This window comes from Weissella sp. MSCH1 (genome assembly GCF_045799135.1).
GTDB lineage: Bacteria > Bacillota > Bacilli > Lactobacillales > Lactobacillaceae > Weissella.
Genome location: NZ_JBJMBA010000044.1, coordinates 57,672 through 115,342, shown reverse-complemented (window position 1 = coordinate 115,342; position 57,671 = coordinate 57,672). Strand labels below are relative to the sequence as shown.

The 57,671-nt window shown below is 45.9% G+C and carries 50 protein-coding genes, 1 tRNA gene and 1 other annotated feature (2 of these 52 cut by a window edge); of the genes, 49 read left to right on the top strand and 2 right to left on the bottom strand.

What is annotated here, in order from left to right:
- The 21 genes from ACJ28U_RS09380 to ACJ28U_RS09280 form a co-directional block, all read left to right on the top strand.
- Window positions 1-119: the 3' end of a YueI family protein gene (locus ACJ28U_RS09380; protein ID WP_407619075.1), read on the top strand. Its footprint begins 349 nt before the window's first position; only the last 119 of its 468 coding nucleotides appear in the window; its start codon lies beyond the left edge, outside the window; its stop codon occupies window positions 117-119.
- Between the two features lie 25 nt (window positions 120-144).
- Entirely contained in the window at window positions 145-1,956 is a 1,812-nt protein-coding gene (locus ACJ28U_RS09375) for an XRE family transcriptional regulator (RefSeq protein ID WP_407619074.1), read from the top strand.
- Between the two features lie 32 nt (window positions 1,957-1,988).
- A complete protein-coding gene (locus ACJ28U_RS09370; protein WP_407619073.1) occupies window positions 1,989-3,275 on the top strand; it encodes a replication-associated recombination protein A in 1,287 nt (428 codons plus the stop codon).
- Window positions 3,276-3,581: 306 nt separating this feature from the next.
- Window positions 3,582-3,860, top strand: a complete 279-nt coding sequence (locus tag ACJ28U_RS09365; protein WP_407619072.1) for a hypothetical protein — start codon at window positions 3,582-3,584, stop codon at window positions 3,858-3,860.
- Window positions 3,861-3,982: 122 nt separating this feature from the next.
- Complete coding sequence (locus tag ACJ28U_RS09360) at window positions 3,983-4,438, top strand: universal stress protein (RefSeq protein WP_010373452.1); 456 nt, start codon at window positions 3,983-3,985, stop codon at window positions 4,436-4,438.
- A 167-nt stretch (window positions 4,439-4,605) separates the two neighbouring features.
- Window positions 4,606-4,887: a hypothetical protein gene (locus tag ACJ28U_RS09355; protein WP_407619071.1), complete on the top strand. Its 282-nt coding sequence runs from the start codon at window positions 4,606-4,608 to the stop codon at window positions 4,885-4,887.
- 175 nt (window positions 4,888-5,062) lie between these two features.
- Complete coding sequence (locus tag ACJ28U_RS09350) at window positions 5,063-5,683, top strand: hypothetical protein (RefSeq protein ID WP_407619070.1); 621 nt, start codon at window positions 5,063-5,065, stop codon at window positions 5,681-5,683.
- Window positions 5,684-5,773: 90 nt separating this feature from the next.
- The gene (locus ACJ28U_RS09345; protein ID WP_407619069.1) at window positions 5,774-7,042 is read left to right on the top strand and encodes a WxL protein host-binding domain-containing protein; all 1,269 of its coding nucleotides are present in this window, start codon (window positions 5,774-5,776) and stop codon (window positions 7,040-7,042) included.
- 4 nt (window positions 7,043-7,046) lie between these two features.
- Window positions 7,047-7,541 carry a hypothetical protein gene (locus tag ACJ28U_RS09340; RefSeq protein ID WP_407619068.1) on the top strand — a complete coding sequence of 165 codons (495 nt, stop codon included), beginning with the start codon at window positions 7,047-7,049 and terminating at the stop codon, window positions 7,539-7,541.
- Between the two features lie 60 nt (window positions 7,542-7,601).
- The gene (locus ACJ28U_RS09335; protein ID WP_407619067.1) at window positions 7,602-9,026 is read left to right on the top strand and encodes a WxL protein peptidoglycan domain-containing protein; all 1,425 of its coding nucleotides are present in this window, start codon (window positions 7,602-7,604) and stop codon (window positions 9,024-9,026) included.
- A gap of 84 nt (window positions 9,027-9,110) precedes the next feature.
- The gene (locus ACJ28U_RS09330) at window positions 9,111-9,650 is read left to right on the top strand and encodes a hypothetical protein (protein ID WP_407619066.1); all 540 of its coding nucleotides are present in this window, start codon (window positions 9,111-9,113) and stop codon (window positions 9,648-9,650) included.
- On the top strand, window positions 9,650-10,909 hold the full coding sequence (locus ACJ28U_RS09325) for a WxL protein peptidoglycan domain-containing protein (RefSeq protein WP_407619065.1): 1,260 nt from the start codon (window positions 9,650-9,652) through the stop codon (window positions 10,907-10,909). The genes ACJ28U_RS09330 and ACJ28U_RS09325 overlap by 1 nt, the downstream gene beginning before the upstream one ends.
- 124 nt (window positions 10,910-11,033) lie before the next feature.
- Window positions 11,034-11,591 (top strand): hypothetical protein, encoded by a 558-nt coding sequence (locus ACJ28U_RS09320; RefSeq protein WP_407619064.1) that lies wholly within the window; start codon window positions 11,034-11,036, stop codon window positions 11,589-11,591.
- A gap of 120 nt (window positions 11,592-11,711) precedes the next feature.
- On the top strand, window positions 11,712-12,806 hold the full coding sequence (locus ACJ28U_RS09315; protein ID WP_407619063.1) for a DUF916 and DUF3324 domain-containing protein: 1,095 nt from the start codon (window positions 11,712-11,714) through the stop codon (window positions 12,804-12,806).
- A 104-nt stretch (window positions 12,807-12,910) separates the two neighbouring features.
- Window positions 12,911-20,800: a hypothetical protein gene (locus tag ACJ28U_RS09310; RefSeq protein WP_407619062.1), complete on the top strand. Its 7,890-nt coding sequence runs from the start codon at window positions 12,911-12,913 to the stop codon at window positions 20,798-20,800.
- A gap of 8 nt (window positions 20,801-20,808) precedes the next feature.
- Window positions 20,809-21,492 (top strand): hypothetical protein, encoded by a 684-nt coding sequence (locus ACJ28U_RS09305; RefSeq protein ID WP_143699576.1) that lies wholly within the window; start codon window positions 20,809-20,811, stop codon window positions 21,490-21,492.
- Window positions 21,493-21,503: 11 nt separating this feature from the next.
- Window positions 21,504-22,622: a DUF916 and DUF3324 domain-containing protein gene (locus ACJ28U_RS09300; protein ID WP_407619061.1), complete on the top strand. Its 1,119-nt coding sequence runs from the start codon at window positions 21,504-21,506 to the stop codon at window positions 22,620-22,622.
- A gap of 351 nt (window positions 22,623-22,973) precedes the next feature.
- Window positions 22,974-23,546: a hypothetical protein gene (locus tag ACJ28U_RS09295; RefSeq protein WP_407619060.1), complete on the top strand. Its 573-nt coding sequence runs from the start codon at window positions 22,974-22,976 to the stop codon at window positions 23,544-23,546.
- A gap of 80 nt (window positions 23,547-23,626) precedes the next feature.
- Window positions 23,627-24,727, top strand: a complete 1,101-nt coding sequence (locus ACJ28U_RS09290) for a DUF916 and DUF3324 domain-containing protein (protein ID WP_407619059.1) — start codon at window positions 23,627-23,629, stop codon at window positions 24,725-24,727.
- 24 nt (window positions 24,728-24,751) lie between these two features.
- Window positions 24,752-27,256: a hypothetical protein gene (locus tag ACJ28U_RS09285; RefSeq protein ID WP_407619058.1), complete on the top strand. Its 2,505-nt coding sequence runs from the start codon at window positions 24,752-24,754 to the stop codon at window positions 27,254-27,256.
- Between the two features lie 298 nt (window positions 27,257-27,554).
- Window positions 27,555-28,316, top strand: coding sequence for a hypothetical protein (locus ACJ28U_RS09280; RefSeq protein WP_407619057.1), 762 nt, complete (start codon window positions 27,555-27,557; stop codon window positions 28,314-28,316).
- 63 nt (window positions 28,317-28,379) lie between these two features.
- On the opposite strand, the gene ACJ28U_RS09275 is transcribed toward ACJ28U_RS09280, so the two are convergent.
- A tRNA-Lys gene (locus ACJ28U_RS09275) sits at window positions 28,380-28,453 on the bottom strand.
- A 97-nt stretch (window positions 28,454-28,550) separates the two neighbouring features.
- On the opposite strand from ACJ28U_RS09275, the gene ACJ28U_RS09270 reads away from it, so the two are divergent.
- Entirely contained in the window at window positions 28,551-29,318 is a 768-nt protein-coding gene (locus tag ACJ28U_RS09270; protein WP_407619056.1) for a hypothetical protein, read from the top strand.
- Between the two features lie 111 nt (window positions 29,319-29,429).
- On the opposite strand, the gene ACJ28U_RS09265 is transcribed toward ACJ28U_RS09270, so the two are convergent.
- Window positions 29,430-30,083 carry a hemolysin III family protein gene (locus tag ACJ28U_RS09265; RefSeq protein ID WP_099088392.1) on the bottom strand — a complete coding sequence of 218 codons (654 nt, stop codon included), beginning with the start codon at window positions 30,081-30,083 and terminating at the stop codon, window positions 29,430-29,432.
- Window positions 30,084-30,241: 158 nt separating this feature from the next.
- On the opposite strand from ACJ28U_RS09265, the gene ACJ28U_RS09260 reads away from it, so the two are divergent.
- The 27 genes from ACJ28U_RS09260 to mutS form a co-directional block, all read left to right on the top strand.
- On the top strand, window positions 30,242-30,856 hold the full coding sequence (locus tag ACJ28U_RS09260; RefSeq protein WP_099088391.1) for a LysE/ArgO family amino acid transporter: 615 nt from the start codon (window positions 30,242-30,244) through the stop codon (window positions 30,854-30,856).
- A 16-nt stretch (window positions 30,857-30,872) separates the two neighbouring features.
- Window positions 30,873-31,268, top strand: a complete 396-nt coding sequence (locus ACJ28U_RS09255) for a tautomerase family protein (RefSeq protein WP_407619055.1) — start codon at window positions 30,873-30,875, stop codon at window positions 31,266-31,268.
- Window positions 31,269-31,405: 137 nt separating this feature from the next.
- Window positions 31,406-31,750: a hypothetical protein gene (locus tag ACJ28U_RS09250; protein WP_407619054.1), complete on the top strand. Its 345-nt coding sequence runs from the start codon at window positions 31,406-31,408 to the stop codon at window positions 31,748-31,750.
- 112 nt (window positions 31,751-31,862) lie between these two features.
- Window positions 31,863-32,102 carry a hypothetical protein gene (locus ACJ28U_RS09245; RefSeq protein WP_407619053.1) on the top strand — a complete coding sequence of 80 codons (240 nt, stop codon included), beginning with the start codon at window positions 31,863-31,865 and terminating at the stop codon, window positions 32,100-32,102.
- 24 nt (window positions 32,103-32,126) lie between these two features.
- On the top strand, window positions 32,127-32,372 hold the full coding sequence (locus ACJ28U_RS09240) for a hypothetical protein (protein WP_407619052.1): 246 nt from the start codon (window positions 32,127-32,129) through the stop codon (window positions 32,370-32,372).
- Between the two features lie 43 nt (window positions 32,373-32,415).
- Window positions 32,416-32,629, top strand: a binding site (T-box leader).
- A gap of 83 nt (window positions 32,630-32,712) precedes the next feature.
- The gene (locus tag ACJ28U_RS09235) at window positions 32,713-35,376 is read left to right on the top strand and encodes a valine--tRNA ligase (protein WP_085639916.1); all 2,664 of its coding nucleotides are present in this window, start codon (window positions 32,713-32,715) and stop codon (window positions 35,374-35,376) included.
- A 597-nt stretch (window positions 35,377-35,973) separates the two neighbouring features.
- The gene (locus ACJ28U_RS09230) at window positions 35,974-36,726 is read left to right on the top strand and encodes a matrixin family metalloprotease (protein ID WP_099088385.1); all 753 of its coding nucleotides are present in this window, start codon (window positions 35,974-35,976) and stop codon (window positions 36,724-36,726) included.
- 125 nt (window positions 36,727-36,851) lie between these two features.
- A complete protein-coding gene (locus ACJ28U_RS09225; RefSeq protein ID WP_407619051.1) occupies window positions 36,852-38,162 on the top strand; it encodes a bifunctional folylpolyglutamate synthase/dihydrofolate synthase in 1,311 nt (436 codons plus the stop codon).
- A 129-nt stretch (window positions 38,163-38,291) separates the two neighbouring features.
- Window positions 38,292-40,226: a glycosyltransferase gene (locus tag ACJ28U_RS09220; RefSeq protein WP_407619050.1), complete on the top strand. Its 1,935-nt coding sequence runs from the start codon at window positions 38,292-38,294 to the stop codon at window positions 40,224-40,226.
- An 11-nt stretch (window positions 40,227-40,237) separates the two neighbouring features.
- Window positions 40,238-40,939, top strand: coding sequence for a glycosyl transferase (locus ACJ28U_RS09215; protein WP_099088382.1), 702 nt, complete (start codon window positions 40,238-40,240; stop codon window positions 40,937-40,939).
- An 87-nt stretch (window positions 40,940-41,026) separates the two neighbouring features.
- The gene (locus ACJ28U_RS09210) at window positions 41,027-41,350 is read left to right on the top strand and encodes a hypothetical protein (protein WP_407619049.1); all 324 of its coding nucleotides are present in this window, start codon (window positions 41,027-41,029) and stop codon (window positions 41,348-41,350) included.
- Window positions 41,351-41,476: 126 nt separating this feature from the next.
- Complete coding sequence (locus ACJ28U_RS09205) at window positions 41,477-43,435, top strand: ABC-F family ATP-binding cassette domain-containing protein (RefSeq protein ID WP_099088380.1); 1,959 nt, start codon at window positions 41,477-41,479, stop codon at window positions 43,433-43,435.
- A gap of 167 nt (window positions 43,436-43,602) precedes the next feature.
- On the top strand, window positions 43,603-43,878 hold the full coding sequence (locus ACJ28U_RS09200; protein ID WP_010373518.1) for a co-chaperone GroES: 276 nt from the start codon (window positions 43,603-43,605) through the stop codon (window positions 43,876-43,878).
- 49 nt (window positions 43,879-43,927) lie between these two features.
- Window positions 43,928-45,547, top strand: a complete 1,620-nt coding sequence (gene groL / locus ACJ28U_RS09195; protein WP_407619048.1) for a chaperonin GroEL — start codon at window positions 43,928-43,930, stop codon at window positions 45,545-45,547.
- Window positions 45,548-45,732: 185 nt separating this feature from the next.
- Window positions 45,733-47,565 carry an APC family permease gene (locus ACJ28U_RS09190; RefSeq protein ID WP_099088379.1) on the top strand — a complete coding sequence of 611 codons (1,833 nt, stop codon included), beginning with the start codon at window positions 45,733-45,735 and terminating at the stop codon, window positions 47,563-47,565.
- Between the two features lie 112 nt (window positions 47,566-47,677).
- Window positions 47,678-48,661 carry a DUF2785 domain-containing protein gene (locus tag ACJ28U_RS09185; protein WP_407619047.1) on the top strand — a complete coding sequence of 328 codons (984 nt, stop codon included), beginning with the start codon at window positions 47,678-47,680 and terminating at the stop codon, window positions 48,659-48,661.
- Between the two features lie 68 nt (window positions 48,662-48,729).
- The gene (locus ACJ28U_RS09180; protein WP_099088377.1) at window positions 48,730-49,878 is read left to right on the top strand and encodes a D-alanine--D-alanine ligase family protein; all 1,149 of its coding nucleotides are present in this window, start codon (window positions 48,730-48,732) and stop codon (window positions 49,876-49,878) included.
- A 158-nt stretch (window positions 49,879-50,036) separates the two neighbouring features.
- Window positions 50,037-50,564, top strand: coding sequence for a YqeG family HAD IIIA-type phosphatase (locus tag ACJ28U_RS09175; RefSeq protein ID WP_010373527.1), 528 nt, complete (start codon window positions 50,037-50,039; stop codon window positions 50,562-50,564).
- Window positions 50,557-51,699, top strand: coding sequence for a ribosome biogenesis GTPase YqeH (gene yqeH, locus ACJ28U_RS09170; RefSeq protein WP_010373529.1), 1,143 nt, complete (start codon window positions 50,557-50,559; stop codon window positions 51,697-51,699). The genes ACJ28U_RS09175 and yqeH overlap by 8 nt, the downstream gene beginning before the upstream one ends.
- Window position 51,700: 1 nt before the next feature.
- On the top strand, window positions 51,701-52,015 hold the full coding sequence (yhbY, locus tag ACJ28U_RS09165; RefSeq protein ID WP_043707651.1) for a ribosome assembly RNA-binding protein YhbY: 315 nt from the start codon (window positions 51,701-51,703) through the stop codon (window positions 52,013-52,015).
- A gap of 27 nt (window positions 52,016-52,042) precedes the next feature.
- A complete protein-coding gene (locus ACJ28U_RS09160; RefSeq protein ID WP_010373533.1) occupies window positions 52,043-52,708 on the top strand; it encodes a nicotinate-nucleotide adenylyltransferase in 666 nt (221 codons plus the stop codon).
- Window positions 52,671-53,270, top strand: a complete 600-nt coding sequence (yqeK, locus tag ACJ28U_RS09155) for a bis(5'-nucleosyl)-tetraphosphatase (symmetrical) YqeK (protein ID WP_099088375.1) — start codon at window positions 52,671-52,673, stop codon at window positions 53,268-53,270. The genes ACJ28U_RS09160 and yqeK overlap by 38 nt, the downstream gene beginning before the upstream one ends.
- Window positions 53,270-53,641, top strand: coding sequence for a ribosome silencing factor (gene rsfS / locus ACJ28U_RS09150; protein WP_010373537.1), 372 nt, complete (start codon window positions 53,270-53,272; stop codon window positions 53,639-53,641). Before yqeK ends, rsfS begins: the two co-directional genes overlap by 1 nt.
- Window positions 53,641-54,387, top strand: a complete 747-nt coding sequence (locus ACJ28U_RS09145; RefSeq protein ID WP_099088374.1) for a class I SAM-dependent methyltransferase — start codon at window positions 53,641-53,643, stop codon at window positions 54,385-54,387. Before rsfS ends, ACJ28U_RS09145 begins: the two co-directional genes overlap by 1 nt.
- A 17-nt stretch (window positions 54,388-54,404) precedes the next feature.
- Window positions 54,405-55,598, top strand: a complete 1,194-nt coding sequence (locus tag ACJ28U_RS09140; protein ID WP_407619046.1) for a nucleotidyltransferase — start codon at window positions 54,405-54,407, stop codon at window positions 55,596-55,598.
- Between the two features lie 3 nt (window positions 55,599-55,601).
- The gene (locus ACJ28U_RS09135) at window positions 55,602-56,144 is read left to right on the top strand and encodes a DUF177 domain-containing protein (protein ID WP_010373543.1); all 543 of its coding nucleotides are present in this window, start codon (window positions 55,602-55,604) and stop codon (window positions 56,142-56,144) included.
- Between the two features lie 74 nt (window positions 56,145-56,218).
- Window positions 56,219-57,671, top strand: partial view of a DNA mismatch repair protein MutS gene (gene mutS, locus ACJ28U_RS09130; RefSeq protein WP_407619045.1) — the 5' portion only. It continues 1,190 nt past the right edge of the window; the window shows 1,453 of its 2,643 coding nt (coding positions 1-1,453); it begins with the start codon at window positions 56,219-56,221; the stop codon falls past the right edge of the window.

The window sequence follows — 57,671 nt, the reverse complement described above, 5'->3', positions numbered from 1 at the left end:
CAAAAGAGGCTGTCAATATCGATCAAATTGATATTGTGAAGTTAACTGAGGCACCAACGGTGGAAGGAGAGAGCCAACCGGCGGGGAAAAAGCCTTGGTATAAGCGATTGTTTGGTTAAATAGTCGCTTAAAGGGAGAGAGAAAATGAGACCATATGGTGAAGTGCTGAATGATATTCGAGCTGATAAAAACGTGAGTATCAGTGCGATTGAACAGTTTGGCATCAGTAAGTCACGCTGGTATCGCTTTGTTGCTGGCGAGGCAGAGTTATCGTTAAAAGAATTAATTGATGTATTAACATTGTTAACCATGACCTTTTCAGAATTGGCAATGGCAGTCAAGGTCCCATTATTTCGGCCGTTTAGCACGGTTTCGATGTTTGCGATGTCACTTGACCAGTTGAAAACCGATGTGATTGAGACTGAAAAGACTGTAGCAGCGGCGGGGCCTGACGATTATGGCCATCAAGTGGCTCAGATGGTCCTGTATATTCGTGAAAACGGTGGGTATAATCCGACGTTATTTGCGTCGTTAAAAAAGTTATTGATGGCAACTGATAGTTACACCATCTTCGAGTTGAATGTAGCTGGTTTGTTGGCGTATGGCTTGACGCCTGAAGAGTTTATGGTTGTGTACCAACGGTTTGCCCGTTCTATCACGATGTTTAACACGTTCTTGCCAATTGATGTCTGGGGAATTGCCATGCAGATGCACGTGCAAGCCATCAAAAAGTTTTTGATTGATCCTAAGAATCGTAATCGCGAAAATACGCGGTTTATTCTAGAAGCGATTATTAATCAACCAGCCACGGATGATACGGTTGAACTAAAAATTTTGCGACGGTTGGCGATGCTGGTGCGTGATGACGAGATGATGTTAAATCCCGCTTTGGATGATTTAGTTGCTTCGTTTTTGGCAGCAGCCGAACGCGAACAGGCGAGTGTCATTGGCATTGCACCAAGTGATTTAAACCTGGCATTAATCTGGCAAACCTATCGCGCCGAACGTGAGAGTTTCTGGCAACCAGCTGAAACACCAAATCATTTTCCCGTTTATGCAGCCGGAACCGAAGTGCCATACTTTGAACATTTTGGTAAGCTGTTTCAATGGGTAGTGCAAGGGAAGCATATTACGACAGGAACAATTGATCGCGCTGGCGTGTCGACTTATAAGTTGTACCGTGCTTACAAGGATCCGGACCTATTACGGGCTGATGATATGACGGTTTTGATGCGGGTCCTGCGCTTATTGCCGGCCGATTTAGATGCAGTGGTATACAGTCAATACATTGATACCACGCATACAACTTGGGTGCAGTATGTGCCAGAATTGACCGATCCCAGTATGTACCATGTGATGGCCGAGGTTGCCCTGAAGAATTACGAACGACTAGGTACGCGGCGTGATTTAGAAGCTTCCTTTGACTATCGCGCACTAGATGGTATGGCCCGTTATCCTGGCTGGTTATCAAGTCCGGTGGCCAATCAGTTAGGTCGGGAAATCATGGATGAGCTAATGAGTATTGATGTGTGGCATGATCACGAAGTACGCTTGGTGAAGTTTGGTTTGTTGGCCATTGATTCACTGGATATGATTGATATTTGGGCCAAACAGATGCGACGCGTCTATGAAAAATCCTATGAACCTTATCGCTTGATTGAAAACATTTTAGAGGCGCTTGACTTAGCAACATTTAGAGCAGCGTTACTAGGCAATCGTGAATTGGTTGCCTATTACACACTCCTGGCACGTGACTTAGGTCGGGAACAAGTCCGCGATGGCAGTTTGTGGTTGCAGTGGCGCTGGGCAATGTTAGATTACTATGAATGGTTCTTTGATGATCCGACAGCATTAGTCTCAATGTTGAGTAATTTTGTCATCGACTATCAAACGTTAACAGGTAATTTTGCTATGATGATGCGTTATCGCTCAATTTTACAAGCACTTGGTAAGTAGCCCAAAATAAAGTAAGAAAGAAGGCGGTTGACATGCAACAACCTTTAGCATTTAGAATGCGCCCTCGGACGATTGAGGAAGTTGTTGGTCAGCAGCACTTAGTCGGTGAAGGAAAAATTATTCATCGCATGGTCACGGCGAAAATGTTGTCGTCGATGATTTTATATGGACCGCCCGGTACGGGTAAGACAAGTATTGCGAGTGCCATTGCCGGTTCAACGAAATATGCCTTTCGCATTTTAAACGCCGCCACGGATAGTAAAAAAGACCTACAAATTGTGGCAGAAGAAGCTAAAATGTCAGGCACTGTCGTTTTGTTGCTTGATGAGATTCATCGGTTAGACAAAACGAAACAGGACTTTTTGTTGCCGCATTTGGAGAGTGGTCGCATCGTTTTGATTGGTGCCACGACGGAAAATCCGTATCTCTCAATTTTGCCAGCTATTCGATCACGGTCACAAATTTTTGAAGTGCAGCCATTGTCAGAGGATGACATGAAGATTGCCATTCAACGTGCGTTAACCGATAAGGACCGCGGGCTTGGTAATTTTGATGCGGTACTTGATGAAGATGCAGAACGGCAATTGGTTTACGCAACAAATGGTGATTTACGTTCGGCTTTGAATGGGCTCGAACTTGCCGTTAAATCAACGTTACCAAGTGAAGATGGCCAGATTCATATTACGTTGCCTATTATTGAGGAAACTGTCCAACGCAAGGCGTTAACAGCGGACAAAGATGGGGATGGCCACTATGATGTTATCTCGGCGCTTCAAAAGTCGATTCGTGGTAGTGATACTGATGCGGCGTTGCATTACTTGGCGCGCTTGATTGAAGCGGGTGATTTGCCAATTATTTCACGGCGCCTGCGGGTAATCGCGTATGAAGATATTGGCCTGGCCAATCCAGCAGTAGCAGCTCGAGCGATTACGGCAATCGATACAGCTGAAAAGCTGGGCTTTCCGGAAGCACGGATTCCGTTGGCGAATGCCGTGATTGAATTGGCATTGTCGCCAAAGTCGAATTCAGCGTACACAGCAATCGATGCGGCACTGGCAGATGTGCGCAAGGGTGGCACGGGTGATGTGCCAGACCACTTGAAGGATGCACACTATAAAGGCGCCGAAAAACTGGGTCACGGGGTGGATTATGTTTATCCACACGGGTATCCTGGCGATTGGGTACCGCAACAATACTTGCCTGATAAATTAGTTGGCAAACACTACTTTGATCCAGCGGGAAACTCAAAGGTCGAAGTGGCGTATAAAGATCAATATCAAAAATTGTCTGACGCCCAACGTAAAGGATTAAAAAAGTAGCCTGTCAAGACTGTTTATTTTATGTGGCAGGCGTATAATATGGTTATGCGAATTCCTTGGACGTACGCGTGATTCCTACTATATGTAGTTGCTTTACAACCATATTGCTCGGGGATGTCGGGAAGCCGGCGAGGCAAGCTGTTTCACTCAGTAGCCGCGAACGCTGACTTATTCACCCACTTACCTATAATCTGGAGCCAACTCATTGTGAATCATTAACGGCGCCAATCAAGTGTTCGTGCACTACTACGGTTCGCCCTGGTAGTGCTTTTTTTATTTGAAGCGAAAAAGAGAGAAATTTTTATCATGATGATTATGATCACCTTTGTTGTCTTTGCCTTGCTCATCGGGGCAATGGGAATTTATTTATTGCGACACCGAACTGGCTTTATGGGCATCGATGCAGCCCAAGCCAAAATGCCAGCGACAGTCTTTGGTTGGTTTTTCACGGTCGATGCTGTTTTGTTGCTCGTTAGCGTGGCGATTTATCGAGACGCACCACTACCAGCCGGCATTTTTGTTATCCTCGCGACAATTATGACAACGGCATTAGCGCTAACTGTCGTGCGTCGTTTGTTTAAGTGATTTGCGCAATAATGAAATCTTCATACCTCTCGCATGGTTTGTTTGACGTTTATTAATGAAATCGTTTTCAAATAGCGTATAATAAACATATAGGGAAAGAGCCTATTAGAGGAGGACTTATCATGGCAGATGTAAACGTAAACTACAAGAACATTTTGGTACCAGTCGATGGCTCAAAGGAAGCGGAAGCCGCTTTGGGCAAGGCAATTCAAGTGGCAATCCGTAATGGGGAGGATGCCAACTTGCACATTTTGCACGTTATTGATACACGCGCTTTCCAAAATGTGACTGACTTTAAGACGACAATGGTTGAACAAGTTGCTGAAACGGCAAAGAAGACGTTGGATGCATACTTGCAACAAGCTAAGGATGCTGGTGTCCAAAACGTGGACTATACAATTGAGTATGGTTCACCAAAGGACATCATTGCTCACCAAGCACCAGAGAAGTTGAACGCTGATTTGATTATGATCGGGGCAACTGGTTTGAACGCGATTGAGCGTTTGCTCATCGGGTCAGTAACGGAATACGTAACGCGTACGGCCAATGTCGATACATTGATTGTTCGTGCAAAGTAATCACAAGTTAGCTTAGGCTGTCGAGAAATCGATGGCCTTTTTTGATGTGTTTTTCTGATAAATTTGGCACGTGGCACGACAAAAAGTCATTATCTGGGAAAATTCGTTTTGGGGTCACTTTATTTAGTATGATGGGAACATGGTTTTTAAGAGAGGAGTGAGGTGGCATGCGACGAATTGATGTGGTTAATTCACTGTTACTGATGAGTTTGCTGGCCATTGCGATTCTAAGCTTGTTGCAAAGTGTCTCATTGCAACATAGCATCGTGGTAGATGGCTTGTTGTTGCTGCTGATTTCCGTTGCCGTAGCGCTCGACGCGGTTGATTGGATGGCAGAGTATATCCACTGCCGGTCGATTCGTTTGGCTACGCGACGCCACTATCTGATTGTCGTGCTCCTGGTGCTTTGGATAGTTGAGGCCATTTCATTTAGTTATCATTGTCTTTAAATTTTAGTCCCTGGCATACCAATACGGTGTGTCAGGGCTTTTTTTCGGACGTGTTCACAATTTCTTCACAATTTGCGCGAAAATAATTACTTACTTTAACTTATTATTTTTAACAAGGGTCAAACCTGAGAAGAAAGAGTGAAGTGGATTTGAGAGGTCCACGAAGAGGGACGGAATGATGAAAGTAATGACATTGACGGCAACCCTATTGGTAGCAGGGTCTGTCTTAGCAACGGCTGGAGTTGCATCAGCGGATACATCAACTGGTAAGGCCAGTGTGGCCGTTACCGGGGACAATGGTATTTTGCAAATTGATAAGGCGCCTGGTGCGGATGAAAAGGATACAGCTGGTAACACGACCGCGAAGGGTGCATCAATTGATTTTGGTAAGGTAACGTTGACACAATTGGCAGAAAAGGCCCAAACATTGCCAGCAAAGCTTGCGGCCAAGACATTCCAAGTGACGGATACGCAAGATTCTGCTAAATGGCAATTGACGGGTGCGGTGACTGATTTCACGGTAGCCGGCACGAACAAGAAGTTTGACGGTACGTTGACAATTAACAGCGTGCCGTTGTCAACTGACACTTCAGCAACGCAAGGAGCTAAGTTGTTTGATGCGGAGTCTGATGGAATTTGGAATACTTCACACACAACTTGGAATAATAACGATGTAAATGCATCAATCCTTGTGCCACAAACTGCCAAGGTTGGTCAATATGAAGCAACGATTACGTACAACTTGACGTCAGGTGTGCCAGCTGATGCAGCTTCAGCAACGCCAGCAGGCAAGTAATCTATCACATGCAACATACTCGCAAACGGTCTGGTTTTCGCCAGACTTTTTGTGTTTAAAAAAGTAGTAAATAAGAGAAGAGATTGAGTAATGACGAAGTGGGCAAAATGGGCTTTCGCAGCGGCGGTCGTGGCACCGTTGTTCGTAACAACGTCAGCATTTGCGGCTGATGACTATTCGGTACAACCAGTGCAACCAGACAATCAGCGCACTGAATCAGCGGATGCTGGTTATATTGATGTGAAGGCGACGCCAGGTAGCCACCAAACCTTGCAATTTAAGTTGCGGAATACATCGCAAAAGAATATTACGGTTCGCATGGTTGCTGGTATGGCTGGGACAACTGACAATGGTGCAGTTGATTACACGACGACGGACTGGTCAGCCCAACGCTTTGTGGGCATGACGAATCAAATGCAACGCTATTTGAAGCCAGATCAGACAGAATGGCAACTCAAAGCTGGTCAAACAGTGGTTGCTACGGAGACGTTACAAGTACCGGCGCAAGCATTTACGGGCCGCATGGCGGGTGGCGTTAGTTTCATTGAAGACAACCAAAACCGTTCAAAACAAACTGGCGATGGCTTGAAAGTTAATGCCACGTTCAAATACTCTGTGGCGGTGCTGTTGTCTAACAATCAGGAAATTCCAGAGGGGATGCTGACGCTGGGTGATACGAAGGCATCTCAAGTAAATAAGCACACGGTGTTTGCGGTTAATGTTAAAAATCAAACCCCTAGCTTTATTAATGCGTTGGGAATGAAGACGACGGTGACGGGGCCGAATGGGTTGAAGTTCACACGTACGCAGGCCAATATGCAAATGGCACCGAATACTCAGTTTAATTGGGGTGTCTATACGAATGGTGCCCGTTTGCGTACCGGTGACTACCGCGTTGTGACGGATACGTACTGGTCAAAGGATGGTAAACGTCAATATAGCTTTAGCGGCGACAAGTATACGTATCACACGCACAGTGTTAAGACCGTCCATGTGACGGCTGACCAAGCAGATAAGTTGAACAAGTCTGACTACGACCTGCAAATGAAGTCAAAAATGCCTGTTGCATACAAAGTGTTTATTGGTATTTTGGTGGTGATTGCAGCAGCAATTCTTTGGTTCGTATTGTTGAAGAAGCGCCAAGTCACAATTCAAGTGATCGATATGACGACGAACACGGTCATGTTTAAAGAACGGGCTCGTGCGGGACGAATGAGTAAGATTGCGGTGACACTGCCACAGGCTGCGCGGGTTGTTCCGAATACGGCAGTGACGGTTATCGATGAGACACATCTCCAAATTGCAGCTAAGCAAACGTACATTGAAATTGAAGTGACCACACTAACGCAAGAAGGTTAGGCAAATGAAAAGAATTGGCGTAACTATTTTAATAGGCTTGCTGGCATTGGCAGTACCGGTTACGGCGTCTGCAACGACAGGTAAAGCGGGTGTCACGGTTGAACCGGGTACGCGAACGTTTGATCGTGGCGTCACGTCGATTAATTTTGGCAAGGTGCCCTGGCATCAGGTGACCCTGCCCGCAACATTGTCGGCGACATTACCAGCTGGTGCGTTTGTGATTAATGACTATTCTGGTGCAACTGCTGGTTGGACGTTGTCGATGGCGGTGGAACCATTTACGAATGGTGATCGGTCGTTTGACGGATCGTTAACAATTAACGACGTTACGATGCGTGCCGACCCGACGCAACATGGTTCAGCCACGCTGTTCCGCAGTAAAGCGAGTGGTTATTGGCGTTCACCAGCAGTGACGGCGATGATTACGGTGCCAGTTAACTCAAACGATGATTATGCGGCAAATGTCTTATACACCCTTAATAACGGGGTTGCCCAATAGTTATTCCCCCGCTCAGGTGCGGGGATACATATATCAAGAAAGTGGAGAGGGAGTGTTGTTATGAAACAACGAATGACCTTGTTTATAGCAACGGTAGCAAGTATCACCTTATTACAAGTAGACGGCCAAGCAGCAACGGTCGAACACGATGATTACAGTGTGACCTACCAAGAATCAGCCACGCAACGACCAACAGCGCGCGATACGGGGTATGCGGATGTCATTGCGGCACCGGGGTCAACACAAACGTTGACGTTCAAAATTGCCAACTTAAGTGATAAGACGATTAAGGTTGATGTGACAAAGGGAACGGCCGGTACGAGTGAGAACGGAAACGTTGTTTATACGAGTGAAAATTGGCCGAATGCGGACTTTATTAATTTGCCAACGCGGATGGAGAATCATTTAACGGTCTCGGATCCCGTTGTCACGTTAGCGCCAAAGGAAACAAAACAAGTGACCGCAACCTTGACGATGCCTGACTCACCGATCGATGGCACAATTGCTGGTGGAGTTGGGTTTAAAGAAGAAAATCAACAACGCACTTCTGGTGCCGGGTTCCGATTGAATGCAACCGTTAAGTATGATATTGCAGTTTTGGCCCAGAATGCTGAACCGAAACAATATGCAAAGCAACCGACGGTGACATCTGAAGGCGCCAAAACAGTGGCTGGTAAAAGCGCATTCGTCTTCCATTTTCAAAATCCATACCCAGCCTTTATTAACCGGGTTAAGATGGATGTAAAAGTGACCGCACCTAGTGGTAAAACATACCGACGCGCTCAAAAAATGATGCAGTTTGCACCAAATTCACAGTTGAATTGGATGGTTTGGTTAAATGGGGACAAGGTTGAAGCGGGTGCTTACAAGGTTGAAATGACCGGTTCAGCAGCTGGATCGACCACGTTGACACCGGGGGCTGTGGCAAATTCATCTAGTACTGATGCTAGTGATTCGGTGTCGAATGCTCAGCGGCCAGATAACAGTGGTACTCACAAGGCCGCCAGCCTTAGCCAACAACAAGATAGTAGTTCGGTGGCCCCTGATAATGAGTTGACGGTACCGGCCGACACGACACAGTCGGTAACTAGTCAGGCAACAGTTGCCAAAGCGAATACCAAAAATGATGGCGCAACGAAGCGGCTATCCGTTGATATGACGGTACCGATTTCGACGGCTGAAGCACGTAAGCTAAATGCGGCTGACCGCAACGTCAGCGGCGCGTCGATTAATCCGACTGTTGCTAAGTTGGCATTGCTGGCTGGTACAGCGTTGGGTGGCTTCGGTGTTTGGTTTGTGATGTTTAAGCGTCAGAAGCGGACGGTTGCCTTTTATACAGCCGACTATACGTTGGTGGCCCAACACGATGTGTACCTCAGTCGCTTGTTGGCTCGTCAAGGTGTCGTGGTGCCCGAGGGTATTTGGCAATTGATCAAAATAGTTACGGTGAAGATTTGCACGATGCACAGGGGCAACCAGTGCTAGTCAGCGAAGTTGAGGTTTACCTCCGCCGTGATCAGAACGTGTACACAGTTGTGCCTGTCTAGAAGGGAGTTGACGGGGATGTTTATGAACAAGAAAATGACGTTGCTTGTGGCATCGATCACGCTAATGAGCAGTGTTGATATGGTGGCCAGCGCGGAAACCGTTGGCGAAACGACTTCGAGTGTCAACATTCAAGGGGGCGACTTAACCCTTGAAAAATGGCCCCAGACGTTAGCTTTTAAGACGGTGACGCTGAGTGACTTATCACAGGGACCAGTGACACGAACAGTGACATTGCCAGCTGGTAGTTTTGTGGTGAACAATTTAACAGGAGCGGATCAAACCTGGTCATTGGCGGCCGGGGTGACAAAGTTTTCAGATGGCACAAATCAGTTTGATGGTAGCTTGGCATTAGGTGATGAACAAAACAAATTGGTGGCAACACCAGATTTGTCAGGGATGAAGGCGATTACGACGCAAACGACGCCGACCACGCCAACTGGCCACGTTTGGGAATCGAAGGCGATGGACGCGTACTTAACGGTACCCGCAACGGCTGGATTAGGCCATTATCAAGCGACCGTTCGTTACCAATTACAGCAAGGTGTTGGACAGGGTGAATAATGATGCGACGTCTGTTAGGAATTGTGATTGGCTTACTGATGTTGGGCACGGTCACAGCAACGGCTCATGCTGATAATGCACTGACGGTCAAGCTGACCACCCCAACTGCGCAAAGACAAGAGTCAGCCAACAAAGGGTACGCGGATTTGTTAACGGAAAAGGGTGATACTACTAAGTTGACTTTTACGTTACAAAATTCGTCTGACGCGCCAATTAATGTTGATGTCACGCCAGGCACGGCGGGGACGTCTGATAATGGTGCCGTGGTCTATGGCACACAAAATTGGGGTGAGAACCATTTTGTGAATTTGCCGGCGCGGATGGAGCAATTGATCACACCGGAAGCTAAAACGGTCACTGTACCAGCCAAGGGATCGGCAACGACCTCGGTATCAGTAAAAACGCCGGATAATGGCATCTCAGGTGTGTTAGCTGGTGGTGTGTCCTTCGTACAGCAACAACAAACGAATACGACTGATTCAAAAAACATGTTTCAATCGGAGGTTGGTTATACCGTGGCGGTCTTGAACCGGACCACGAATGCAATTCTGGTGCCGAATCTTAGTATTGGGGATGTTGACGCCACACTAGTTAATAATCAGGCCACAGTTGGCATTCAAATGCTAAATAACACCCAAACATTCTTAAACGGGCTCTATGTGATGGCGACAATTACGGGTCCCCAGGGTGTTTATTTGCAGCGAAATGCCAGCAATATGCAAATGGCCCCGAATTCGCAGATGCAATTTAATGTCTGGTCGAATGGTCAACAGTTGGTGGCTGGTGATTATGATGTGCAAGTTGATGCTTATTACGGTTTGAAGGACAATTTACGGTTTGATGCGCCAAACGGCAAGCGCTACACGTATCACACGCGTGGGCAAACAAAGCTTCACGTTTCCACGAAACAGTCTAAGACACTGACGGCGGATGATGCGTTGCTGCAACAGCGTTTTGCGATGCCGTGGTGGGGCTGGTTGTTGCTAGCAATTATTGTTGGTGGTCTAATTGGTGGAATTCTGTACGCTGTATTGCGCCGTCGCACAGTCAACTACCTCTTTGTATTAGCTGATGGTCAAATTATTGATCGTGGTAGTGTACGGATGCGCCGCTTTGAGAAGCGTAGCGTGGCGTTACCGAGCGGCTTTGTAACTCAGATAACCGCGAAAACGGGGGTTGTATTAGCAGCAAATCAGGTCGAAAATACGTTTGTTTTAACTGAAAATTCAAATTTGTCGGCAAATGTGAACAAATTGTGAACAGTTTGAACACAAGTGGTGAATTCCGTATACACGGAAAGTAAGTAGTCCTATAATAAGTTTTGTTCTTGAGGAGAGACTTGAACAAATAGAGAACTTATAGAGAAGAAAAGAGAAAAGAGTTATGAAGAAGATTATTTTGGCTTCATTGTTGTCAGTTTCATTGTTGGGAGCTTCAACGGCTGCATTTGCATCTGGAGAAACGAACGTAAACACGGTAGATAACACAGCAACTACTAAGGGATCAGTTACTTTGGCCCCAGGTAATTTGACGTTGGATGACGTAACGTCTACTGTAGAGTTTGGTTCACTTTCAATGCAAGATGTTCTGGCTGGTAAGACAACGGCTGTTGCTGCAAAGGACGGTATTACAGCTCACGTCACTGACTTGTCAGGTTCAGGTAAGGGGTGGCACTTGATGGCCAATTATTCAGGTATGTCAACATCAGATGCTGACGCTAAGCCATTGGGTGACAAGTTGTCACTTGGTACGACTGAGTTGAAGGCTGGTGATCAATCAATTTACTCAGCAACACCCGAACAAGTTGCTGATGCAAAGGGTACTGCAATTGAAAAGACGACTGCTGCAAGTGATGTAACGTTGAACGTGCCATCAACTGCAACGACTGGTTCATACACAGGAATGATCAACTGGAAGTTGGTTGCTGGTCCAGCTAACTAATTGTGGACATAGAATAATCTATCGACATGCAAACGAAAAGGTGACGCGACCACTATGGGACACGTCACTTTTTTCTACTATTAAGACAGATTTTACAGAAAGCATAGGTTTATATAGGTCATGAATATTAAGCGAGTGGCATTGGCAGGGGCGGCTCTGTTGATGGGTATTTTGCCATTCTCAACAGCGCACGCAGCTGGGTCAGATTTTTCAGTGCAAGCGGTGGTGCCGGCGACACAAATTGACAAATCAAATACAAGTTATTTTGATTTGAAATTGAACCCCGGTCAGCAAGAAAAGTTAACGTTTAATTTGCAAAACACGTCTAATAAGGACATTACCATCGATGTGACAGCTGGAACGGCTGGTACGTCTAATGCAGGAGCGGTCGATTATACGTCTAATGGGCCGTTCGATGCATCTTTGCCTGATCAGTTGGGCAAGTATATGCAGGCGCCTGAAAAGGTGACGATTCCAGCCAAGCAAACGCAAGCTGTCGACGTGCAATTGACTATGCCTAACAAAGCAGTGACAGGTGTGATGGCCGGTGGTGTTCACTTTTTGGAAGAAGGTCAGAACGCACAAAAGGCCGGATCGGGTATGAACATTAATTCCGTGTTGTCATACACGGTTGCCGTGTTAGCTCGTAATACGACGGATAACAATGACGTTGCCGATACGTTGAATACGGGTCGTGTCGCACCTGTTTCAAAGAATGGTCACACAACAATTAATGCTGAAGTGGCGAATCCAAAGCAAGCACTCTTGAATCGTTTGGAGATTACCGGTAAGGTACGTGATGCTGAGGGCAAGGTTGCTTATAAGGGTTCACAAAAGATGATGCAAATGGCACCGAACTCAAAGTTTGATTTCACAATAGATTCAAATGGACAACGTTTGGCAGCCGGTAAGTATACCGCAACGTATACCGCATTCTGGAGCGAAAATGTCAATGGTAAGTATGCTGATGCGGCCGGCACACGTTTTGACTACCGTAAGGATTGGACAGAAACGTTTACGGTAACTGCCGACCAAGCGAAGAAGTTTAACGATAACGACGCCATGATTAAGGCAAAGGGTAGCCTACCAGTCATCATGTGGGTAATCATTGGTGTTGTTGTCTTGCTTGTTTTGGTTATCGTAGGTTTGATTTGGTTCATCTTGGCTAAGCGCCGTAAGGAAGAACGCGAAGAAAACATGGATAAGTTGAAGTAATCAACACACATATAAAAAAACAGCGGTCGCAATGGCCGCATACATATTTATTTTTAAATATTAAATACTTAACTAGAGGGATCATTTTTGTGAGGTAGCACGAAATGAAAAGAGAGAGTAAAACAACGATGAACCGGGTTGTCACTCGGTTTGCATCAATCACGTTGCTAAGTACGTTGACGATGTCGACGGCGATGCAGACGTTTCCAGTTATTCAACAATGGAATTTAACCCGGCAAGCCACAGCATTTGCGGCTGGTACCACCTTGCAATCAGACGGTGTGCCACAAGCAATTATTGAGGCAGTTTTGAAGAGTCCGGCTGGTGGTGGAAAGTCATTGGCTGTTAAAGATGGTGTTAATGTCAACACAGTCACATATGATAACTTAGCTGATTTGACGGCGCTGGATTTGTCAGCCGCCGCCAATCCTGGTTTGGCGGCCATTACGAGTCAAACAAACTTCTGGAAAAATGGCTGGAGCCTTGGAGCTGGTGCGGCTAAATTGCAAAAAGTTATGGTTGCGGCCACAAGCATTAAGTCGCTGAATATTGCTGGTATGTTTTCAACCTTTGATACAAAGGGGAATAACGGACCAAGCTCATTGGGACAATATCTGGGAACCTACTTTTTTGCTGCTAGCGGGGCTAATGGAGACGTAACGGCAATCTGGAAGTCACTGACCAGTTTGGATATTTCGTTCAATCCATTTATGTCAAACGGTGACTTTAACATGTGGGGCCAGAATATGTCTTTCGCCTCAAAGCTGTCGGCAGTTTATGTTGGTGGTATTGAAGCGGATTGGTTGCCAAGCTATGTAACCGGTCTAATGGCAAAGGCGGAAACTGAAAACGATACGTCTGTGCCACCATCAATTGCCTACAACGATAATGACGATACGTTGCTATCCGTTAAGAAGGATATCTTGGGTGTCGATACGACGGTTAAGACGGATACACCGGTTGTGACCGTCGTGACGGACGAAAAGACAGGTGATGCGGTTGTTAACATCACAGCTGATGAAAAGACATTGGCAACTTCTAAGAATGAAGCGATTACGAATGCGGCGACTGACAGTTCAGATTCAAGTACTGGGACCACAACTGGATCAAAGACGATTACGATTCCATCAAACAATATCAAGTTTGATTCGGATAGTGGTAAGCTTCAAGTTTCAACTGGTCCAACTGTTGATATGACAGCGGTCAATGAAGCATTGAAGAATGCCCAAGATACAGCGGCAGCGGCGCAAGCAAAGGTCGATGCCGCATCTAAAAATTTGACAACGGCTGGTTCAGCCACGACTTATGCTGATGCTAATGCGGCCGTTCAATCAGCCAAGTCAGCCTTGGATGATGCGAATGACACCTTGAAGGCAATTGATGCCTATATTGATGCAACAAAGGCTGATGCGACATCGAATACAGCGGCTAGTGCTGCGAAGGCACAAGTTGTAGCAGCTATCAATGCCGCTAATGAAAGCTTAACGGCAGCGAATGCCGCCATTACAACGAAGACAAAAGAAGCGCAAACGGCCATTGATGCAGCGGTTGCGAACGCTACGGTTGCCTTGAATCAATTAACGGCGGCGAAGAATTCATTTACGAGTTTATATGCTAGCAAGTCAGAGATGTTGACAGCGTCTGATACGGAATTGGGCGCTGCAGCGACGGTCGTTAAGAACTTGTCAGATGCCTACGAAACAATTCAAAAGAATTATCAAGATGCGATTACTGCCCAGAAAACGATTTCAGACAATGCAAACTGGGCTGATGCGACGGCTAGTTTAACGACCATCAACACGCAAATTGATACGATTCAAAAAGAACTTGATAGTTTAACGACCCAATTGAATGACGCCAAGCAAGCTGTTTCACAGAAGGCGAAGGATAATATCACGATTGGGGCTGAAAATAGCTCAACTGATTCTGGGGCGCCATCAAACGGGTCATCAAGTAGTAGCACACCATCAAATAGTAGTGCTGCAAGTTCGTCAAATGCGACGGCTCCTAGCACAAATCCATCGTCAAGTGCCGATTCAGCCAAGACAGGCATCATCAAGACGACATATTCTGATGCCGTTGCGTCTGCTTACAAGTCAGCAGCTGATGCAGAATCAAATGCTGTTAAGGCATTTGGCTCAAATCAAACAGACCTGACTTCGTATGATGCGATTGCACAAGCTGCCTTGTCAGCTGCAAAGTCGGCGAGTCAAGGTGCTGATTCAGTTGCATCGCTAATTGAAGGTGATAAAGGCGCTGCTGTTGAAACGGCTTTGAAGACTATTGCCTCACAAACCACGCAGACGACATCGCTAGCAGCAGCAACAAGTAATGCTTTGGTGATTGTGAATAGCTATATGGCGGTATCAAGTGCGCTAAGCGTGGCTTCGTCAATGAACGCCAAGGCGTCAGCTGAACCAGTGACGCACGTGGATAGTATCGCTAGCTATGCCAAAGCGGCTGGATCAGCATATAATGTGGCATCATCGGCGTTGGCAGCCACATCGAGTCGTATTGATAAGATGGGTGATACGCAAGGTGACATTGTTAAGCAGAATTTCTCAGCGATGAATTCAATGGCGACGCAAGCAAGTAACTTTGCCAGTGCAGCCAGTGGCAATATTGACAGCCAGGCGATGTATCAAGATGACATCGTGAATGGCTTTAATTTATCTGTCGCAACAGCTTTGTCAGCGGCGACGGATGCAGCCAGTGCGGCAGCAATTACTAATGATAGTAACAACATGAAGTCATACGTTGCCAAGACGTCGTCAGCAGCAATATTGACGTCTTCCTTGTATGACTTAGCCCAATCTGAAGCTGGTCAATTGGATGATAAGCACAACACGAGTGCAGTTAAGAGTGCGTTGACGGCAATGAAGCAAGCTGCTACCTCAGCTGCTTCATTTGCGACAGTCACGAGTAATGCAGCCGTGGTGGCACCATATTCATTGAGTGCTTTGGCGGCTTATCGTGAAGCCTCAGCATTGGTTTCAGATTATGCGACGGCTTCAGCGGCCGGTAAGATTTTGCAAATGGCAAGTATTGCTTCATTGATGGCGCAAGATGCATCGATCATCGCAAGCAATAATGATGCTGCCCAGTCAGCTGTCACGGGTATCGATGGTGATATGGGGACGATTGCCTCAAACGCCTTGGCTAATTTAAAGAGTCAATTAGCTTACACGAGTTCAGTTGCAACGTCGGCTGGTGATGATCCAGCTTTGGATCCCAATACAGTCTACACGACGCAAATCAAGTCACAATTGGCTGTGACGGCCTCAAATACGGTGAAGTCATTGGCAGCGGCAGATAGCCGGATGTCAGTTGCTTTGGGCGGATCGTCAGCCATTGTGTTGGATAATATTCAATCGTACGTCGATGCTGCTTCTAGCATGATGGCAGTATTGACGTCGACTAACAGTGCAGCTGCTTCGCTATCAGCGTTGATTTCAGGTTCTGTTAACAAGGCAACCTCTGAAGCGTTGTCGACAATTGCGAGTGCCTCAATGGCTGGTAGCAGCATGCTCCAGGCGATGAGCCAAGGTAATGTGTTGGCATCTAACTTGTTTACGGCATCAGTTGCGTACAAGCAAGTGTCAAACGTAGCCTCTGCTTTGTCAGCGATGGGTACAAGTGCGAATGCCATTTCAATTGCATCAAGTGCAAGTATTGCGTCATCTGCAGCGAAGAAGCTATCAAATGCAAATGCAGCGATGAAGTCAGCCGCTGCCAGCTTTGATCCACTTGGTGATATTGCGCAAACTGAATTGTCAATCATCGCCGACCAAACGGTCAAGGCAAGCAGTATTGCCACGAGCACGGCTTCATTAATTGATAATCAAGCCTTGTACAAGGCGCAAGTTGTTGGTACGTATTCAAACGTGGCATCATCAGCGTTGAGTGTTGCCAAGTCGTTGACGACGAAAGCAACGGCATCTGGCTTGTCAAATGTTGATACAGCATCATCATTGGCTAGTCAGATTGCAAGTGCAGCAATGAAGGCCTCATCAGCGTACAGTACGGCTAGTTCGATTGCGGCGTTGATCACGGATTCAAATGCCTCAGTGAGTGCCGCTTTGAGCTACGAAGCAAGTGCTGCCAATCAAGCTGGCGTCTTTACTTCGCAAGCACAATCAGTGATGAATTCATTGTATGCCGCGACGGCGGGTGAAGAAGCTGGTAATGACTCAGCATTGGCTCTGAATTTGGGTATCATGAATACCTATTCAGCATCAGCCAGTGCTTACTACGCCGCATTGTCAAACGCCAATGTGTTGACGAAAAATACGAAGTCGCTTACAGCTACTAGTGCGTCGTACTATGCAAGTAGTGCAAGCACGGCTTTCTCATATTTGACAAAGTTGTCTTCACAGGCTTCATCAATGTATGCTGCATTGGGAAGTAACCCAACGGCAACGGCGACCCGCATTAGTTCGGCGATTGCCAGCGAATTTGCAAATGGCCAAACGCTGTTGAGTGCAACTCAGTCAATGGCATCGTCTATTATGAATAGCAGTTCAGTGGTGTCTTGGTCATCTGGTGGATTGACTGGTAGTGCTGCAACTTCTTCTGCGGCCGATTTGGCGTCTTCATTGGCTGAATCAATGAAGGCCAATGGGCAAGCTGGAACTGGGGACGTTGATACGCGTTTGTCGACACCATTGAAGGTGGCAGCGGGTGATAACAAGCAATTGTTGCCAAACGGTGTTTCGCCAAAGATGACGTTGAAGGAATGGGGCTTGCCCGAACAATTCATTCACGCCATTGTTTACTACTCAATGACCTTCGATGGAAATTCACTGGCTGCCCACGGTATCACGGATGATAATGTGACGTGGGGTGATTTGATGAACATCTCAAAGTTGGACTTGTCAGACCAAATCGTTAAGGCAACGACCTACGATGGGACGCCAGATCCACTGTATGATGCGAAAAAGAATCCCTACGATGCCAATACTAACCCAGAAGGTTCAAAGGACATCAAGCAAGCCCAACGTAACGGGATTGGTGATTACTTTAATAGTGTTCAGACGTGGCAACTTGCCATCTATGATGCGAACACGTGGAAGAGTGCGAATAAGTTTAACTGGAACAATGGTCAACAATTGTTCGCCAGTTTTGATGCCATCATCATGGGTGCCACGACGATGACATCATTGGATATGTCAAATTGGAAAGCTAGCGCTGAAAATCCAGCCAACGCTTCAACGCAAGAAGATCCATCATGGTCATACTCTTTCGGGTTCTTGAATTTGGAGAGTTTGTCGAATTTGAAGCAGTTGTCATTGGCTTACGATAACTTGGGTAACCAGTTGTTCAGTGGTCAAGACTTCCGTATTTTCAATAACAAGACATTGACGACGTTGGATATTTCTGGAAACATCATGACAAACTTGGGTGGTTCGTCAGGAAGCTCACGTGTCGTAACGGGTTATCCAAAGTTGGTTAACTTGAACATGTCAAACATGGCGGCAATGACCACCTTCCCACCTGAATTGAATAACGCTAATAACGATTTCGCTAAGCGTATTCAATCTTTGCAAATCGACAATGACAACTTTACGTCATTGCCAGCTTGGATTACGGTCGCTGCTCAAAACGGGTTGATCATTTTGACAGCCACTGGAAACAAGTTGACATCGGCCGACCAATCACTTTTGCAGAAGCCATCATCTCTGGAATTCTTGGACTTGACGGAACAAGCAGGTGACACGACCGGTAACGGTTTGTTGGATTCTTTCTTCCTGGATAACTCAGGTACGCAAGCAATTCAGCAATACAACAAAATTATGAACGACCCTGACATGCAAATTTGGTTGGCCAACGATCCGAATGGTGAATTGGCCCAGCAAGTGGCGGCACTGCGTCAGCAAATTGCGGATCGTGCCGAATACCAAGCCACGTTGAACGACTATACTGATTTTCTATCACGTGCCGAATTGAATCCGGGCGAGCAATCGGTTTCGGTTACGATTACGGTTACGACGTCAGTGGTTGTTAACGGCCAATCATATACGGTTAAGTTGCCATATGATCCGGAAAATCCGGTTGATATGAACGACCCAGCACAAATGGCTAAGCTACAAGCATTGGCCTTGTCTAAGTTGCAAGCTAGCCACCCTGAATTGGCTGACTTGTCAACGGATGACTTGGATATCGCATCAGTTAAGACCCCGTTGACACAATCTGACTTGCTTGATTATGTTGAAAAGCACGCGGATGAAAAGTCAGTCATGGCGAAGTACTATGAAGTCGACGCCAATGGTAATGCGGTTCGTGATGCGGACGGTAATCCAGTGCCAACGGATGCGTTGAAGGATTTGCAGACGAAGGTTGAAACGGACCCGAAGGCGGTGGCCAGTTATGGTGATTTGCCGGTTGCCCCAAAGCCTAACGATTACACGAAGGCTGATGGAACACCGGTACCGTCATACTACGACACGCAAGGTGCGTTGTTGAGTACGGTTAAGCAAGCAGCGATTACCGATGCCAACATTACAATCGCGAAGATTCAGCAAGTTCAAGACACATTGTTAGCTGCCGGAGATACGGCTGGTGCGGCTGCTTTGCAAGATCAGATTGATAAAGTGCAAAACGTGTTGAACCAAGTGCCTGTTGTGGCGCCGGCTGATACGGATTCTGACTTCTTCTACATTCGTTCTTTGACGAAGCAGATTGAAACCACAACGACCGAAACCACAACGACTGCCACTGAAAAGACGGTTACACAGTTGGCTAACGAAGATACGAAGGCGGCTTTGTCAAATGCCGTGACGACTGGTAAGGTTGCGTCTGATGCAGCCCAACAGTTGATTACAGCTGGATCAAACACGCCATACGAGTTGGCGAAGGACGTTATTAAGACCGCGGTTGATGGCGGAACGATTTCGTCATCAATGGGTGATACGTTGTTGCAGGACACGTCAACGGTTGCTGATATCCGTAACAATGTGAATGAGCAGATGAACACCAAGGACAGTTCAGGTCGTGGTAATTTGGATACGACGACCGGAAACAATTTGTTGAACGCGATTGATTCGGCCGTTGGTAAGGCTGCCGATGACTTTACATTGAACAAGTCAGCTGCCGTTGGTGCGGCCGTTGCGAGTTCGGTTGCGAGTTCGGTTGCCAGTGAAATCGCGAGCTCGGTTGCGTCAGCTGTTGGTGGACTAGATAGTGCTGCGATGTCATCATTGGCATCTAGCGTGGCCAAGAGTATGGCGTCAAGCATGGCGTCACACGTCGTTACGGATGCGAGCCAGGTTGCTTCCGCTTTGGCAAGTAACTCGGCCGCCGTGTTGAATTCCGATGGAACGGTTAACTCATCCGTTGCAATTACGGACACCGTTTCGAAGGCGCAAAGTGCTATCGCTGATAGTACGGCATCGGTTGCACCGAGTGCTTCAGATGATGCTGATAGTGAAGCGACGGATGATCATGATGATGAAACCGGAACGGTTGCCATTGCAGCGGTGACGCCGCCATCAAATCCATTCGACATTTACACGTCACCAAACATGTTTAATAGTTTGGTTCACACCAGTTCAAGTGATTTGGTACAAAATGACAATCAAAACATGCAGGTGATTTTGTCTGATACACGTAAGTACAAGACGAATATCAATATCACAGCCCAATTGGCACCTAATTTCCGTTCGAATACGGGTGAATTGGAAAACGCCCAACTCTTTATGAGTAAGACGACGTTGCCAACAGCGAGTGACGATGCGTTGACGCAAGTTGCGAGCTCGGGTTCAACGGTATTAGGTTCAGGATTGTATATGCGTAATGCCATTGCAATTGGGGCTGATCCAGTGACGATTGCATCTGGTATGATGACGAAAACGACGACATTGACGTACAATAACGTTTACTTGAATATTCCGCAACCAACGTCTGGCGATAAGCCAATTGGTACAGGTGATTACAAGGGAACGATTGTTTGGACAGTTAATGCTGTGCAAGGTAACACGCTCGGCGATACAAAGTAGGAGGCAAAATGATGAAGCAGACAAGTAAATACTGGCTTTTGACGATTGCTGCCGTACTGGGTTTGGCCGGCGGGGTGGTCCATGCCGATGATGATGACGGGGTACAACAAGACAGCACCACGACAGATATGACGGCTACCGTTAAATCTGGTGGGTTGCAGCTGTTAAATGTTGATACTGCGGTTGATTTTTCGCGGGTTAGTTTGACACAATTGTTTAACAACAATAGTGCGCTAACAGCCAATAATTCGACGGCGTTAACTGATACGGATGGGTATCAAGTAGCAGGTGCTGCCATTACTGGTAATATCGAAAATTACACATCAAATGGTAATTGGCAACTAATGGCGACGTTTACCGGCTTTCGTAAAGCAACTACTGACGCCAAAGGTAATGCAGTCTTTGACCCAAATGGTGCAGCGCTGAAAACACAGATGCAATTGTTTGGGGTGACGCTGCCAGAAAATACGCCGACGACGCTAATTGAAGGTGGTAAGACGTATGGGATGGCGAATAAGTCAGATAGTGTGATGCGTGTGACAGCAAATGCTTTCGGCGAGACTAAGCTGGCTGATTTGAACGTTGTACCAATCGTCACGGTGTATCGGCAAATGCCCGCGTTAGGAACTTATATGGGCCAAATTAATTATGAATTGACGCAAGACGCCGGTTCGGCGGTTACTGGTGAATAGGAGTGCTAGAAATGAAACGACTGAAATTATTAATGGCACTTCTTGTGACAGCATTTGTGTCATTGGCTAGTCAAACGGTCTCAGCGGATAATTCGATGAATTATGTGGTGTCACCACAGATGCCGGATAATCAAATTGATAAAACCCTTGGTTTTTACAATTTGAAGGCGGAACCAGGCGCTAGTCAAACCTTGTATGTCACGGTGCAAAACGTGGCTTCAAAGGATATCAAGATTCATATCGACACTGGTTCGGCTGGTACAACGGCGACGGGATCGGTTGATAATGTAATGGCGGCCGATAAGGTCAAAGAGTTGCCTGTAAAAATGGGTGACTTGCTGTCTGTCGAGCATCCTGATATCACGATTAAGGCCAAGACCTCGGTTGATGTCCCAGTTAAATTTACGATGACTAAGCAAAAGGTGACGGGGTTGATTGCTGGTGGTTTGCGCTTTTCAGAAGTTGACGATACGTCAAGTGTGACAAACAACAATGCGATTCAAACGAAGTTAGCCTATGCCTTAGCGGTCATGGCGCGTCAAAGTGATGACTTGCCAAAACCCAAGCTTGGTTTTGGGGGTGCCAAAGCCAGTCAGGTGGATGGCCAAAATGTTGTGAAGTTAACATTTAATAATGTGACGAGTACCTTTGTTAATCGCTTGGCTGTCACGGCTAAGGTAACGGATAACAAAGGTAAGACGGTTAAAAAGTTTGCTCAATCAATGATGCAAATGGCGCCTAATTCAACCATGAATTGGGCTATGCAATTACAGGGTAAAGCGTTTAAGGCGGGAACGTACCACGTTGCGACGGTTGCTTACTATTCACAGAATACCAACGGTAAATATAAAGCTGCTGATGGGACGAAGTACAATTACAAGCAGACGTTTAAATCAACGTTTACCTTGAGTGCCAACCAAGCGCAAAAGTTAAATCAATCGGATGTTGTGCAAAATGCGGCTAATCACTTACCGCTGTGGGCTTGGATTATTATTGTGCTCCTAGTGATTGTGTTTGGTCTCGTTGCCTTTATCATCTTGTGGTTCTTAAAGATGCGTAAGCCTAACTTGGCAATCTTTGTGTTACCAGCAAAATGGTGGCGCAAGATGACGCATAAGGCTGAAAAATAAAATAAATCAAAACGCTCTGAAGCAATTGCGCTTCGGAGCGTTTTTTGTTTATCAGCGAAACCTCGACCAATGATCGATGAATCGACTGGCATACGAGCATTTGGGAATGCTGGTAACGCTTACAAATGACGATGAATTAGGCATTATGTTGGGTTGCGAGGGAATGGGAATAAGTGAAATGTTTGGGGAGTTCTATTACATAATGTAAGCAGGTTAAAAGAATTTTTTGACCAATGAGAAGTTATCAAGCCAAATGATGGGAAATCAAGTTGATAATGAACTTTTGAAGTAGAGAAATGGTGGGACTTGAGGAGAGACTTGTCTCATTAGAGAGAAAAGAGGAAAACGAACATGATGTTTAAGAAGACTTTGGCATCTGCTGTACTTGGAGCGGCTGTTTTGGCTGCACCAGTTGCTGCATTTGCTGCTAACACAACGGCCGCTTCAGATACAGCTGATGTTACGTCAGCAACGACAACTGGATCAGTTAAGTTCGAAGCTGGTCACTTGTCACTATACAACGTTAACGATGCCGTTGACTTTGGTAGTGCAAACGCGGCTACGGTTTATGCAAAGGGATACGATAAGACAGCGGATGACGAATCAGTTAACGTTGATGATTTCTTGGCTGATAACGGTCAATGGACGTTGAACGTTAAGCAAGGTGGCTGGGTTAAGGGTACTGATGGTACCACGGCCGGTGAAACTGCATTGAACAACAACGCCACGTTGAAGATTGGTGAAAAGACAATCACGACCGATGGTACCGCTGTCGCTACGGGTAACGCAGCTAACAACGGTAAGGCAATTGATTTGGGTGCGTACGCCTTGAACGTCGCAGCGGGAACGAACGTTAACGCTGGTACGTACACGAACACGTTGACTTGGTCATTGTCAAACGTTGCTGGTGACACAACAAAGTAATATTTTTTTAAACCATCTTTGATTTCCCATCATTTGGCTTGGTAAAGAGAGAGTATTTCGTGTAAGAGGTTATATACATAATGAATAAAATGACATGGTTGGCATTTGCTGTCGGGGTCGGGGCGGTGACATTGTCCGGTACGACCGTGCACGCGGCTCAGGCTGATTTGAACGTGACACCCGTCCAGGCGGCAAGCCAACGTGATAAGAGCGAAAGCTTCTTTGATTTGGTCTTGCAACCGAACCAGACTGAAAACTTGGCCGTTAAGTTACAAAACACGACCAAGAAGGATATGGTGGTGGACGCTCAGGCAGCACCTGCATCAACCAGTAATAGCGGTATCGTCCAGTACGATAACCATGCCAAATTGGATCCGTCGTTGGTGTATAACGTGAACAAGTTGGTGCAAGCACCGGACAAAGTGACGATTCCGGCCGGACAAACGGTGACATATACGGCTAAGCTCACGATGCCTGGCGCAACGTTACCCGGTATGGTTTCTGGGGCGTTGATTTTTGAGCCCGAAACGGGTGAAAAATCAACCGCCGGTCAAGGAAGTATGGGAATTGTCAATAAATTCCAATACACTGTTGGCATTTTGGCACGTAATGAAAATCGGACATGGGAACCTGATTTGACGTTTGCAGGGGTAGCAACGAAGAATGAGACCGGTACGACGAACATTGCCATTAACGTGCGCAATACGACGAGTACGTATTTAAACCAGCTCGCAGTTGAAGCGACAGTTACGAAGAATGGTAAGTCATACACACGCAAGCAACGTGATATGCAAATGGCACCAAATTCGAACTTTAGCTATCTGGTACCGTTGAAGGACGATGCAACAGCCGGTAAGTACACGGTTAAGGCAACGGCCTACTACGTTAAGGATAGTGCTGGTCAATATCAGGATGGTACAGGTCAACGTTATCGTTACAAGAAGACGTTGACAAATTCCGTCACACTGTCTGACCAGCAAGCCAAAAAGTTGAACGCTGATATTAAGCAAGCAGCTGGTGGGGTACCAACGAGTATTATTGCTGGCATTTCAGCAATTGTCGTACTGGTGGCGGCCGTACTTGGCATGATTTTCTTGATGATGAAACGTCGCAAGCGGGCGGATAGTCGCATGGCTGACTTGGAAGCTGAATTGGCTAAATTAAAGGCCAACCAAAAATAATTAGAGGGAAAGGGGGCAACTGACATGATTAATCGTAAGCAACAAACACGGTTACGGGCAGTTGTCGCCTTTTTGTCGTTGGCAATGCTGGGATCGGCTGGTGCAATGGGCTATGAAATCGTGACAAACCAACCAGCTCAGCTTATTCAAGCCGATGCGACCACCAAAACAGTGCTGAGTTTGGGCATCCCCAAGGCTGTTATTCAGACCATGCTAGATAACAGTTTGATGAGCGATGGCAAAACGCCAACAGCAGCTGGTAAAACGGTGACCAACTTTACGGTTGGTGACATCCAAAAGCTGAAGACGTTGTCGTTGGCAACACGTGTGAAAAATGCTGACGGTACCTATACGTCAAAAACGAATGCAGCCGTCGCAGACTGGCTGGGTGGGTTGGATTATGGGTCAACTAACGGTGGTGGCTCACCCGTTGTGACGGCGGATGTCGTGCTGGGGGCCGATTATTTGTCAACTGGCCAAACTACTGCAAGTAGTATTTTAGACAATGGGGTTCCTAAGTGGAGTGGTGGTGATCAATATTACTCACCAACGCCAATTTTAAATGTATTGATGGCAGTCATTAATTCAGCCACCAGTGCAACAACCCTTGATTTGACGGGAATGCTGTCAAAGGTGCCGGCACAAAGTAATTACAATACGGTCCACATGGCCACGTTGGCATTGGTCCAGACGAATAAATTAACAGCCCTCAAGACATTGAACCTTGGTGGCAATCAATTAGGTGTCGACAAGCAAGGTTCAGCTGCAGTTGATGGCTCGGCCTACTATCTATTCCGTTCGAATACCCTGACATCAGGATCGGTAACTGATTTGGACTTATCAAATAATGATTTTACAACGTTGGATGGTAATATCTTGTCAGGGATTGGTTCACAAATTTCATCCTTAAACTTGGGTGGTAACAACATTACCTCAATCGACTATAACAACGGATCAGTCTTTTCGAATGCGTCAAAGTCTGATGGCGGTAGCGTTAACTTAGCGGGTAGTGAAAACCTGGACGTTTCGGGTAACACGGCCTACGTTATTGCGTCGGCTTTGAATTCCGGCGGTGCCTCTTTGACGTTGGACGATAAGACAGCGAACGACTTGGCAGCGAACCAAATAGCGAACCAAAGCGCTTGGCCGGGGGTTAGTTCATCCGGATTCCAATCAATTGCGCCGCAGCTAACGGGTGACACGGTTTCTAACATTGTTGATAAGAATGCTACGGCTGTGACGTCAAATGTGTTGGAAACGTTGGCGACAACAAATGCGGATGCCATCAATGCGAATACGTTGACTAGTTTGGCTGATAAAAACGCGAATGCGATTACATCTGATGCGTTATCATCAATCGCAGCTAACAATGCGGATGCGATTGATGACAAGGTGGTGTCATCAGTGCTGGCTAAGAAGCCAGAAGCCATTACGTCCGATTCACTGTCAGCAATTGCACAAAATAGTAGTGGGGCGTTGAATAGTGATGTGGTGTCATCGATTTTGGAGAAGCAACCAGCAGCAATCACCTCAGATTCCTTGACGGCGATTGCCTCAAATAGTGGGGATGCCTTGAGTTCAGCTGTTGTTGCGCAAGTGATTGCCTCAAATCCATCAGCAATCACCTCGGACTCTTTGACGGCGATTGCCAAGGGCAATGGCGATGCGTTGACTGGGGATGTCTTGAAACAGGTGGCTGAAAAGAATCCGGATGCGATTACGTCCGATTCTTTGGCTGTGGTGGCAGCTAATAATGCGGGCGCGCTTGATTCAGAAACCCTCGCAAATATTGCTAAAACGAATCCGGATGCGGTCGACGCGAAGGTTTTAGCAACGGTTGCGTCACAGGATGCTTCCGTTTTGACACCGGATTTAGTTAAGCAGTTGGCTGATTCTGGTGCTTTGGACGCAGATGCATTGAAGACGATTGCGGTTCACAACCCGGACGCACTGACAAACTTGTCAGATGATGATAAGCAAAAAGTTGTTGAGGCGGCCGGTGGGGCGGACAAGGTCGGCGACATTGTGGCAGATCCAACTTCTGTACCAAAATCAGAAGCAACGAAACCGGCAACGCAGGAAGAAACGGACACACCTGATCATGCATCACAAGCAGGATCGGTTGCAGTATCTGGTGGCAATATTGATTTTGGTCATGCAAACCTTGGCACGACCAAAACTTTAACCTCACCAACGGCAATCGAGGTGTCGGGTACAGTACCAAAATCTTGGTCTTTGGCCGTGTCGGCAATGCCTTGGCAAACAGCGGATGGTCAACATAAATTTGAACCAACGTTGACATTTGATACCGTGCAAGATAAAACCAATAACAAAGCGTTAGAGGCAATTAAATTATCAACGGACGGCCGTGCAAAAGTGTTGGTTAGTAATGCATCTGACGCGCAAGCCTTTGATGTGCAAATGGGATCGATTAAAATGACAGATTTTGAACAAGCTTTGGCTGGTCAAGCATATACGGGTACCATCAATTGGCAGCTCAGCAATACGCAAAGTGCCACACAACAATAATCACAAAAGAGGACGTGGCAGTTTAATAATCTGCCCGGTACGACAACAAGTTAAGAACGTTCCTTTTTTAGGGATTTTTCGTTTGCGTTGGTGGAAAAGGGTATAATTAGAGGTACGTAAAGAACAGTTTATCTTTTTAGCCATCTAACCAATGGTCTGTTCCTTTACCTCATATAACCATACAGACCTGCTAGGGTAATCTCTTACTAGTAGGTCAGCGAAACCATGGGTGCTGCCCATGGTTTTTCTGTTACAATAGAAGGTAAAGATAAACAGTTAAAGAGATGAGGATCTCATAATGAGTGAAACAAAAGTAAATTTAGTTGCTTCAACTTTGACAAATAGCCTAGGGACGACGGTCATTGGACACGTTGGGGTACCGGCAGCTGTGATCAATGTGAAGTATCCAAATGGTAAATATGATACGGTTGTTTCAGACAACCAAGGTGATTTTGTGACCAAGGCGCCAGCTGGCGTCATTGATGGTGAAATTTTGGTGGAGGCTCAGTTGCCTGGCGATGTCGCGTCAAAGGAAGCGGTCACGTTAACGATTGATATTCCAGCACCAGTTGTGACGGCAATTATTTCAACCCAAGATAATCAACGCTTGTTGGAAGGACGGGTTAATCAGCCAGATGTCGATGTGACCGTTAAACTGAATGAAGAAGATGACCCTGTCTTTTTATTAGTTGATAATAGCCACGAATTTGAGCTGGTACTACCTGAAAATACGACGCCAGCGCAAGTTGAAGTGATTGCTAAGAGCCGTATTACTGGCAAGACGGCGACCACCAAAGTTGGGCTAGGCGTTACGACTAAGACGCTTGTCATGCCAGCATTAACAGATGACATGATTGCCGAATACGTCGCTAAGGAAAAGGAACAGCAGGCTGTGGCCCAGCAGACAACGGCCGAACAGACGCCACGTCCGTTTGAACCGGCAGCGGAAACAGCGCCAGTTGATATTCCAGAAGAAGTTGTTGATGAGGCGCCTGCCACGCGTCAACAAGAGAAGCCAACCGGTCTTCGTGGTTTTTTCTCAAAGCTATTTGGTAAGTAATCAAAAACAAAAACGACATTCAGAGCATGTGCTCTAAATGTCGTTTTTCTAATTGACGGTTTATACCCCCTCAGGGATTCGAACCCTGGACCCGCGGATTAAAAGTCCGTTGCTCTAACCAGCTGAGCTAAGGAGGCGTCAATACAGTTATTATTATGCACAAGCCAGCAAAATTGTGCAAGAGGTTATGTTAGAATAATAAAGATAAGTTTAAGAGAAGACGAGGATAACCGTATGTTTAAGGATAAACGAGTGCTTGTTGCGGCCATTATGATTTTGGCGGCAATTGCAGTCGTATTTGCGATTGTCACGAATGGCACAAAAAGCAATGAATCAAACCGTGCGAAGGAGACTTCTAAAACAGTGAAGAAGTCGGCGAAGTCATCATCTGAAAAGTCGGCAAGTGTTGCCAAGTCGGCGAAGACTTCAAGCAAGCAAGACCAGGAAAAGTCACCAAGCGGTTCTAACAAGGATTCGAGTTCATCGTCAAGTTCAGCGAGTGCTAGTTCATCAAGTAGCGCTACCGACAAATTTGATGTGACGGCAGCCTTGAAGGGTGTTGACGGCGCACCTGCAGTATTGTCAACGAATATTGGGGCGACATCAGCACAAGTCGTCCTGGCTGACAATGCTAGTCAGGATTTTGATGCCTACACGGGAGCTTATGCGAAGTCAGCTGTTGCGATTTTGAAGGCGGCAGCCAAGACTGGCAAGATGACGGATATTTATGTGGCACGCCAAGTTAAGTTGGAAGACGGGACTGAGTTCGCGATTGCCGGTTATTGGACAGGTGATCAATTGAAGAATGCCGGAAACTTGGCAGACAATACATCGATGAAGGATTTGTTGCTCAATGCAAGTCGTTACTATATCGGTGGATCGGTCTGGGGGACGTTCTCACAACAACAAAAGAATGATTACACGAATCACCAACAAGGTGGTCAAATTGGTGATAATCAAGACTTTACCAAGTGGGTCACGTCAGGTACGACGAAACAATAATATTAAAAGTCTGTGGATTTAGTCTGCAGGCTTTTTAATTTGGCGCACGAAAAACACCCCAACTACCATGTTTCGTGATTGTTGGGGTGTTTTAAAAAATTGACTACGCTATTAAAACAACATGCTGAAGATTGAGATGTACATTAAGGCGGCACCGCCGAGGACGAATAGGTGCCAGTAGACGTGACTCATTGGCAACTTTGGAATTAAGTATACGCCGGCACCTAATGTGTAGGTAATACCACCCGCTAATAGCAGGTTAAATGCAAATGGTGTTAACGAATGGTGTAATGATGGAAAGGCTAAGATGATTAGCCAGCCCATGACAACGTAAATGAGGACTGACACCCAAGGCCAGCGACCGACAAAGAATAGGTCGTAGATGATGCCAGCGATTGTTAGTCCAAGAATTGTGCCCCAAATTGGCCAGCCAACATTATGTGGTAAAAACAACCAAGTGTAAGGCGTGTAACTTCCTAAAATCACCAGGTAGATACCAGAGTGATCTAAGAATTGAAATACCTTACCAGCTTTGGTAAAGACCAACGCATGAAAGAGGGTTGAAGCGAGCAGGAAAGTGATGATTGAAAGCGCGTAAATCCAAAGGGCGGCCATCGTAAAGCCGTCAAAGTCAGCGTGCATGCTTTCCCAAAGTAGCAATGTAGCACCAACAACGGCAGCTAATACGCCAAGTCCATGGGTGACGGCGTTTAATGTTTCATAGGTAATTAAGTAACGGCGATTCTCATTTGTTAAGACAGGCATGATGCACACCTCCGTGTTTTCGTTTTTTATTGTTGTAACTATCATAACGCCAACATCTAGTGTTGTAAACTAGATGAACTGAATTTTGACTTCAAATGGTTACTGACGGTCATTTTCTGTATACTGTATCGGTAGTGAAAATGTTGGGGTGAAAAATAATGATGACCTTGTTGAAAGGCATGATGATTGGGTTTGCATTCGTTGCACCAATTGGTATGCAAAATTTGTATGTGTTTAATAACGCGATGAACAACCGCTTGCGGCGGGCGTTTTTGTACGTCTTGTTTGTGTGGATTGCCGATTCAGCGTTTTCGATGGCCGCGTTCTTCGGGATGGGAGCGTTGATTAGTTCTCATGATACGCTCAAACTAATTGTGATGCTGTTGGGAGGCTTGTTAGTGATGTGGATTGGTTACGGCATCCTACGAGGGGCCAATTCGGTGCAACTGAATACGCAACAGAACGCCATGTCACTGAAAAAAGCATTGGTAACAGCGGTGATTGTGTCGTGGGCTAATCCACAGGCGTTAATCGACGGTAGTTTGATGCTTGGTGCACTACGGGGAACTTTGGCGGATTCACAAGTGTGGCCGTTTATTATCGGTGTTATTATGGCGACATTTATTTGGTTTAATGGCATCACGATTACGATGAATTTGCTAAAAGATCGCTTACCAAAACGAGTATTGGTTTGGGTCAATATCCTTTCTGCAGTCATTGTACTGGGATACGGCGTATACTTATTGGTGGAAGCGATTAGCATGTTAATTTAAGAAATGAGGCGAAGAAATGCCATTACTACGATTTGATTTATATAAGGCAGGTTGGGAAGATAAGTCACGCGTGAAGCAATTGTTGGACTTGTCATATGAAGTGATGCGTGAAACGTTCGGTGCGCCTGAAGGGGATCGTTACCAAATCGTAAGCTACCACGAGCCAGAAGATTTCATTATGGCAGACACGGGGCTTGGCTTTACGCGAACGAATCAATTTATTTCTTTGTCAGTTCGCACGCGTCCACGCACAACGGAACAGAAGGAAAACTTCTACCGTGAGTTGGTGGCGCGCATTCATAGTGAGCTGGGAATTGATCCACAGGATGTGATGATTAATCTGGTCTCAAACACGGATGAGGATTGGAGCTTTGGGTTAGGTAAGGCACAATTCTTGACGGGCGACTTATAGAATTACATTGTGACTAAAAGTTATTTCTGTTATAATGAACATATTAACGAAAGAGGTATCTGGCAATCGCCAGGTACCTCTTTCCTGCTTTAAGGGGATATAACGATACCGTTAACAATTAACAGGGGGAGGGCATTATGGCAGAGACAAAAGAACGCTACGTGACATATGAAGAATTCAATGACTTCAAGCATCACGACTTTCAGGAAGTGAAAGATGATTTGAAGGAATTACGCGAAGATGTCACCGAAATGCGAGCTGACTTGCGTGTTATGGATACTCGTCTGACAAACGTGGAGAAGACGCTCGAAACGTTTGCGACTAAGGATGAGATGCAATTGATGCTACGAGACGTTGTGCAGTCGTTCCAGGATAACAGCCAGAAGTTGCGGCAGGACGCTCGAAAAGAAATGTATCAAGCACTGGGACTTGTGACGGCTGTGCTTGGTGTATTGATGGGATTCTTGCAATATTTCAATTGATTGGATTATGAGGGGCGCAATGACGGTGACAAAACAGTGCGAGGTGACGTGCGAAAGGTGTGATAAGTTCGATCGTCATGTTATTCACGAAATGAAGCAAGATTTCAGGGAAATGCGTAGGGATGTTGCGAAAATTCGAGTTGACTTGACAGAGATTCGAGCTGACTTGCGTATTTTGGATAACCGCATGGCAAATGTGGAGAAGACACTTGAAACGTTTGCGACTAAGGATGAGATAGAGTTGATGCTACAGGAACATTCGTTAGAAAGTCGCAAGATAATGTATCGAGCGTTAGGTGTAATGATACTCGTATTAGGAGTCCTAATGTGCATTTTGCAGTCTTTGAATTAACTAGGAAAAAGGAGTGATACTATTGTGGTAAAGCCGAAGGAACGATACGTGACATATGAAGAGTTTAACGACTTCAAGCATCATGATTTCCAGGAAGTGAAGGACGATATTAAGGAATTGCGAGGAGAAGTGAAAGAAATCCACGGTGACATGAAAGTGTTAACACAGCGAGTTGATGGCATCGTCACATCGCTAAATTGGTACAAGTATGTCTTTGTACTAGTAGTTTTAGCACCGTTTATCGAGCGCTTGGTGTCACGCTTCATATGAGCGGTATGCCTTGCTTTTCTAACTAAATAAACGTAAAATATCGTTTATAGCAATTCACTAAAAAGTAAGTTAAACAGCGATTGTCCAGCGAGTGCACAGGTGATGAGAAGTGCATCAATCAGTTTAAGTGAAAGTAGTTAGTGGGCCGCACCGGTGAACGTGAGTAGTCGATGCCGTGAGAAACGCGTTAAGTTCTAACGAGATAGCGGGAGTAGTCCCGTTAAATCAGGTGGTACCGCGATTAAGTCGCCCTGATCATACAATATCGTATGGTTAGGGCGTTTTTTATTTGCGACCATCCGTTATATAAGATAGCTATTATTCATAAGGAGAATTTCACATGCGCGAAATTGATATGCCTGGAAAGTATGACGCGACTGCTGTTGAAGCTGGCCGTTATGACAAGTGGGTACAAGAAAACCGCTTTAAGCCATCAGGAAACGATAAGGCTCGTCCTTACTCAATTGTTATCCCACCACCAAACGTTACAGGTAAGTTGCACTTGGGACACGCTTGGGACACGACGTTGCAAGATATGATTATCCGTCAAAAGCGTATGCAAGGCTTTGACACATTGTGGTTGCCAGGAATGGACCACGCCGGTATCGCAACGCAAGCTAAGGTTGAACAACGTTTGGCTGAACAAGGTGTGTCACGTTACGACTTGGGTCGCGAAAAGTTCGTTGACCAAGTTTGGGACTGGAAGAACGAATATGCTGCAACCATCAAGTCACAATGGGGTAAGATGGGACTTTCTTTGGATTACTCACGTGAGCGTTTCACGTTGGATGAAGGATTGTCAGAAGCTGTTCGCAAGGTCTTTGTGACGTTGTACGAAAAGGGCTTGATCTACCGTGGTGAGTACATCATCAACTGGGATCCTAAGGCGCGTACGGCTTTGTCAGATATCGAAGTTATCCACCAAGACGACGAAGGGGCTTTCTACCACGTTAAGTATCCATTCGTTGAAGAAGGAGTAACTTACGATGGTAAGGACTACATCGAAATTGCTACGACGCGTCCTGAAACGATGTTTGGTGACGTTGCTGTTGCCGTTCACCCATCAGATGAGCGTTACAAGGACTTGGTTGGTAAGATGGTGCGCGTACCACTTGTTGGTCGCGAGATTCCTATCATCGCCGATGAATACGTTGACCCAGAATTTGGTTCAGGAATGGTGAAGATTACACCAGCCCACGACCCTAACGACTTTGGTGTTGGTAACCGTCACGATTTGGAGCGTATCAACACGATGAACGAAGACGCGTCAATGAACGAGCGTGCCGGCAAGTATGTTGGGATGGATCGCTTTGACGCACGTAAGGCGATCGTTGCAGACTTGCAAGCTGAAGGCTGGATGCTTGAAATTGAGCCAATCGTGCACTCAGTTGGTCACTCAGAGCGTACTGGTGTGCCGGTTGAGTCACGTTTGTCAACGCAATGGTTCGTTAAGATGCAACCATTGGCTGAGCAAGCTTTGGACATGCAAAAGTCAGACGACCGTGTTGACTTCTACCCACCACGTTTCGAAGATACCTTCACACGTTGGATGGATAACATTCACGACTGGGTTATCTCACGTCAACTTTGGTGGGGACACCAAATCCCAGCTTGGTACCACAAGCAAACGGGTGAGATGTACGTTGGTATGGAAGCACCTGAAGATATCGAAAACTGGGAGCAAGACTCTGACGTTTTGGATACGTGGTTCTCATCAGCTTTGTGGCCATTCTCAACGATGGGGTGGCCTGATGAAGACGCTGCAGACTTCAAGCGTTACTTCCCAACGAACACGTTGGTTACGGGATACGACATCATCTTCTTCTGGGTTGCTCGTATGATGTTCCAATCAAAGGAATTCACCGGGCGTCGTCCATTTAAGAACGTTTTGATTCACGGTTTGATTCGTGACGAACAAGGACGCAAGATGTCAAAGTCATTGGGTAACGGAATTGACCCAATGGATGTCATCGAGAAGTACGGTGCCGATGCATTGCGCTGGTTCTTGGCAACTGGTTCAACGCCAGGTTTGGACGTTCGTTTCTCATACACGAAGATGGACTCAGCTTGGAACTTCATCAACAAGATCTGGAACGCTTCACGTTACGTTATCATGAACTTGGATGACGAGACGAAGGCTGAATTGCCTGCTGACTTGTCAGTTTTGACGTTGGCCGACAAGTGGATTTTGTCACGTTTGAACGAAACGATTGCTTCAGTAACGAAGAACTTTGATAAGTTCGAGTTCGGAGAAGCTGGTCGCTCATTATACAACTTCATCTGGAACGACTTCGCTGACTGGTACATCGAAATGACCAAGGAAACGTTGAACGGAAACGATGAAGCTGCCAAGAAGAACGTGCAAGCTGTTTTGGCTTACGTTTTGGACAACACGTTGCGTTTGCTACACCCAATCATGCCATTTGTAACGGAAGCTATCTGGCAAGAGATGCCACACGACGGTGAGTCAATCGTGGTTGCTGCTTACCCAGAAGAGAAGGCTGAGTTGGATAACCCAACGGCTGAAGCTGACTTCCAAAGCTTGACTGACTTGATCAAGGCTGTTCGTACAATTCGTACGGAAGCAAATGCGCCAATGTCAACTGAAATCGACGTTTTGATCAAGACGTCAGATGAAAACTTGGCACGCATTTTTGATGAAAACTCAGACTACATCAACCGCTTCGTAAAGCCAAAGTCACTTGAAATTTCTGCTGATGTGGCTGCACCAAAGTTGGCGATGACGCAAATTATTTCTGGTGCCGAAGTTTATGTGCCTTTGGAAGAGTTGATTGACTTGGATGAAGAAATTGCCCGTTTGCAAGGTGATGTTAAGAAGTTTGCTGGTGAAGTAAAGCGTGCAGAAGGTAAGTTGGGTAACGAAAAGTTCGTGAACAACGCACCTGAAGCTGTGGTTGCGGAAGAACGTGAGAAGCTAGCTGACTGGCAAGCAAAGTTGGCAGCAACTGAGTCTCGTTTGGCCGAATTGCAGGCTGCGAAGTAAGACTAGAGCATGGGGCAACGTTTTTTGGCTGAAAGTCAAAAATCAGGTGTCCGGAGATAAGTGAAGAAATTCTTGGTGCGCTATCAGCGTGCCAAAATTTATTTGCTTATCGGAGTGGTGCCTGAAGTTGCGCCAGGCGTTTAAACAGAGCATAGAGTGTTGGTTTTCTTGCGGAGCAAGAAAATCGGTTATCCGGAATTAAGACGAAAATTTCTCGGTGCGCCACAGGCGTGCTGAAAATTTTTGACTTAATGCAGTGGTGACCGAAAACACGCCAGGCGTTTAAACAGAGTATAGAGCTCAGTTGCGTCAGTCGCCCTGAAATGAGATTGTTACTTCTAAAGGCTTGCAGGTCGTCGGTTTTTAGAGTATTATCTTATATATTGTTAATAACGAATTTAAGCTGTTCGTCGTTACAATGTTAGTAAATTACACCTGTAAAAGCGCTGTTCGCATTTGTGAATGGCGCTTTTACTATTTCTGGGCGGTTTTGCAACAGTCAAATCATAAATTGTCCGTGCAAACGGAAGCGATAACCGATATACTTACATTATGTCGGTTTATCGAACAGTGAAAGTGTAAGAGAGAGTGAGAACTATGTGGCGACGTAGCAAAAGAATGGGCCAATGGGTGATGGCCAGCCTAATAATACTGCTCGCCGTGGGCACAATAAATGATGTATCGGCTGCTGGGGCACCAGCCGGTCGGTTTAGTGTTTCGGGAAATGCTAAAATGCCTGATAAGGTCAGACAGGCCGTTTTTGAGGCAACTCAAGAATGGCAAACTGTTTTAAATGATGATGATTTGTTTGATGCTGCGGAAGCGACGCGGACGAATGTAACGGTTGTTTGGGATACAATGCACGACGCCAGAACTGCGAAAGATGATGCTGTGGCGGTGACGAAAAAGACGGGGACCCCAACGAAACCAGCCTTTGAGATTGTGTTGTATAAGCGGGATATCAATCGGGCGTTTAAGCAAGATGGCTTTGCCACGCAGGAACAACAACTGCGGACGATTATGGTGCACGAATTAGGCCATACGATGGGCTTGGCGCATAGTGCGAACGCACATGATGTGATGTATCCAATGGCACTGGGACCAACGCAACACATCACTGCCGAGGATGTTCGCCAGTTGCCGTTTGCTGTTCGCAATGGTGTGCAGCAGGAATTAGCGAAGCAAGATCGTGCCTGGTTTGCGCCCCGTCGTTGGTTAACAATGCTGACAGAATTGGTTGTGAAAACGTTTAAGCGACCACATAGTTTAGAAATTGCGGCGTTGAGTTTTGGTGGCGCACTTGTGCTCACTGTGGTTGGCACGATGATTTATAATCGGCGGGCCCGCTGATTGAAAACAGTAAAACGAGTATGACGAGGCATCTAACCCTAGGTGCCTCGTTTTTTGCACCAAAAAATCGCTACAAGATATACGGTGTGTTAGGATTGAAAAGATGAAAAAGGAGGTCCGTTCAGATGATTACAATTGAAACGGCAGCTGACGCCATTGCCTATATTCACGGACGTCACAAGTGGAAGAAAACACCTAGTTTTGCCAGAATTGAAGCACTTCTTGATCGATTAGGTCATCCAGAACGGGCTTCTAAGTTTATTCATATTACTGGGACGAATGGCAAAGGCTCGACTAGTAAGATGATTGCCCAATTATTGCGTCAAACGGGCTTGACGGTGGGGATGTTTACATCGCCTTTTATTATGACGTTCAATGAACGTGTTCAAGGAAATGATGGTAACATTCCGGATGCGGATTTATTGGCGATTATGCAGCGCATTGCACCAATTACGGAAGCGTTGGACCAAGAATTGCCTGACGGCGGTCCAACTGAGTTTGAAACGTTAACAGCTATGATGTTTGTGTACTTTGCAGAGCATCCAGTTGATGTGGTCGTGCTAGAAGTTGGTGTCGGGGGAACCTGGGACACGACCGAGGTAATTCCTGATAAACTGCTATCGGTAATTACAACGGTTGGGTTAGATCACATGCAGGTGCTAGGTAATTCATTAGCTGAAATTGCCACACAAAAGGCAGGCATTATTCAACGTCAACGTCCGGTCGTGACAGGACGTTTACCAGAAGAAGCGCGTCGAGTCGTAACGACGGTTGCCAAGGCCGCAGGTGCTCCGCTTTATGAGCTCGGTCATGAATTTGAGGTTGCCATGGTGCCTGGTGATAGTGAATGGGGTGAACACTTTAATTTGTCCGGTACCGTAACGCAGCAAAACGTTTTCGTGGATTTGATGGGTGATTACCAAATAGAAAATGCTGCCGTGGCCATTCAAACAGCCACGCTAGCTGCACAGTTGCTTGGTCGTGAACTGACACCTGAGATGATTGAGACGGCCTTGGCAATTGTTACTTGGCCGGTTCGGTTTGAACGCGTATCAAACACGCCGTTAACTGTCTTGGATGGCGCGCATAATCAGCACGGTGTAGATGCATTAGCTACAACATTGGCGCGGCGGTTTAAGCAACGAACTGTCCATATCTTATTCGGGGCGTTGGCGGATAAAGCTTATCCGGAAATGCTCCACACACTGGCTGACTTGCCTAATGTGGACCTTCACGTCGTTGGTTTTCAAAACCCAGGCAGTCGGACAGTTCTAGATCCGAGTGAGGCAGCCGCTCAAGTGACTGGACACACGGTCACCGTTCACCAGGATTGGCAAACAGCCTATCAGGCCGTTAAAGCACTCGCGAAGCAAAATGATATGATTTTGTTCACAGGGTCATTATATTTTGTGTCAGAAGTTCGTGCTAATCTATAAAAATGCACACGCGCTTGCACTAATCTGCAGGCGTTTTTTGGTATACTTAAATTAAGACAGTAGCGATTGATGATGATGTTTCAAAAGGATGAGCTGCTTTAGTAAATTGGATAAGAAGAGGGAAGTGCGATGAATTTTTTCGTCAATGAGGGACTTGCCGCGCAGGGCTCAGGGATTGAACACGCCCAAGTGCAACGTGGTAAGTTATTCCGCAAGAATGGTCAGTCATTTAAAATCGTGACCCGGGTTTACAACGCCAATGGTCATCGAGATTTGCTGGCCTGGCAACTAAACGATGCTGAAGTGATTAATATGTATGATTACTATGCAGGGACAGAATATGTGCCCGATCGCATCGTGACGGCCGAAGATGTTGAATGGGGTGGTCGACCAGTTGCAGTGGTGGAGCCAATGGCTGATAAGCCTGAGACGTTTATGGCGTTTGAAGATATTGAACGAACACGTTTTTTGGGGCGGATTCACGTAGACTTAGAGCACGAAAATCGGGTCACGATGGTGGAAGTGTTTGAACACTTTGGCAATTTGTTCCGGGTTGATACGTATGATTCACGTGGCTTTATTAGCCGCCAACAATATATCGACCCAGATGGTACCCCTAATACAAATGTGTTTGTGGACCGTCAAGGCCGCCCGGTGATTGAAGAGTTTTTGCGTCGTAAAGGGCCTCGGATGTCTGAAACGATGCTGATGAACCGTCAACACATTGATGCGCAAAATCAATTGGCCGATAATGCGCGCATGTCAGGCCAACCGTTTGAAGCTAAGCCGTTTGAGGCACCGCAATTTGTTAATTTTATGGCGGGCTATCGTTTGATTAAGCGCAACGGAATGACGTATATTTTTGATTCATTTGATGAATTGACGGCTGAGTTCGTGAATGATTTAAATAATGATTTTTATTCAGAGGATCACCCAAATGTCTTCATTATGGATCGAACGACGGCGGCTGATGAAGTGTTGTTGCACATGGATCGACCAGCTTATATCGGGTTCCATTTGCACAACTTGCATGCGTCGGATACCCGTGATGTCATGACGACAGATGAAAATAACAACTATGAGTTTGATTTCATGCACATGAATGACTATCATGCGATTATTTCAGCGATGCCACGTCAAACGGCTGACGTGGTGGCACGTTATGCGCCAAAAGCAACGCCGTTTACCATTCCAGTGGGGGTTGTCCCAGCTGAAATTCGTGAAGCAAACCGTGTACCGATGGCTGAGCGTGAACCAAATTCAGTCTTGATGATTGTGCGTCGAGCACCAGACAAGCGTCCCGCTGCGGTAGCAGAAGCTCTGATGATTGCGAACCAAAAGCAACCGGGATTGAATGCGCACTTAGATGTTTATGGGTACTTTGATAACACTGGTAACAATAAGACCAACAAGGACTTGATTAACTTGTTCGATAAGTATGGACTCCCAAAGCCAACGATGCTGAATGAAAAGGGCGAAGAGACAACTGATATTAATGAAGTCCGCCGTTTGGATTCACCAGTTGTGACCTTGCATGACTACGTTACGGATCGTGACGAGCTGTACGCTATTCACCGTTCACACCAAGTATATGGTCTGGCTTCAATGATGGAAGGGTTCAACATTTCAATGATGGAAGCCATGTCAAATGGGTTGCCAGGTGTATCGACGAATGTGAATTACGGACCTAATGATCTGATTATCGATGGTGAGAATGGCTATTTGACAGCCTGGGCACCAGAAGGTCAAGAAGATGAATTTGTTTCTGAAATGGCCGATCGCTTCCTTGAATTATTCAATGATCCACAAAAGTTACAAGCCTTCTCAGATGCGGCTTATGATCACAGTGACCGTTATTACGAGGAAAACGTGTGGCAAGCTTGGCAAGGATTGCTAGATGATGCCAACAAGCGCTGGCCAGCGATGGCAGCTCAGGCTCCGGCGCTATCAAATGTTGGGGTTGGTGAAGGCGGTACAACGATGACGGCTTACACCCTCGGGCAACGATCGGATGAAGTGACAATTAATGGTGTTGCAGGTGTCACTTACTTTGCAGCGAATTAAGGAGAGCAGTGATGAACTTATATATTGATAATTCAGATTTGCCAACGCTTGATGTTAACGTGGCTGCACGTGTAAAAGAGGATCGTGCAGCGGGCAATGATGCAAAAATTGTTGTACGTGGGTATTACCCAGATCAACATATGCACTTGGTTAATCACGGTTTAACGGATCAAGATTTGTTGAATATGTATGATGTGTTTCAAAAGGCAACTGATGTGGACCCTAAGATGGTTCACTACCGACACAATCCGCAAATCGATAAGACGCGTTACCACTTGGATGGGATTGATTGGGGAATGGCGCAAGCCCGTCGTTTTGGCACAACTTACGGTCGCAATGTAATTGATGTGGAGTTGTTTGCCGGCAATCCAGGCGGTCGTTCATCAATGTTGCATTACATTGACCGACTAGACAATGTTGCTGTGACGGATATTTGGGACTGGCGTGGCTTTAAGTCAGCGACTCGTTATTACCAAACGAACGGGAATATCTCAAACATTATTTTCTATACGCCAACAGGGGATGTTGCTGCACGAGCATCATTTATGTGGCAGCACATTGAAGGTAAGCCGAATAATGAATGGCCACTTGTCCAAACATCATTGGAAGTTATGGACTACGATGGTCAACATCTCTGGTTTGAGAGTGAAATGCATGCTTGGGAGTACTTTATTCAGCACGAAAAGCAGAAGCAAGGTGTCGTTTTCCAGTAATCTACTCTTTTTAGCGTAATATGGTATACACTTTCAATGAGATTAACATGGGTAAGTTAGTCGAACAGAGAAAGGGGTTAGAATATCATGAAGCGCTTTATAGTGGTTGCGTTGATTGTATTCGGTTTTAGTTTGGTAGGTGGCACAGCGTTTGGTGATGAAACGGCGGTTAGTCGGGTGACGGCAAGTCAGTCGACTGCTGATGGTGCGAAGGTCGCCAGTGCGCAACTGGATGATGGCGCAGCGGTCCAATACCAAACGCACGATGAAGTGCAAGCGATGAAGGCCGGTAATCAAACCAATCATACGTTGGCGGGTTACACATGGCTTGGTCTGGTGATGGTTGCCGTCACAACGATTGGTGGATTAGTCTGGCAATCATTCCGACGGGAGATCAGACAGGCAGACTAAAATAGCAAGGATAATTCCGGGGTAGTCTTTTGACTATCGCGGAATTTTTTGCGTTTTCTGTTACACTAGATAAAGAGATTTAGGCAATGCCCTGGATGCGGGGTGTTGAGACGGAGATATATAATCATGATTATTTTACAAGCAAGTAACGTTGCTCGCCGTTTTAGCGGGGTAACGTTCTTTGAAAACATATCAATGCAGATTCAAGATAAAGGTCGGGTTGGCTTGGTCGGGCGTAATGGTGCTGGTAAGTCAACGCTTTTGAAGATGCTAATTGGTGAAACACAACCTGATGAGGGAACTGTTTCAATGAAAAAAGGCATCAAGCTTGCCTATTTAGCACAGAATTCAGGTTTGGACTCTGATTTGTCTGTTTACAATGAGATGTTAACGGCATTTGACCGGGTTATTTCGTTGGAAAAGAAGATGCGTGATATGGAAGCTAAAATCGCATCAGCAACAGATTACGAAAGTGATGAGTACACGAGTTTGTTGTCGGCGTATGATCAAGCACAACACGATTTCAATGAAATGAATGGTTACGGGTATGAAGCAACTATTCGATCGGTATTGCATGGATTTGGCTTTGACGAATCATTCTATGATCAAAAAATTTCATCGCTATCTGGTGGTCAGCGCACGCGTTTGGCGATTGCGAAGCAGTTGCTGGAGACGCCTGATTTGCTAATCTTGGACGAGCCAACGAACCACTTGGATATGCAAACGTTGTCGTGGTTGGAGCAATATCTGCAAAACTACCAGGGGGCATTGTTGATCGTTTCCCACGACCGTTACTTCTTGGATCGCGTCGTGAACGAGATATATGACATGCACTCAGGGGTATTGGACCACTATACGGGTAATTACTCGCGCTTTATGGAACTAAAGGCCGCCAAGGTGCTGCAAGAACAGAAGGCGTTTGATAAGCAACAAGAAGAGATTGCCAAGCTGGAAGACTTCGTGAACCGTAACATTGTCCGCGCGTCAACGACGAAGCGAGCCCAGTCACGACGTAAGCAGTTGGAACGCATGGAACGCTTAGAAGCACCTAAGAACGAAACGGGTGTTGCTCATATCCAATTTTCAGCTGACGAAGAGTCTGGTAATGAAGTAATGCGCGTCAACGAAGTGAAGTTAGGATATGACTTAACGAATATCTTGGCTGAGCACGTTAATATTGATGTGGACAAGCAACATGCAGTGGCGTTGGTTGGACCAAACGGAATCGGTAAGTCAACGTTGATTAAGACGATTTTGGGGAAGCTACCCTTGATTGCAGGCACAATCAAAATGGGTGCGAATGTTGAGGTTGGTTATTATGACCAAGAGCAGCAAACTTTGGACCCAAAGAAGTCCGTTTTGAATACGATTTGGGATGAACACCCAACAATGCCAGAACGCGATGTGCGCTCAATTTTGGGTTCATTTATGTTCTCGGGTGAATCGGTGGATAAGATTGTGTCAGCACTTTCGGGTGGTGAACGCGCGCGTTTGTTGCTAACGAAGTTGTCATTGCAACATGCAAACTTTTTGATTCTTGACGAGCCAACTAATCACTTGGATATTGATTCGCGCGAAGTGCTTGAGACAGCGTTAAATGAGTTTAACGGCACGATTTTCTTTGTTTCGCACGACCGTTACTTCATTAACGCTGTGGCGACCGAGGTGGTTGAATTATCACCAAACGGTACGCGTTTCTTTGATGGTGATTACGATTACTACTTGGAGAAGACGGCTGGCGAACAAGCGGAATCGCACCGGGCTAAGGCCAGTTTTGAAACGACGGAAGAGTTCAAAGAAGCGTCAGCAGCGCCGATTGAGAACTTGAGTCGTGAAGAACGCAAGGAGCGTCAGAAAGAACAGCGCAAACTTGAACGGGCAGTGTCAGCAGCTGAAGAAGAAATGGAAACGTTGAATACCAAGCGAGATGCACTGAACGCAGAGTTAAATGATCCAGCCAATGGTGCTGACTTGGGTAAGTTGACGGACTTGTCTAAGGAGATCGCTGCGTTGGATGCACAATTAGCAACAGTCGAGGAACAATGGACTGAAGCAAGCATGGCACTGGAAGAATTTAATGATTAAGACAAAAAGTCTCGGCGGGAATCGTCGAGACTTTTTGTCTTGTCCGGGTAAATAATTGCACAAAATTTGTTGCAAAAATATCTCAGTGTGCTATTATTAGTTATGTTGATTAGCACTTAACAAAAGAGAGTGCTAAAAATTATAATTGCCTATGGAGGTCATATAACATGTTGAAGCCTTTGGGAGATCGTGTTGTTTTGCAAGTTGAAGAAGCACCTGAGCAATCAGTTGGTGGCATTTTGCTTGCGTCAAACGCTCAAGAAAAGTCAGTTACCGGAACGGTTGTTGCTGTTTCAACGCAATCAGTTGGTGACTTGACGGCCCCAGCTGCAGTGAAGGAAGGTGATCAAGTCATCTTTGATAAGTATGCTGGCTCAGAAGTGACGGTTGACGGTGTCGACTACTTGGTCGTACACGAGAAGGATATCGTTGCGGTTCTTTAATTTACAAAACACAGATAATTAAACTATTAAAATAGAGGGTGAATAAATCATGGCTAAGGACATTAAGTTTGCTGAAGATGCACGCGCTAAGATGCAAGCCGGCGTTGATAAGCTTGCAAATACAGTTAAGACGACGATTGGTCCTAAGGGACGTAACGTTGTGATTGAACAAAGCTACGGCGCACCAACTATTACGAATGATGGTGTGACAATCGCTAAGTCAATCGAATTGGAAGATCACTTTGAAGACATGGGTGCAAAGTTGGTTGCTGAGGTTGCTTCAAAGACCAATGACATCGCTGGTGATGGTACGACGACGGCCACTGTTTTGACACAAGCTATCATTAACGAAGGTTTGAAGAATGTGACAGCCGGTGCTAACCCAGTTGGTGTGCGTCGCGGAATTGAATTGGCAACGGATGCGGCTGTTAAGTCATTGCACGACATGTCAAAGACGGTGTCAACGAAGGAAGAAATTGCGCAAATCGCATCAATTTCAGCTGCTAACCCAGAAGTGGGTGAGTTGATTGCCGAGGCAATGGAGAAGGTTGGTAACGACGGCGTTATCACCATCGAAGAGTCAAAGGGGATTGAGACAACGTTGGATGTTGTTGAAGGGATGCAATTTGACCGCGGTTACATGTCACAATACATGGTAACGGACACGGACAAGATGGAAGCCGCTTTGGACAACCCATACATTTTGATTACGGACAAGAAGATTGCTAACATTCAAGAAATCTTGCCAATGTTGCAAAGTGTTGTCGAGCAAGGTCGTGCTTTGTTGATCATTGCTGATGATATTACGGGTGAAGCTTTGCCAACGTTGGTCTTGAACAAGATGCGTGGTACGTTTAACGTGGTTGCTGTTAAGGCCCCTGGCTTCGGTGACCGTCGCAAGGCCCAATTGGAAGACATTGCCATCTTGACGGGTGGTACAGTGATTACCGAAGATCTTGGTTTGAACTTGAAGGACGTTACAATTGCCCAACTTGGTCAAGCTGCTAAGGTTACGGTCTCAAAGGATAACACGACGATTGTTGAAGGTGCTGGTAACAAGGATGCCATCGCTGAGCGTGTTAACTTGATTAAGGGTCAAATTGCTGAGACAACGTCAGACTTTGATCGTGAGAAGTTGCAAGAGCGTTTGGCTAAGTTGGCCGGTGGTGTTGCTGTTATCAACGTCGGTGCCGCAACTGAAACTGAGTTGAAGGAGCGCAAGTACCGGATTGAAGACGCCTTGAATGCGACACGTGCCGCTGTTGAAGAAGGATTCGTTGCCGGTGGTGGAACTGCTTTGGTTAACGCAATCCCTGCTGTTGCTGCCTTGTCTGAGGACGGGGATGTGCAAACGGGTATCAACATTGTGCGTCGTGCCTTGGAAGAGCCGGTTCGTCAAATCGCTGAAAATGCTGGTTTGGAAGGCTCAGTGATTGTGAACCAATTGAAGGCCGAAAAGCCTGGTATTGGTTACAATGCTGCGACTGATGAATGGGTTGATATGGTTGCTGCCGGTATCGTTGATCCAACGAAGGTGACGCGTTCAGCTTTGCAAAATGCTGCCTCAGTGTCAGCTTTGTTGTTGACGACTGAAGCTGTTGTTGCTGAGCAACCTAAGGAAGACGCAGCCCCTGCAATGCCTGCTCAAGGTATGCCGGGAATGATGTAATTTAAAACAAACTAAAGAACCACCGTCATGCTTTTGGCGGTGGTTCTTTGTTTGTGAAAAACTATCTAAATATCAATGATAGACAACGCGTGTAAATAGCACTAAAATAAGTCGTTGTAGAAATTTTAAATCGTCTTACAAATTGGCGTAACAGCTAAATCTAATTTAATAGGAGCGAATTAATCATGTGGCGCTTTTTAAAGCGGTTGTTGATTGGAAAGCCATTGAAGACCCTGGAAGAAGGCTCACAACATTTGAGTCGAACCAAGGCGTTGGCATTGTTGTCTTCTGATGCGTTGTCATCAGTTGCCTATGGTACGGAGCAAATTACGACGGCTTTGATTGCTGTTGGTGCTGCGGCCCTCTGGATGCAAATTCCAATCGCAATTCTGGTTTTGGTGCTGTTGGCAGCGATTACGTTGTCATATCGCCAAATCATTCATGCGTACCCATCGGGTGGTGGTGCGTATGTCGTAACGTCAACCAACTGGGGACGTAACGCAGGACTTGTCGCGGGTGGTTCATTGTTGGTTGACTACATGCTGACCGTGGCCGTATCTGTTGCGGCAGGTACAGAAGCCATTACCTCAGCAATTCCAGCCTTACATCCTTATGCAGTTGGGATTGGTGTCGTGATTATCTTGATTTTGATGGGGATCAACTTGCGTGGTGTCCGTGAGTCAGCTGGTTTCTTGATGGTACCGGTTTACTTCTTTATCTTGATGATTACTGGCATGGTGCTATATGGGTTATATAACATCGCCACTGGCCAGGTAGCATTCCATGCTGCGTCGGCTATCGGTACGACGGGCTCGAATATCGGTATCATCTTGTTCTTGAAGGCGTTCTCAAGTGGATCATCTTCGTTGACTGGTGTTGAAGCGATTTCAAATGCCGTACCAAACTTTAAAGAACCAAAGCCTCGTAATGCAGCGGCGACGTTGTCGATCATGGCCTTGATTTTGGCCTTCTTCTTTGCCGGAATTACGTTCTTGTCATACTGGTACGGTATTCGTCCAAATGATCACGTCACGGTTTTGGCTCAAATTGGTCAAGCAACCTTTGGCCATGGCGTACTGTTCTATTTGTTGCAAATTGCCACAGCTTTGATTTTGGCGGTTGCGGCCAACACTGGATTCTCAGCGTTCCCACAATTGGCCTTTAATTTGGCTAAGGATAAGTTCATGCCGCACATCTACATGGACAAGGGTGATCGTCTAGGCTACTCAAACGGTATTATGTCATTGGCCATTGGTGCCATCGTCTTGCTGTTAATCTTTAACGGTTCGACCGAAGCACTGATTCCATTGTATGCTGTAGGTGTATTTATTCCGTTCACGTTGTCACAATCAGGAATGATTATTCACTGGTTCCGTGAACGTGAAGGAATCTGGCTAGGTAAGGCATCAATCAATTTCGTTGGTGCAGCTATCTCATTTGCCTTGGTAGTTATCTTATTCTGGATGCACTTCAAGTCAGTATGGCCTTACTTGATTATCATGCCAGTGCTCATTAAGATGTTCTGGACTGTAAACAAGCACTACCGCGCTGTCGCGAAGCAACTACGTGTTTTGTCTAAGGAGCCGGTCAAGCGTCATCATTACGATGGTGCGACTGTGATTGTGTTGGTCTCGAACTTGACGAAGGCAACGGCCGATGCGATTGACTATGCTCAATCAATGGGTGATCGGGTTTTGGCGATGCACGTTTCGTTTGATTCAAATCCGGAAAAGGAACATCGTTTGGGCGTGGAATTCAAGCGTGAATTCCCGGATGTCCGCTACGTGGATATTCACTCGTCATATCGCTCAATTACAGAGCCGTCATTACGTTTCGTGGATGAAATTGCGAAGGGGGCTAAGGAACGCAATCATTCCTTGACCATCTTGATTCCGCAATTCGTACCACGTCACGGTTGGCAAAATGCGTTGCACAACCAAAACAGTTTGCGTTTGCGCACAGCGTTGGCCTCACGTGATGTCACGGTATCGACGTACTACTTCCACCTCAAGGAATAGTTGTTAAAAACGAATATTTTCATCTGCTATCATCAGGAGGTTGTGTTAACCTATTGATGATAGCTTTTATTTTGAAAGCAAAAAACTTAGAGAAAATAAAGGGATAGAGATAATGGATTATACCGTTGATGAAGTCCGACAAGAATTACAAGCCATCCGTGAACGGGTGCACCATGGCGAATTATTTGATTCGATGGGCGCTGAGATTGGTCGCTTGATTGATCAATTTGATTATGATGCCCCAACAACCGTTACGCAATTAGATGCAGCCACTGCTAGTTCATTGCAAGAAAAACTTTCTGATTGGCAGACGGCGTTAATTGCTGGTGAACCGGTGGTGGTCACAGATCAAGACGTATTGGACATGATGACGGGGTTGCGTCAGACTGATCCTGAATTACGTGATCGCGGTGTGTTTTTCTTTGTCAGTGATGGCTTACAGAATCATATTTTCAGTGATAACCAAGTTGTTATGATGACACGCTACCTCTTGCAGGATTCCGTCTTGTTTTCGCACATTACGGAAACAAACAATGATGGTATTTTCTTCCGATCATTTGCGGTGTTTATTTTATCGATGTTGAACTATGCTAATCGGACGAATGACTTTGATTTGTTTACGGATGATTTGCATGAAATGATGATTGATAACTTAGCGACTTATATTGCGTTGGAACATGACACGCGTGGTTTTGTTGAGGGTAAAGGCTGGGCCCACACATTCTTGCACGTTGGTAATATGTTGGATGATTTATCAAACGATGATGCTGTGACTCGTGCAGACAAGATTTTCTTGTTGACGGTGCTGATTGAACGTATCAAGCGTTTGGAGACACCACTGGTGATGGGAGAAAATCGGCGAATTGATAGTTATATCGTGACGCTGGTGAACATGAACCCGCTGTATCGCGATTACTTCTTGAAGCAATTAAAGCAATGGCGTCAAGAAATGACCCGTCAGATGCAACCGGAAGTTGAGGCTGATTGGCATCGCATGTACAACCAACAACGTTTACTGCAAGGGTTACTATTGCGCGAAAAGTTGCCTAAAGAAATTTATAATTATCTTAACGAAGCGCGAAACTTTCTAGCGTAACTTATCAAGAATTCAGGAACGTGTTATACTGAGGGTTCCAAATAAATCAGTTTGACAGGGAGATAGACATGTCAGAAAAGCTAAACATTGCGATGTTCTTTGGTGGTAATTCATCAGAACACGACGTTTCAAAGCGTTCAGCACGTAACATTTACGATGCAATGGACAAGGAAAAGTACAACGTAACGGTTTTCTTGATTTCTAAGGACGGAATCATGATCAATGCCGCTGATTCAAAGCGCGTATTTGATGGTGAAGACGAAGATACGATTGTGGCAGCAGCAAAGTCAAAGATGGACTTGAAGAACCCGTTGGCACCAATTGCAGTTTTGGGTGAGATGTCAGAAATTGACTTGTTCTACCCCGTAGTGCACGGTAACTTGGGTGAAGATGGTACGTTGCAAGCGTTGTTCCGCTTGTTGCAAAAGCCATACATTGGACCTGGTACTGCAGCTTCAGCAATGTCATTTGACAAGGATTTGACGAAGCGTATCTTGAACCAAGCTGGTATCCGTAACACGAAGTACGTGTTGTTGACGGACCAAAACTTCCAAGACTACACGTACGAGGGACTTGTTAAGGAGCTTGGTACGGAAGTGCTATTCGTTAAGGCTGCTAAGCAAGGGTCATCAGTTGGAATTTCACGCGTCACGAACGCCGCAGAATTCGAAGCTGGTGTTAAGGATGCTTTGCAATATGACTACAAGGTCTTAGTGGAAGCTGCTTTGACCAAGCCACGTGAAGTCTTCATTTCAATTTTGGGTAACGAACAACCACGTGCATCTCGTTTGGGTGGGATTGTTTTGCCTGAACAAGATGTTTGGTACGACTACAACAACAAGTTCGTTGATGCATCAGGAATGGTCTTTGAATTGCCAGTTGAGTTAGGGGATGACCTTGAAAAGGAAATCACTGACATGGCCTTAAACGCTTACAAGGCATTGGGACTTGTTGGGTTGACTCGTATGGACTTCATGATTGACGCTGATGGCACACCATACTTAGGTGAGCCAAATACATTGCCTGGCTTCACGAATATCTCACTATACCCACAAATGTGGGAAGTTTCAGGTATCAGCTACACGAACTTGATTGATGAAATTATCAACTACGGTTTGGCTGAATTCGAACGCAATGCCAAGTTGTCATACGACTTCGTGTCATTGGGTGAAGAGCACGTTGGTGAAAAGAAGTACAACGCCGAGCGCGCTAAGTAATATGGATTTAAAAACAATCAGTAACAGTGTTGTTGCTGGTTGTTTTTTATTTGGTGGCATGTGGCAACACGCGATGCTTAACTAGCTATCGCTACTTTATAAACGCCGTTATTTAGCGTATAATTTATAGTAAGACAATTTGTAGAAAAGGACTTAAAATGACTGAATCATTTACACCAACTTGGATGATTGATGCAATCTACCGTTTGACGCCTGAACAATTAAAGGCGCAAGGAATCAAGGCAGTGCTGACTGACTTGGACAACACGTTGATTGCTTGGAATAACCCAGACGGCACAACGGAATTGCACGACTGGCTTGAACAAATGAACGAGGCAGGAATCCCTGTAATGATCGTTTCAAATAATTCAGCACCCCGTATCGCGCGCGTTGCTGAACCTTTGAAGTTGCCATTTGTCTCACGTGCTTTGAAGCCACTGACCCGTGGTCTAAACGAGGCCACAACAACGCTTGGCTTGGCGAAGCAAGAAGTTGTCATGGTCGGCGATCAATTATTAACTGACGTCTGGTCATCTAATAATTATGGCGTTCGGAGCATTTTGGTTAAGCCGCTAATTGAGACTGACCAGTGGAATACAAAGATTAATCGTTTTTTTGAAAAGGGTGTTAAGAAGCGCATGTTGAATGCCCACCCAGAACTACAATGGAGGACTACTCTTGATTAGTGAAACAGAAGTACAAGGTTACTTGGACGATGGTTTGCGCTGCATTGGTTGTGGCGCTTTGATTCAAACTGAGCGTAAGGGTGAATTGGGTTATGCCCCAATGTCAGCCTTGCTTAAGGGCTTTGAAAATGAAGAAGTATTGTGCCAACGTTGCTTCCGTTTGCGTCACTATAACGAAATTCAACCCGTTGATTTGACGGATGATGATTTCCGTTTGTTGTTGAACGAAATTTCAACGACTGACTCTTTGGTTGTTTACGTGATGGACGTCTTTGACTTCTCAGGGTCATTGATTCCAGGCTTGCACCGCTTTGTTGGTAAGAACCCAGTTTTGTTGGTTGGTAACAAGGTTGATGTTTTGCCAAAGTCTTTGAAGCGTTCAAAGATTAAGGATTGGATGCGTCAACAAGCTAATGTAGCTGGGTTGCGTCCAATTGATGTGATGTTGACTTCAGGTAAGAGCGGTGATGATGTGCCTGAACTGTTGGATATGATTGAAAAGTATCGTGAAGGCCGTTCAGTTTACGTCGTTGGTGTGACGAACGTTGGTAAGTCAACGTTGATCAACCAAATCATTAAGGATGCAACTGGTGATTCAAAGGATGTCATCACAACGTCACGTTTCCCAGGAACGACGTTGGATCGTATTGAAATTCCACTTGATGATGACACATTCATTATTGATACACCAGGAATCATTCACCAAGATCAAATGGCACACTACTTGACGCCAAAGGATTTGAAGTACGTTTCACCACAAAAGGAATTGAAGCCAAAGACGTATCAATTGAACCCAGAACAAACGTTGTTCATGGGGGCCTTGGCCCGTTTTGATTTCATTCAAGGTGAGAAGGCCGGCATTACGGCTTACTTTGAAAATAATTTGATGATTCACCGGACGAAGTTGGAAAAGGCGGATGAGTTCTACAGCAAGCACGCTGGTGAACTATTGATGCCACCAACAACGGAAAACTTAGACATGTTGCCACCATTGCAACGTCACGAGTTTAAGGTGACTGAGAAGACGGATATCGTGATTGATGGATTGGGCTGGATTACAGTTCCTGCCAACACGGTAGTAGCAGGCTGGGCACCCGAGGGTGTTTCAGTATTAACACGAAGGGCAATGATTTAATATGATTTCACTACGCGGTAAGCAAAAGCGTTACCTACGTGCCTCAGCGCACGACATGCGACCACTCTTTAGTATTGGTAAGCAAGGATTGACACAAAACTGGTTGGATCAACTTTCAGATGCAATCAACAAGCGCGAGTTGTTCAAGGTTAATATCTTGGCAAACTCAGATGTTGAAGTTGCTGATTTGAAGGAATTTATCGAAGAGAACACGGATATTCAAGTTGTTCAAACGATTGGACACACGCTAGTATTGTTCGGAGAGTCAGCTGACAAAGAGAACCGTCGCTACTCTGTCGCCGTTCAAAAAATTTAACATCACTCTCGGAACGGGGGTTCGGGCATGATTAATACAATCGAGAAGACAATGACGCAAGCACAAGCTGAGCGTAGTTTTGTCGGTGAGACAAAGAAAATTGGTATTTTAGGTGGCACATTCAATCCACCGCACTTGGGACATTTGGTGATTGGCGAACAAGTCGCTGAACAGCTCGGCTTAGATAAAGTTTACTTTATGCCGAATGCTAAGCCGCCACATGTTGATCCTAAGGGGGCAATCGATCCCTTGCATCGTGCCAAAATGGTGCAAGCGGCCATTGCAGGTAACAGCCATTTTGGTTTGGAACTGCTGGAAGTGCAGCGAGGTGGTAAGAGTTATACGTACAACACCATGTTGCAATTAAAAGTTGAGCACCCTAATTATGAATACTATTTCATTATCGGCGGTGATGAAGTCGCTTATCTGAAAACATGGTATCGCATTGATGACCTGTTGAAGTTAGTGAATTTTGTCGGGGTTAATCGACCAGGACAACCACGAGAATCGGATTATCCCGTGAAATGGGTTGAGGTGCCAAACCTTGAAATCAGTTCAACGGATATTCGAAAGCGAATTGCGACCAAGCAGTCGGTTCGCTACTTGCTACCAGATATGGTGGCAGCCTACATTGTAGAAAACGGGTTATACATGGATGACAAACGAGATGATTTATCGGGGCCGGTACTATAACGGGTCACGAGTAAGTTTAGTCGCAGCTGCACAAGCTGCTATGTCTGATTACCGTTTCCAACACGTCCTACGTGTGGAGGAAATGGCAGTTCGGCTAGCAGACAAGTGGGGCATTGATGCAGAGTTGGCTTCTGTGGCAGCTTTGACGCACGATTACGCCAAGGAACGCTCAGATGCTGACTTCTTGGCGAAGATTGCGGAAAAGCAATTGGATCCGGATTTGGTTAATTGGGGTAATAACGTTTGGCACGGTATCGTTGGCGCAGAAATGGTCAAGGATGAGCTGGGCATTCAAAACGAAGATATCCTAACGGCAATTCGTCAGCACACAACAGGTGCCCCTTATATGACGACGCTGAGCCAAATTATTTATATGGCAGATTATATTGAAGCAGGGCGTGACTTCCCAGGGGTCGAAGAAGTTCGAGCTTTGGCGTTTGATGACCTTGCGGCTAGTGTGGGATGGCAAACGGGCCACACATTAGCGTACCTCATTGAAAAGCGCGTGCCGGTTTATCCGGGAACGCTTTTGACTTACAACGCATGGAGTGTAGAGAAGTAATGGAAAACAAAGTAAACGAAATGTTGGAAGTAGCTGTTAAGGCCGCTGATCAAAAGCGCGCTGAAAACTTGATGGCTTTGGACATTCACGAAATTAGCTTGGTGGCAGATGCCTACCTTATTTTGGATGCCCCAACGCAACGCCAAGTTTTGGCGATTGTTGATGAAATCGAAGACAAGATGGCTGAAGCAGGATTCGAGTTGCAACGCCACGAAGGCCGTCGTGAAGGTGAATGGGTCTTGATGGACTTTGGTGACTTGTTTGTTCACGTCTTCAAGGATGAGATGCGTCAATTCTACAACTTGGAAAAGTTGTGGGGCGCTGCACCTGAAATTGATATTGACCAATGGATTGTTAAGGAAGAGTTCTAATGAATTATCAAACTTTTGCGAAGTTGTATGACGACCTGTTCGATGAGGATGCATACGCTGATTGGTTCCAATACGCTACTAAGTTCATTAAGAACAAAGATGGTAAGTTATTAGAATTAGCGGGTGGTGCAGGTCGATTGGCTATCCAATTAAAGAAGGCTGGGTACGAAGACGTCACGGTCTTTGATTTATCAACTGAAATGTTGGCTTTGGCAGCACAACACGCACAGGAAGCAGATGTGATGTTGCCACTAATTGAAGGTGATATGCGTGAATGGTCAGATTACGAGCAAAAGTTTGCAACCATTACGTCGTTTGCGGATTCTTTCAATTATCTGGCGTCTGAAGAAGAAACGCTGCAAGCCTTTAAGCAAGTTGCAGCTCACTTGGAAGATGATGGTCAATTTTTGTTTGACGTGATTTCGCCATGGCAGACCGACGTGTACTATCCGGGTTATATGTACAATTGGCACGATGATGAGACGGCATTTATGTGGTCTTCATATGGTGTTGAGGAGCAAGCCCACACAGTAGAACACGAGTTAACATTCTTTGTTTACAATGAAGAAATTGATGGCTTCCAACAAATTCAAGAAGTGCACACAGAGCGCACGTACGAGTTAGAAACATATAAGCGCTTGTTGACTGAAGCTGGTTTTACCAACATTGAGGTATTGGCTGACTTTGGTCGCGAAACAGTAACGGCGGAATCGCCACGTTGGTTCTTTAACGCAACGAAAGCTTAAAAAGGAGTGAGCTGGTAATGGAGGCTGTTGGGCTAATAACCGAATATAATCCGTTCCACAATGGACACGCTTACCATGTGGCACAAGCGAAAGCACTAACCGGTGCTGACGTCGTGGTCGCTGTCATGAGTGGTAACTACGTGCAACGTGGGGTGCCAGCTAGCTTTGATAAGTGGCGGCGGGCGGAACTGGCGTTACTAGGTGGGGTTGATTTAGTTTTTGAATTGCCGTTCGCATTTGCGGTACAGCCGGCGCATATTTTTGCGCGTGGTGCAGTGCAATTGCTTGCCGATACGGGTGTGAAAACGATTGTTTTTGGCGCTGAACACGGCGATTTGGACTTTCTAGCGCTAGCACAACAGGCCCATCAACGGTTAATGGCTGACAAACAGTTTTCAACTGACTACAGTCAAACTTATGCCACGGCATTTAATGATGTGCTGGCGGACGTGGTTGGCTTTCGATTAACTGATCCAAATGATATGTTAGGGTTTGCGTATGCGACCGCTGTCATTGAATTAGGCTTAGTAGGGACAATCACGTTGCGACCAATCCAGCGGATTAAAGCGGGCTATCATGAGACGCAGTTGGTTGATGATCATATTGCCAGTGCAACTGCCATCCGAGAATTAATGGACAAACAAGCACCAACGACGTCTTTCTTACCGTACGTTGGACAGCAAGCTGCTGAGTTGTTAGCCCAAGGCGCTCAAACCGCACCTTGGTCAACGACTTGGTACCACGCGTTGCAAACGAAAGTGATGACGACGCCAATTGCTGAACTTGAACAAATTTATCAGTTAACGGATGGTTTAGCGTATCGATTGCAAGAGCAGGTGGCGCAACACTTAGCGACTGATTTTACGTCATTTATGGCAGCATATAAGTCGAAACGATATACACAAGCGCGCCTACAACGCACGTTACTATACACTGTTTTAAATATTACAAGCGCGGAAATGCAAACCGCGATGGCAACGCCTTATTTGCGCATGCTTGGGGCCACGAAACTTGGTCGTCGTTATCTCAAGCAACAGCGTGATGAGTTTTCGTTGCCGGTGATACATAAAGTTGAAAAGGATGATTTAACCGGCATTTTAGCGCTTGATTATCGAGCTGGTCGATTGTATCAACTTTTCTCACAACGACCAGCCGATCTTGCGAAGGCGCAGGACACCGGTCGCATTCCAGTTTTTATAGAAAGAGGATAAGTCATGAAGTGGCAATTTGTGGAACTCCAGAAGTATAAGACAGAAGCACTCCAGTTCAATGAAGTTGTGGATTTGAAGGATGAAATTACAACAACGTTTGGGGATGTCATTTTAGATGTTACCCCGTTAACAGTGACGGGTTTTGCACAAGCAGATCGTGAAGACATCATTGTTCACGCGAATGTGAAGGGACAACTAGTGACACCGTCAACGCGTTCATTGGAACCTGTTGAAATGCCAATTGATTTTGACATTGACGAAGTTTACTTGCAAGATGAAGCGCACGCTGACCGTTATGAAATTGAGGATTCAGTCATCTTAGTTGAAGATGGTGTGATTGATTTCAACCAGGCGTTGGCCGAGTATGTGGCATTGTCAGTGCCATTGCAAGTGTTGACTGAAGAAGAACAGAATCAACCAATGCCTGAAGGAAATGGTTGGGCAGTGATTTCTGAAGATGACTTTGACAAGAAAAAGGAAGAAGAGCCAGTACAAGCGAATACGCCACTGGCTGGTTTGGCTGACTTGTTCAAGGATGAAGATTAGTTAAACAGAAGCGCTTACCGGCGTTGAACCGGTGAGCGTTTTTCCACATTTTAAACGGAAGGAATACTTGCATAATGGCTAAGCCGAAAGAAACGCCGATGATGAAGCAGTACAACGAAATCAAGGCGCAATATCCAGATGCATTTTTGTTTTATCGTCTGGGAGATTTTTATGAACTGTTTAATGACGATGCCGTTTTGGGATCACAACTATTAGAATTAACGTTGACCCAACGGAATAAGAATTCCGCTGAACCAATTCCGATGGCTGGCGTACCACATCACGCCGCCCAGAATTATATCGATATTTTGGTCGATAAGGGATACAAAGTTGCGGTTGTTGAACAGATGGAAAATCCGGCTGAAGCAGAAGGAATGGTTAAGCGCGAGGTTGTCCAATTGGTGACACCTGGTACCCGGATGCGCACAAGTGCTGATGCGGCGAAAGAAAATAACTATCTAGTTAGTCTATCAATCACACCAGCGGGTGGTTTCGGCTTGGCGTATACCGATCTATCAACGGGTGAAGTTAAAGCGACCACGGTGACTGCAACTGGGGGCGTGCTTAATGAAATCAGTCGCCTGGAAACTAAGGAAATTGTCACAAACGCAACGTTGCCAGATGATTTGACGGCCAATTTAACCAGTTTGGGAATTTTGGTGTCACATCAGGATGAAGAAGCGGCTAACGCGGAAACGTCGTATTTGACGCAACAACTGACGGTGCCAGAACAAAAAGAGGCCGCCGATGTGTTATTGGCCTATCTGTTTGCGACACAAAAACGGTCACTTGATCATTTGCAAATGGCGTCATCATACGAAATCGCGCAATATTTGAAGTTAGATCGTAACTCACGCGCTAATTTGGAATTGACGGTTAATTTACGCACCCAACAACGGTCTGGTACCCTCTTATGGTTGCTGGACAATACGAAAACCGCAATGGGTGGTCGTGCCTTAAAGCAATGGTTGGAACAACCATTACTGGATCGGGAAACGATTGAGCAACGCTATGACAAGATTGGTGAGTTACTCAAAGATTTCTTCTCGCGGGCGGCATTGCAGGAAACATTGAAGTCAGTCTACGATTTGGAACGTTTGGCTGGACGCGTGGCGTATGGTACAGCAAACGGCCGTGACTTATTGCAGTTGCGTAATTCGTTGCGACAAGTGCCAGATATCATGGTAACGCTGGGAGATTTAGATCCGGCCGTTTTCGGCGATTTGCTCCGTCGAATTGACCCTGTGTCAGACATTGAAAAGTTAATTTCCACGGCTATCGCTGAAGAACCACCAATTTCGGTCACTGATGGTGGCGTGATTCGGGCCGGGTATAACACACGCCTGGATGAATATCGCAGTGTCATGAAGAATGGTAAGCAATGGTTGGCTGAATTAGAGGCGAAGGAACGTAGCGAAACTGGTATTAGTTCGTTGAAAATCGGTTTTAACAAGGTGTTTGGCTACTACATTGAAGTCACTAAAGCGAACATTGATAAACTCGACCCAGACCGTTATACGCGTAAGC

Excerpts from the sequence above, each read along its gene's own strand:
- ACJ28U_RS09375 (WP_407619074.1), top strand. The coding sequence starts at position 145 with ATGAGACCATATGGTGAAGTGCTGAATGATATTCGAGCTGATAAAAAC.
- ACJ28U_RS09370 (WP_407619073.1), top strand. The coding sequence starts at position 1,989 with ATGCAACAACCTTTAGCATTTAGAATGCGCCCTCGGACGATTGAGGAA.
- ACJ28U_RS09365 (WP_407619072.1), top strand. The coding sequence starts at position 3,582 with ATGATGATTATGATCACCTTTGTTGTCTTTGCCTTGCTCATCGGGGCA.
- ACJ28U_RS09360 (WP_010373452.1), top strand. The coding sequence starts at position 3,983 with ATGGCAGATGTAAACGTAAACTACAAGAACATTTTGGTACCAGTCGAT.
- ACJ28U_RS09355 (WP_407619071.1), top strand. The coding sequence starts at position 4,606 with ATGCGACGAATTGATGTGGTTAATTCACTGTTACTGATGAGTTTGCTG.
- ACJ28U_RS09350 (WP_407619070.1), top strand. The coding sequence starts at position 5,063 with ATGATGAAAGTAATGACATTGACGGCAACCCTATTGGTAGCAGGGTCT.
- ACJ28U_RS09345 (WP_407619069.1), top strand. The coding sequence starts at position 5,774 with ATGACGAAGTGGGCAAAATGGGCTTTCGCAGCGGCGGTCGTGGCACCG.
- ACJ28U_RS09340 (WP_407619068.1), top strand. The coding sequence starts at position 7,047 with ATGAAAAGAATTGGCGTAACTATTTTAATAGGCTTGCTGGCATTGGCA.
- ACJ28U_RS09335 (WP_407619067.1), top strand. The coding sequence starts at position 7,602 with ATGAAACAACGAATGACCTTGTTTATAGCAACGGTAGCAAGTATCACC.
- ACJ28U_RS09330 (WP_407619066.1), top strand. The coding sequence starts at position 9,111 with ATGAACAAGAAAATGACGTTGCTTGTGGCATCGATCACGCTAATGAGC.
- ACJ28U_RS09325 (WP_407619065.1), top strand. The coding sequence starts at position 9,650 with ATGATGCGACGTCTGTTAGGAATTGTGATTGGCTTACTGATGTTGGGC.
- ACJ28U_RS09320 (WP_407619064.1), top strand. The coding sequence starts at position 11,034 with ATGAAGAAGATTATTTTGGCTTCATTGTTGTCAGTTTCATTGTTGGGA.
- ACJ28U_RS09315 (WP_407619063.1), top strand. The coding sequence starts at position 11,712 with ATGAATATTAAGCGAGTGGCATTGGCAGGGGCGGCTCTGTTGATGGGT.
- ACJ28U_RS09310 (WP_407619062.1), top strand. The coding sequence starts at position 12,911 with ATGAAAAGAGAGAGTAAAACAACGATGAACCGGGTTGTCACTCGGTTT.
- ACJ28U_RS09305 (WP_143699576.1), top strand. The coding sequence starts at position 20,809 with ATGATGAAGCAGACAAGTAAATACTGGCTTTTGACGATTGCTGCCGTA.
- ACJ28U_RS09300 (WP_407619061.1), top strand. The coding sequence starts at position 21,504 with ATGAAACGACTGAAATTATTAATGGCACTTCTTGTGACAGCATTTGTG.
- ACJ28U_RS09295 (WP_407619060.1), top strand. The coding sequence starts at position 22,974 with ATGATGTTTAAGAAGACTTTGGCATCTGCTGTACTTGGAGCGGCTGTT.
- ACJ28U_RS09290 (WP_407619059.1), top strand. The coding sequence starts at position 23,627 with ATGAATAAAATGACATGGTTGGCATTTGCTGTCGGGGTCGGGGCGGTG.
- ACJ28U_RS09285 (WP_407619058.1), top strand. The coding sequence starts at position 24,752 with ATGATTAATCGTAAGCAACAAACACGGTTACGGGCAGTTGTCGCCTTT.
- ACJ28U_RS09280 (WP_407619057.1), top strand. The coding sequence starts at position 27,555 with ATGAGTGAAACAAAAGTAAATTTAGTTGCTTCAACTTTGACAAATAGC.
- ACJ28U_RS09270 (WP_407619056.1), top strand. The coding sequence starts at position 28,551 with ATGTTTAAGGATAAACGAGTGCTTGTTGCGGCCATTATGATTTTGGCG.
- ACJ28U_RS09265 (WP_099088392.1), bottom strand. The coding sequence starts at position 30,083 with ATGCCTGTCTTAACAAATGAGAATCGCCGTTACTTAATTACCTATGAA.
- ACJ28U_RS09260 (WP_099088391.1), top strand. The coding sequence starts at position 30,242 with ATGATGACCTTGTTGAAAGGCATGATGATTGGGTTTGCATTCGTTGCA.
- ACJ28U_RS09255 (WP_407619055.1), top strand. The coding sequence starts at position 30,873 with ATGCCATTACTACGATTTGATTTATATAAGGCAGGTTGGGAAGATAAG.
- ACJ28U_RS09250 (WP_407619054.1), top strand. The coding sequence starts at position 31,406 with ATGGCAGAGACAAAAGAACGCTACGTGACATATGAAGAATTCAATGAC.
- ACJ28U_RS09245 (WP_407619053.1), top strand. The coding sequence starts at position 31,863 with ATGCGTAGGGATGTTGCGAAAATTCGAGTTGACTTGACAGAGATTCGA.
- ACJ28U_RS09235 (WP_085639916.1), top strand. The coding sequence starts at position 32,713 with ATGCGCGAAATTGATATGCCTGGAAAGTATGACGCGACTGCTGTTGAA.
- ACJ28U_RS09230 (WP_099088385.1), top strand. The coding sequence starts at position 35,974 with ATGTGGCGACGTAGCAAAAGAATGGGCCAATGGGTGATGGCCAGCCTA.
- ACJ28U_RS09225 (WP_407619051.1), top strand. The coding sequence starts at position 36,852 with ATGATTACAATTGAAACGGCAGCTGACGCCATTGCCTATATTCACGGA.
- ACJ28U_RS09220 (WP_407619050.1), top strand. The coding sequence starts at position 38,292 with ATGAATTTTTTCGTCAATGAGGGACTTGCCGCGCAGGGCTCAGGGATT.
- ACJ28U_RS09215 (WP_099088382.1), top strand. The coding sequence starts at position 40,238 with ATGAACTTATATATTGATAATTCAGATTTGCCAACGCTTGATGTTAAC.
- ACJ28U_RS09210 (WP_407619049.1), top strand. The coding sequence starts at position 41,027 with ATGAAGCGCTTTATAGTGGTTGCGTTGATTGTATTCGGTTTTAGTTTG.
- ACJ28U_RS09205 (WP_099088380.1), top strand. The coding sequence starts at position 41,477 with ATGATTATTTTACAAGCAAGTAACGTTGCTCGCCGTTTTAGCGGGGTA.
- ACJ28U_RS09200 (WP_010373518.1), top strand. The coding sequence starts at position 43,603 with ATGTTGAAGCCTTTGGGAGATCGTGTTGTTTTGCAAGTTGAAGAAGCA.
- groL (WP_407619048.1), top strand. The coding sequence starts at position 43,928 with ATGGCTAAGGACATTAAGTTTGCTGAAGATGCACGCGCTAAGATGCAA.
- ACJ28U_RS09190 (WP_099088379.1), top strand. The coding sequence starts at position 45,733 with ATGTGGCGCTTTTTAAAGCGGTTGTTGATTGGAAAGCCATTGAAGACC.
- ACJ28U_RS09185 (WP_407619047.1), top strand. The coding sequence starts at position 47,678 with ATGGATTATACCGTTGATGAAGTCCGACAAGAATTACAAGCCATCCGT.
- ACJ28U_RS09180 (WP_099088377.1), top strand. The coding sequence starts at position 48,730 with ATGTCAGAAAAGCTAAACATTGCGATGTTCTTTGGTGGTAATTCATCA.
- ACJ28U_RS09175 (WP_010373527.1), top strand. The coding sequence starts at position 50,037 with ATGACTGAATCATTTACACCAACTTGGATGATTGATGCAATCTACCGT.
- yhbY (WP_043707651.1), top strand. The coding sequence starts at position 51,701 with ATGATTTCACTACGCGGTAAGCAAAAGCGTTACCTACGTGCCTCAGCG.
- ACJ28U_RS09160 (WP_010373533.1), top strand. The coding sequence starts at position 52,043 with ATGATTAATACAATCGAGAAGACAATGACGCAAGCACAAGCTGAGCGT.
- yqeK (WP_099088375.1), top strand. The coding sequence starts at position 52,671 with ATGACAAACGAGATGATTTATCGGGGCCGGTACTATAACGGGTCACGA.
- rsfS (WP_010373537.1), top strand. The coding sequence starts at position 53,270 with ATGGAAAACAAAGTAAACGAAATGTTGGAAGTAGCTGTTAAGGCCGCT.
- ACJ28U_RS09145 (WP_099088374.1), top strand. The coding sequence starts at position 53,641 with ATGAATTATCAAACTTTTGCGAAGTTGTATGACGACCTGTTCGATGAG.
- ACJ28U_RS09140 (WP_407619046.1), top strand. The coding sequence starts at position 54,405 with ATGGAGGCTGTTGGGCTAATAACCGAATATAATCCGTTCCACAATGGA.
- ACJ28U_RS09135 (WP_010373543.1), top strand. The coding sequence starts at position 55,602 with ATGAAGTGGCAATTTGTGGAACTCCAGAAGTATAAGACAGAAGCACTC.